Source organism: Pseudomonas sp. NPDC086566 (assembly GCF_050280885.1).
Taxonomy (GTDB): domain Bacteria; phylum Pseudomonadota; class Gammaproteobacteria; order Pseudomonadales; family Pseudomonadaceae; genus Aquipseudomonas; species Aquipseudomonas vlassakiae.
In genome coordinates this window covers 220,181-271,989 of record NZ_JBNNWD010000009.1, presented here as the reverse complement: position 1 = coordinate 271,989, position 51,809 = coordinate 220,181, and the positions used below count along the sequence as shown (strand labels likewise).

The window sequence follows — 51,809 nt, the reverse complement described above, 5'->3', positions numbered from 1 at the left end:
GCTGGCCGTGACTGTTACCGACCAGCGTCCCGCCGTTGCGGCCCTTGCTAAAGCCGCTCCTACAGGTACTGCAAAGCACTGTAGGAGCGGCTTTAGCCGCGAAGAGGCCGGTACAGAAAAAACAAAGGCCCGGGGCTTTCGCAAGCCCCGGGCCTCAGTCAGCAATCCACGATCAGTGGAACTGCTCTTCCTCGGTCGAACCGGTCAGTGCAGTCACCGACGAAGCGCCACCCTGGATCACAGTGGTCATGTCGTCGAAGTAGCCGGTGCCGACTTCCTGCTGGTGCGCCACGAAGGTGTAGCCCTTGTTGGCGTCGGCGAATTCCTGTTCCTGCAGCTTCACGTAGGCGGTCATGTCGTTGCGGGCGTAGTCGTGCGCCAGGTTGAACATGCCGTGCCACATGTTGTGGATGCCGGCCAGGGTGATGAACTGGTGCTTGTAGCCCATGGCCGACAGCTCGCGCTGGAATTTGGCGATGGTCGCGTCGTCCAGGTTTTTCTTCCAGTTGAAGGAAGGTGAGCAGTTGTACGACAGGATCTGGTCCGGGTATTCCTTCTTGATCGCTTCGGCGAAGCGACGGGCTTCGTCGAGGTCCGGCTTGGCGGTCTCGCACCAGATCAGGTCGGCGTACGGGGCATAGGCCAGGCCGCGGGCGATGGCCTGGTCGAGGCCGGCACGCACCTTGTAGAAGCCTTCACGGGTACGCTCGCCGATCACGAACGGCTGGTCGTACGGGTCGCAGTCGCTGGTCAGCAGGTCGGCGGCGTTGGCGTCGGTACGGGCCAGGATGATGGTCGGTACACCCGATACGTCGGCAGCCAGGCGCGCGGCCACCAGTTTTTGCACCGCTTCCTGGGTCGGTACCAGTACCTTGCCACCCATGTGGCCGCATTTTTTCACCGAAGCCAGCTGGTCTTCGAAGTGCACGCCGGCGGCGCCTGCTTCGATCATGTTCTTCATCAGTTCGTAGGCGTTCAGCACACCACCGAAGCCGGCCTCTGCGTCTGCCACGATCGGCGCGAAGTAGTCGATGTAGCCCTCATCGCCCGGGTTCTTGCCGGCTTTCCACTGGATCTGGTCGGCGCGGCGGAATGCATTGTTGATGCGCTTGACCACGGTCGGTACCGAGTCGACCGGGTACAGCGACTGGTCCGGGTACATGGATTCGGCCGAGTTGTTGTCGGCGGCCACCTGCCAGCCGGACAGGTAGATTGCCTGGATGCCGGCCTTGACCTGCTGCACGGCCTGGCCGCCGGTCAGGGCGCCCATGCAGTTGACGAAATCTTTTTCTGGGCGGAAGGACGGGTGGGCACCTTCGGTGACCAGCTTCCACAGTTTTTCTGCACCCAGGCGGGCCAGGGTGTGCTCCGGCTGCAGGGAGCCACGCAGGCGAACGACATCGGCGGCGGTGTAGGTACGGGTCACGCCTTTCCAGCGCGGGTTCTCGGCCCAGTCTTTTTCGAGGGCTGCAATTTGCTGTTCGCGTGTCAGTGCCATGGAAATAAACCTCGTCGCATCGATCTTGGGGTAATTGTGCTGATGCTCGGGGCCGATCAGGGACCTGGCGGCTGTCCTGTCCGGGGGAATGCGGCGGCGAACGCGAAGGCTCGAAGGGGAAGGAGGTGCAGGTCAGGCGCAGGTGCGCTCCGGCAGGTCGGCTCGTGGTTGCCTTGCTGCGGTGCTACGCGATTGCCAGAACTGCGGTGATGCGCTTCCGTCCCTCGGGACAACTTCTTCGTTGCAGTCGCAATCCCGTCGAACCGCCTTGTGGGCCGTATAGACACGAGGTGCCTCCAGGGGTGGGAGGAGTGCGCCTCGAAGGCCCTTGCCAGGGCCCCTGATTAGCGGGAGCGAGGCCATCATGCCCTTGGCAAAAAGACCCTGTCAAATGTTTTGTAGTGGTTTTTTTCACTTACTACATCTTTGGTCTAATGCGACTTGGCGGTCAGTTTCAAGGCCTTTGGTCGAAGCCTTGAATTGCCTGGGATCAGTCCAGAAGGTCGACTTTGACGCGCAAAGTCATGTTTTCACCCCGCTGGGTGCTGTAGGTACGGCTTGAAGGGTTGCGGTCGGCTTGGCTCTGCTGGTTGTAACCGGCCAGGGTGATCCACTCGCCGAGCCTGCCGGTGATGGTCGTGTCGGTACTTTGCACTTTCACTACATCGGCGCGTTCCTGGCTTATTCGGTCATTATTGGTGCTGATTTGCAGACGAACCGTATCTCCGCTCAAGCTCGGCGTAACGTAGAAGCCTTGGGTCACATTGCGGTATTCGGTGTTGCTCTGGATGCGCCCGTAGCCGTCGGTGCTGCTGCTGGTGATCGGGATGCTCTGGCCGATCTGGATCAACGCGGGCTGGCCTTCGCTGGCCTGGATTTGCTGCAAGCCGCCGTCGCGATTACTGGTGCCGTAGCGGATCACCTGGCCGTTGCCGCGGGTGTCCTGATAGCTGCTGTCGTTGTTGTCGACGCTGATCAGCAGTCGCTTGGGCGCGGTGTCCAACTGTTGCAGCAGCGTGCGCAGATCATCGATACGCTCGGGGCTGGCATTGACGATCAGCTTGTTCTCGAAAGCGCTCACCGTGCCGTCGCGGCCAATGAAGGCCTGGGCGGCGGGCAGCAGTTCGGCGCTGCTGCGGTGCTGCAGGGGCACTACCTCGGTGGCGGCCTGGGCGGTGAGGCTGGCAGTCAGCAGCAGGGCAGTGAAGAGGGGGCGTAGCGGCATGTCCATGATCTCCGCAGGTGGAATCAACATGATGGCAAATTTGTTGGCAGTTTGCCGGGCCTGGATCACAGCTGCACACCTGCCAAGGCAAGGTGAAAAGGGTGTTTTATCGTGTTTTATCTTGTAGGCTATAAATTATAGTTGCGAAGATAATCGAGGATAATGGCATGGCACCCTCCCGTCCGTTGCTACGTCGCGAACAGCTGGCCAAAGCCCTGGCCCAGGACCTTGCCGGCGAGTCGTTGGTCGATTACAGCTCGGGCATGTTCCTGGCGGCACCTCGGCGTACCGGCAAGAGCACCTTCCTCAACAATGACTTCATCCCCGAGTGCGTGCAGCGTGGCTGGCTGCCGGTGTATGTCGACCTGTGGTCGGACCGCGATGCCGCCCCGGCCGACCTGATCAGCGGCGCGATCGGCACCGCGCTGGGCTGTTTCGAGGGTGCGCTGGCCAAGGCCGCGAAGAAAGCGGGCATCGACAAGATCAACCTGCTGCGTACCCTCAGCTGGGATTTCACCCGCCCGCAGCTGCCCGCCGGAACTACCCTGGCCCAGGCGCTGGCGGTGCTGCACCAGGTGTCAGGGCAGATGGTGGTACTGATCATTGATGAAGCGCAGCACGCGCTCAACAGTGAGGACGGCCTCAATGCGATGTTCGCCCTCAAGGCAGCGCGGGATCATCTTAATCGCGGTGACCGGCCGGACGGGCTGCGCCTGGTGTTCACCGGCTCCAGCCGTGACAAGCTCGCCAACCTGGTGCTCAAGATCAAGCAGCCGTTCTTCGGCGCCAGCATCACCCCGTTCCCGTTGCTGGGGCGCGAGTATGTCGGTTTCGTCACCGAACTGTGGAACCGCCGCCTGGCCGACAGCAACCAGTTCAAGGCCGAGGACCTGGAATATGCCTTCGAGCTGGTGGGGCGGCGGCCGGAAATGCTCAACAAGTTGCTGGCCGAGGTCAGTGTGGGGTTGGGTGAGGCGGCCAACCTGGGCGAGTTGTTGCGCACCGGCGCGCTCAATCATCAGGCCGGGGTATGGAGTGACCACGAAAGTGCCTGGAATGAGCTGTCACCCTTGCAACAGGCGGTGCTGGAAGTCATGGCCGAACGCGCCCAGGGCCGGCAGCCGTTCTCGCCTTTCGCCGAGCAGACCTTGATCGAGGTCGCGCGCAAGCTGGAGCAGGCCGGGGCCGACGTCAACGCCAGCACGCCCAACGTACAGAAGGCCCTGGATGCCCTGCGCGACAAGGAACTGGTATGGAAGGCCAACCGAGGCGAGTATGCCCTGGAGGACGCGTCCATGGCGCAGTGGCTGACCCGCACGGGCCGATGACACGTCTTGCGGTGGCTGCTGTCAGACAAATTCCGTAACATCGCGCCCCTTGTTTTTGTACCGTCCGCCCGGACAGCACCACAGGATGCCCATGAAACCCGCCCGACTACGCGCCGACCTGCTCGCCGGCCTGACCACCTCGTTCGCCTTGGTGCCCGAGTGCATCGCCTTCGCCCTGGTGGCCCACCTCAATCCATTGATGGGCCTGTATGGCGCCTTCATCATCTGCACCCTGACGGCGCTGTTCGGCGGCCGCCCGGGGATGATCTCCGGTGCTGCGGGCTCCATGGCGGTGGTGATCGTCGCCCTGGTGGTGCAGCACGGTGTGCAATACCTGCTGGCCACCGTCCTGCTGGGCGGAGTGGTGATGATCCTGTTCGGCCTGCTGCGTCTGGGCAAACTGGTGCGGCTGGTGCCGTACCCGGTGATGCTCGGCTTCGTCAACGGCCTGGCGATCGTCATCGCCCTGGCCCAGCTCGAGCACTTCAAGGACGGTGGGCAGTGGCTCAGTGGCGCACCGCTGTACCTGATGATCGGCCTCGTGGCGCTGACCATGCTGGTGGTCTATGTGCTGCCGAAACTGACCCGTGCGGTGCCGCCTGCGCTGGTGGCGATTCTCGGTGTTGGCGTGCTGGTGTACCTGCTCGGCCTGCCGACCCGCACCCTCGGTGACATGGCGCACATTGCCGGTGGCCTGCCGCAGCTGGCCCTGCCGGCGGTGCCCTGGAACCTGGAAACCCTGAAAATCATCGTCCCCTACGCAGTGCTGATGGCCATGGTCGGCCTGCTGGAAACCCTGCTGACCCTCAACCTCACCGATGAGATCACCGAGAGCCGTGGCTACCCGGACCGCGAATGCGTGGCGTTGGGGGCGGCCAACATGGTCTCCGGCCTGTGCGGTGGCATGGGTGGCTGCGCAATGATCGGCCAGACCGTGATCAACCTCAGCTCCAATGGCCGAGGGCGGTTGTCAGGCGTGGTAGCGGGGCTGATGATCCTGTTGTTCGTCCTGTTCCTGTCGCCGCTGATCGAGCGCATTCCGCTGGCGGCGCTGGTCGGGGTGATGTTCGTGGTGGCCCAGCAGACCTTTGCCTGGGCCTCGCTGCGGGTGCTGCACAAGGTGCCGGTGAGCGACGTGCTGGCGATCATCGCCGTGACCGTGGTGACAGTGTTCACCGACCTGGCCGTGGCGGTGCTGTTCGGTATCGTCATCGCGGCGGTGAACTTTGCCTGGCAGCATGCCCGTGAGCTTTACGCTGACAGCCACGAGGACGGGGAAGGGGGCAAGCATTACCAGGTGCATGGCACGCTGTTCTTTGCCTCCACCACGCAGTTCCTCAATCAGTTCGATGCGGCGGGTGATCCGCAGAGGGTCACTCTCGATTGCCAGCATGTGAGCTTTGTCGATTATTCGGCGATCGCCGCGTTGAAAACCTTGCGCGAGCGTTATGCCAAGGCGGGCAAGCACCTGCGCGTGGTGCACCTTTCCGAGCGCTGCAAGAAACTGCTGAAGCGGGCTGGTGAGCAGCACTGAAGATAATGGCTGCCTGCACTGGCCCTATCGCGAGCTGCGCTCGCTCCTACGGGGGTATGCGATCCCTGTAGGAGCGAGCGCAGCTCGCGATAGGGCCGGTACAGGAAAACCGCTTATTCTCCCCGGTTCTTCTTTACGATGGCATCGGCAATGCTAGCCGGTGCCTCGGCATACCGCGTGAACTCCATCGAAAAGCTCGCCCGCCCCTGGGTCATCGAGCGCATCGACGTCGCATAGCCGAACATCTCGCCCAACGGCACTTCGGCGCGGATCACCTTGCCGGCGGGTGTCTCGTCGCCATCCTGGATCATCCCCCGACGTCGGCTCAGGTCGCCAAGGATATCGCCCTGATACTCCTCCGGTGTCACCACCTCGACCTTCATCACCGGCTCCAGCAACACCGCACCGCCTTTCTGCGACAGCTGCTTGGTGGCCATGGAGGCGGCGATCTTGTAGGCCATCTCGTTGGAGTCGACGTCATGGTAAGACCCGTCGAACACGGCGGCCTTGAGGTTGATCAGCGGGTAGCCGGCCAACACACCGTTCTTCATCTGCTCCTCGATGCCTTTCTGGATCGCCGGGATGTACTCGCGTGGCACCACGCCGCCGACGATCTCGTTGATGAATTCCAGGCCTTCCTTGCCTTCATCGCCGGGGGCGAAGCGGATCCAGCAGTGGCCATACTGCCCGCGCCCGCCGGACTGGCGAACGAAGCGGCCCTCGATCTCGCAAGTGTTGCGGATCTTTTCGCGGTAGGCCACCTGCGGCTTGCCGATGTTGGCGTCGACGTTGAACTCGCGTTTCATGCGGTCGACGATGATGTCCAGGTGCAGTTCGCCCATGCCGGAAATGATGGTCTGGCCGGTTTCTTCATCGGTGCGCACACGGAACGACGGGTCTTCCTGGGCCAGCTTGCCCAGGGCGATGCCCATCTTCTCCTGGTCGCCCTTGGTCTTCGGCTCCACCGCCACCGAGATCACCGGGTCGGGGAAGTCCATGCGTTCGAGGATGATCGGCTTGTCGATGTCGCACAGGGTGTCGCCCGTAGTGACATCCTTCATGCCGATCAGCGCAGCGATGTCGCCGGCGCACACGTCTTTGATCTCGGCGCGCTGGTTGGCGTGCATCTGCACCATGCGGCCGATGCGTTCCTTCTTGCCTTTCACCGAGTTGAGCACGGCGTTGCCTGAACTGAGCACGCCGGAATACACCCGGGCGAAGGTCAAGGTGCCGACGAAGGGATCGGTGGCGATCTTGAAGGCCAGGGCAGAGAAGGGCTCTTTGTCGTCGGCGTGACGTTCCAGGTGCTTTTCTTCGTCGTCGGGGTCGGTGCCCTTGATCGCCGGGATTTCCGAAGGCGCGGGCAGGTAGTCGATCACCGCGTCGAGCATCAGCGGCACCCCCTTGTTCTTGAACGACGAGCCGAGAATGGTCGGGACAATTTCATTGGCAATGGTGCGCTGGCGCAAGGCTGCCTTGATTTCATCGACGCTCAGCTCCTCGCCCTCGAGAAACTTCATGGTCAGTTCATCATTGGCTTCGGCGGCGGCCTCGATCATGTGCGCGCGCCATTCGTCGGCGAGGTCCTGCAGTTCGGCGGGAATGGCTTCTTCGCGGTAGCTGGTGCCCTGGTCGTTGTCGTTCCAGTAGATCGCCTTCATCTTCACCAGGTCGATCTGGCCGATGAAGTTCTCTTCGCTGCCGATGGCCAGCTGGATCGGCACCGGGTGGTGGCCCAGGCGCTGGTCGATCTGTTTGACCACACGCAGGAAGTCGGCGCCCTGGCGGTCCATCTTGTTGATGTAGGCCAGGCGCGGCACTTGGTACTTGTTGGCCTGGCGCCAGACCGTCTCGGACTGCGGCTCGACGCCGTCGGCGCCGCTGAACACCACCACCGCGCCATCGAGCACGCGCAGTGACCGCTCCACCTCGATGGTGAAGTCGACGTGGCCGGGGGTGTCGATGATGTTGAAACGGTACTTGTCGGCGAACTGCTTGGTCGAACCCTGCCAGAAGGCCGTGGTCGCTGCCGAAGTGATGGTGATGCCGCGCTCCTGTTCCTGGGCCATCCAGTCCATGGTCGCAGCGCCATCGTGCACCTCGCCCATTTTGTGGTTGACCCCGGTGTAGAACAGGATGCGCTCGGTGGTCGTGGTCTTGCCAGCATCCACGTGGGCGACGATGCCGATATTGCGGTACAGCTCGATGGGCGTTGTACGGGCCATGACGGACTACCTGCAGATGGGCGGATTCCCCCACGGTAGCAGAGCGGGGGAATCCTGCCTGACCGCCGGGCCGTCAGTCAGCCTGGGCTTGCAGCATCCACTGGCCGTCGATTTCACGGGCCAGGCCGCTGGCCGGCAGCAGGGCCAGCAGTCGCTCGTGCAGGCTGGCCTCAGTGAACGTCTTGAGGGTGGTGAGGTCCAGTGCGCCGATCAGGGTGAGCTCGGCCTTGGTGTACGACAGCCAGGCCTTTTTCAGTACCTGGGCGACGTCGCTGCCGGCGGTGCTGGCAAAGCGGCGATGCCACGGGCGGCCTTCGAAGGTGAACGTGTGGGCGTGGCTGTAGCTGCTTTGGTCGCTGCCTTCGGCGCAGCGGTGGCAGCAGCACGGGCCATCGCCAAAGGCGTTGCGCAGGAAGCTGTTGAAATCCACGACGGGCTTGAGGGTCAGGCGTTTGTCGACCTCGAACAGGTCGGCGATCAGGGGTTCTTCGGCGCTCACTCAGGTGTCCTCGTGTGGTGTGGCGTGCATCGGCGGGCACCCTAACAGATCGGGGCAGCTTTTGCAGGCCTGGCCTCTTCGCGGGCTCATCGAGGCGTCGAACCGCCGCGAAGAGGCCAGTAGAGACAACAGAGATCACCTGCCGTACTCTACGCGCCCAAATACCCAGACACCCTTTCGAGGTAACCCCGCTTGAGCACCAAGTACCCTTACACCGCCACCGTGACCATCAGCGCCGAAGACCGCGGCGGTGACACCGAAGCCTCGGAAAACCCGGGCATGCGCGTCGGCCTGGAAGCGGTGACCGAAACCCTGAAGAAGGTGCATTTCGTCGGTACGCTCGCGGCCCCCGAAAAAACCGCCACGCACATCTGCGTGACCCTGGAGAACGGCCTTACCTACTACGGCCCGATCGTCAACGGCCACGCCGAACTCGAAGGCGGCTGGATCGCCTTCGAGTCCGACATGCTCACGCCTGAAGAACTGGGCCTGTAACCCTCAGCTCAGTTCAGCCAGGCACTGCTCGAGGATATCCAGCCCTTCCTCGAGCACCTCGGCCTCGATGGTCAGCGGTGCCAGCAGGCGAATGATGTGCCGCGCCTTGCCGCTGGGCATCAGCAGCAGCCCCTTGGCGCGCGCCGCTTCGATCACTTTGGCCAACTGCACCGGCGCCGGGCTGCCGTCGGGATTGACCAACTCGATGCCGCGCATCGCGCCGGTACCGGTCAGGCGGCCGATGTACGGGCTCAGCTTCGAGGCCTTCCAGCGGGCGTGGCGGCCAACGATCGCCTGGTCCTGGCGCTCACCCCAGGTGGCGACGTTCTCGTCGGTCATCTGTGCCAGGCTTGCCAGCGCTGCCGCGCAGGCGATCGGGTTGCCCGAATAGGTGCCTCCCAGGCCGCCCTTGGGCAGCGCCGCCATCACCTCCTGACGCCCGACCACTGCGCCCAGCGGCATGCCGCCGGCGATGCTCTTGGCCAGCAACAGCAGGTCCGGTTCGATCCCCAGGCGCGGGAAGGCGAAGCGCTGGCCGGTGCGGCCAAAGCCGGACTGGATCTCGTCGATGATGATCAGGATCCGGTGGTCATCGCAGAAACGCCGCAGCGCCTGGGCGAATGCCGGGTCCAGGGCGAGGAAGCCGCCTTCACCCTGCACCGGTTCGAAGATGAACGCCGCCACGTCCTCCACCGCCAGTTCGACGCTGAACAGGCGGTCCATGGCCTTGAGCGCCTGCTCGCAGCTAACGCCGGTATCGGCGCTGGGGTAGGGCAGGTGGTACACCGGCCCCGGCAATTCGCCGACCCGCTGCTTGTAGGGCGCGACCTTGCCGTTGAGGTTCAGGGTCGCCAGGGTGCGGCCGTGGAAGCCACCGTCGAAGGCGATGATGGCGCGTTTGCCAGTGGCACCGCGGGCGACCTTCAAGGCGTTTTCCGCCGCTTCCGCGCCGCTGTTGGTGAGCATGCCGGCCAGCGGGTAGCTGACCGGGACGAACTGGTGCAGGCGCTCCATCAGCTCCAGGTACGGGCCATGGGGCGCGGCGTTGAAAGCGTAGTGGGTCAGGCGGCTGGCCTGGGCCTGGATCGCCTCGACCACCGCCGGGTTGCAGTGGCCCAGGTTGAGCACGCCGATACCGCCGACAAAGTCGATGTAGCGTTTGCCGTCGGTATCCCAGACTTCGGCATTACGGCCATGGGAAAGTGTGATCGGATGAACGATGGCAATGGATTGACTGATACTTTCCAGTTTCATGGGCACGCGGACCTTGTTCAAGTTTCTTACTATCCAAGCGCGCCACGGTAGTATGCCGCAAACGAATTATTCGATTGCGGTCATTCCTGCGATTCATGAACTTGCTCCTTCGCGCTCAGTCTCCCTCTGCAACCCGCTCGCGAATCCACTGCACGAAGGCCTTGACCTTGGGCACTTCGGCAGCATGTTCCGCATGGGCGATGAAATGCCGGCCATTGCTCGCCACCGGGTGGTTCCAGGCCACTACCAGCTTGCCTTCGCTCAGTTCTTCAGCCACCAGGTAGCGCGGAATCAGGGCAATGCCACAGCCGGCAATGGCCGCGCGGATACACAGGTAGAACGTGTCGAAACGCGGCCCGTGGTAGCTGTTCTGGCTGTGCAAGCCCAAGCCCAGGAACCATTCGTGCCATGCCTCCGGCCGTGATGCGCACTGCAGCAGCCGGTGCTCGGTGAGCGCCTCGGCGCTGTCGAAACGGTGCCGGGCCAGCAGCCCGGGCGCACACACCGGCACCACTTCCTCGCTGAACAGCTCGATGCAGGTGGCCCCCGGCCATGTGCCCTGGCCGAAGAAAAACGCAATATCGGCCTTGGCCTGCACCAGGTCGAACGGCTCCAGCTCGTTGCGGATATCCAGGTGGATGCGCGGGTGGCGGTCACCGAAGCCCTTGAGCCTGGGCACCAGCCAGCGCGCGCCGAAGGTCGGCTGGGTAGCGATGCGCAGCACCTCGGTCTCGTCGCCGTAGCTGAGGATGTAGCGGCTGGAGATGTCGATCTGGTTGAGGATCTTGTTCACTTCGGTGAGGTACAGGGCGCCGGCCGGGGTGAGGTGCAGGCGCCGGCGAATACGCTGGAACAGCGAGTGCGAGAGCATGTCCTCGAGCTGCGCGACCTGCTTGCTGACGGCGCTCTGAGTCAGGTGCAGCTCCTGTGCCGCACGGGTGAAGCTCAGGTGCCGGGCGGCGGCTTCGAAGCACTGCAGGGCGGTGGTCGAGGGCATCAGGCGTTTGGACATGGCAGGCGCGTACCGAGCAAAGAAGGAAGAAGTTCATTCCGTATTGGAATCATGTGCTTCGAAAAGGTCGTTTGTTGACCTTGCCCTATAGATTAATACTGACCTCGATCAACGATTACAACCGGTACGGCGAAGAGGAGGTAACTGCGCGACCGGCGACATAAAACAACAAAAAACGGCAACTCGACCTACAAGAATTCTGCTCCAACTTTTCAGCCGACGACGGCACTTCAGCCGCACGCCGGCCGACCCATTCGAGGGTTCTCCATGGCTTCGCTACACAACAACAAACAGCGTTCCTTGCAGCACGGCCTGACCTCGCGTCAGGTGTCCATGATCTCCATTGCCGGCATTATCGGTGCCGGCTTGTTCATTGGTTCTTCCAACGCCATCGCCACGGCTGGCCCGGCCATTCTCATCTCCTACGCCATGACCGGCCTGCTGGTGCTGCTGGTGATGCGCATGCTGGGTGAAATGGCCATCGCCAACCCTAACAGCGGTTCGTTCTCCACCTACGCCTCCGAGGCCATCGGCCCCTGGGCCGGCTTCACCATCGGCTGGCTGTACTGGTGGTTCTGGGTGCTGATCATTCCGGTCGAGGCCATCGCCGGTGCAGACATCCTGCATGCCTACTTCCCCGGTGTGCCGTCCTGGCTGTTCGCCTTCCTGATCATGCTGGTGCTGTCGGGCAGCAACCTGGTCAGCGTGAAGAACTTCGGCGCGTTCGAGTACTGGTTCGCGCTGGTCAAGGTGGTCGCGATCATCGCCTTCATCGCGGTCTGCAGCCTGGCCGTGTCCGGCTTCTGGCCGCTGGCCGAGGTGTCCGGCATCAGCCGCCTGTGGGACAGCGGTGGGTTCATGCCCAACGGTTTCGGCACCGTGCTCGGTGGCGTGCTGATCACCATCTTCTCGTTCTTCGGCGCCGAGATCGTCACCATTGCTGCCGACGAAACCGCCAACCCGAAAGACAAGATCCGCCGTGCCACCAACCTGGTGGTGTACCGCATCGCCATCTTCTACCTGGCGTCGATCTTCCTGGTGGTGTCGCTGGTAGCCTGGAACGATCCTGGCCTGAAAGCGGTGGGCTCGTTCCAGCGCGTGCTGGAAGTGCTCAACGTGCCGGGCGCCAAGCTGCTGGTCGACCTGGTGGTACTGGTGGCGGTGACCAGCTGCATGAACTCCGGCCTCTACACGGCTTCGCGGATGCTCTATTCGCTGGGTGCCCGCGGCCAGGCGCTGAGCATGACCAAGCGCATCTCCGGTGCTGGCGTGCCGACTGTGGCGGTGCTTCTCTCGACCCTGGCAGGCTTCGTCGGTTGCTTCGTCAACTATGTGCTGCCGGGCAAGGTCTTTGGCTTCCTGCTGTCCACCACCGGCGCCATCGCCTTGCTGGTGTACCTGGTGATCGCCGTGTCGCAGCTGCGCATGCGCGCCCGGGCCGAGCGGGAAGGGCGCCCGCTGGAGCTGAAGATGTGGCTGTTCCCGTGGCTGACCTGGCTGGTGATAGGCACCATCGTCATGGTCCTGGGCTACATGCTGTTCAGCGACGCCTACCGCTACGAGACGCTGATGACCGCTGGCGTGACCCTGTTCATCCTGCTGGTGTCGCTGACCCAGAAGGGCGGCAAGGTGGTTGCCCAGCCGGCTTGAACTTTCTGCTTTAATGGGGGCGTTTCGCGCCCCCGTTCCAACAAGCACAAGGCTGCGTATGAACGATAACCCGCTTTCCCTCCAGGCCCTCGCTGCCCCCGAAGGCACCTGCTTCGGCTGCGGTTGCTCCCACCCCTCCGGCCTGCACCTGCAAAGCCACTGGGATGCCGACGGCATTCACCTGCTGTGCCGGCACTCACCCGACAGCACCTACATCGGCTGGCCCGGCCTGGTTTATGGCGGCCTGCTGGCGATGCTGGTCGACTGCCATTCGAACTGGACCGCCATGGCCTACCACTACCGCGCCGAAGGCCGCGAAGCGGGCAGCCTGCCGCGCATCGATTGTGTCACCGGCAGCCTCGGGCTGAATTACCTCAAGCCCACGCCGATGGGCGTAGAGCTATTGCTCAAGGCGCGCGTGGAAGGTGAAGTCGGGCGCAAGACCCGGGTCGTCTGCGAGGTCTGGGCAGGCGATGTGCTGACGGTCAGCGCCGACTCGGTGTTCGTGCGGGTGGACACCGAAAAACTCAAGCTCAAGGCGCATGGTCAAGCCAGCTGATCAACGGCCGGTGATGGCCAGCGAGCCGGGATGTCTCTAGAGTGACAGCTTCCCATTCAAGCCCAAGGTTGACCATGATTGATCTGAGCGCTTTCCCCATCACCCATAAATGGCCTGCGAAGCATCCTGAGCGCCTGCAACTGTACTCGCTGCCCACGCCCAACGGCGTCAAGGTGTCGATCATGCTGGAAGAGATCGGCCTGCCCTACGAGCCGCACAAGGTCAGCTTCGACAACGATGACCAGCTGAGCCCCGAGTTCATCTCGCTCAGTGCCAACAACAAGATCCCGGCGATCCTCGACCCCAACGGCCCAGGTGGCCAGCCGTTGCCGCTGTTCGAGTCGGGGGCGATCCTGCAGTACCTGGCAGAAAAGAGCGGCAAGTTGCTGAGCCAGGATCCGGCCCAGCGCTACCAGACGCTGCAGTGGCTGATGTTCCAGATGGGCGGCATCGGGCCGATGTTCGGCCAGGTCGGCTTCTTCCATTTCTTTGCCGGCAAGGAATACGAAGACAAGCGCCCGCGTGACCGGTACGTCAACGAATCGAAGCGCCTGCTGGGTGTGTTGGACCGTCACTTGAAAGGGCGTGAGTGGATGGTCGACGATTACAGCATCGCCGACATTGCCATCTTTCCTTGGGTGCGCAACCTGGTGGAGCGCTACAACGCCCGTGAACTGGTGGGCTTCGACGCGTTCAAGGACGTGCAGCGGGTGCTGGCGAAGTTCCTCGAGCGGCCAGCGGTGCAGCGTGGCCTGAAAATCCCCGGCTGATCAGAAAACCTGGCTCAGCAGCCAGTACAGGCTGCCGGCCAACAGCATGGCCGCCGGCAGGGTCAGCACCCAGGCCATCAGCAGGTTGACCAGCGTGCGCTTCTGAATCCCCGAGCCGTTGGCGACCATGGTCCCGGCCACCCCCGAACTCAGCACGTGGGTGGTCGACACCGGCAGCCCGAACATGTCCGCCGCACCGATGGTGCACATGGCGACCACTTCCGCCGAAGCCCCCTGGGCATAGCTCAGGTGAGTCTTGCCGATCTTCTCGCCCACCGTCACCACGATACGTCTCCAGCCAACCATGGTCCCCAGGCCCAGGGCGATGGCCACCGCCACCTTGACCCACAGCGGGATGTAGCGGGTTGCGTCGTCCAGTTGCGTCTTGAACGCCAGCACCTGGCTGCGGTTATCGGCATCAAATGCCACCAGCTGTTTCTTCTCGATCAGGCGGATGGTTTCGCTGGCCAGGTACATGTCGTTGCGCACGTTGGCCATGGCTTCGGCCGGCACGCGCTTCAGTGAACCGTAGCCTTTGACCTGGTCACCGATCTGGCCGCTGAGCGCGGCCAGGGCTGGTACCAGTTGGGGGTTGGCCTTGGGCTCGGCGATGAAGGCGGTCAATGCTTGGCGCGGGTCGCCGGGGGCCGGTGTGGGCGCGGTGTCGACCAGCGCCTGGCGGGTGATTTCGGCAACGGCAGAAAACTGCACGGCTTGCTCGCTGGGCATGGTTTTGTTCAGGGCATAGGCCATCGGCAGGGTGCCGACCAGAATCAGCATGATCAGGCCCATGCCCTTCTGCCCGTCGTTGGAGCCGTGGGCGAACGACACGCCGGTGCACGTCAGGATCAGCACCCCGCGGATCCACCACGGTGGCGGCGTGCGGCCTTCCGGCGCCTGGTACAGCGCCTTGCGCTTGACCAGCGCACGCAGCGCCAGCAGCAACATGGCGGCACAGGCAAAGCCGATCAGCGGCGAGAACAACAGGGCATAGCCGACCTTGCTGGCCTGCGCCCAGTCGACCCCGCTGGTGCCGTCACGCCCATGCATCAGCGCGTTGGCTACGCCGACGCCGATGATCGAGCCGATCAGCGTGTGCGAAGAGGACGCCGGCAACCCCAGCCACCAGGTGCCAAGGTTCCAGATGATCGCCGCCAGCAGCAAGGCAAAAACCATGGCGAAGCCAGCCGAGGAACCGACCTGTAGAATCAGCTCTGCCGGCAACAGGGCGATGATGCCGAACGCCACCGCGCCACTGGAAAGCAGCACGCCGAGAAAGTTGCACAAGCCTGACCAGACCACCGCCACCGGTGCCGGCAGCGAGTGGGTGTAGATCACTGTGGCCACCGCGTTGGCGGTGTCATGGAAACCATTGACGAATTCGAAGCCCAGGGCAATCAGCAGCGCCAGGCCCAGCAGCAGGAACGGCGTGGCAGTAGTGATCGCTGTCCCACTGGCGGCCACGTCCTGCTTGAGGCTCCAGGCGGTGTAGGCGATGCCGGCCAGCAGCAGGCCGAAGAACAACACGAGGGTGGCGCGCCCGGGTTTGTGTGAAAGCTGCGGGCGAGCATCGCTGTGGACCAGTGGCGGCTGGCTGGCCAGGGACGGGGTTGCCATGGGGGCTCCGATTGGCGTCGGCGAGGGTGGCTCTGAGCATAGAAACAATTCCCCGGCTGGACGTGACCTCGGTCAATGAATTACCTAGGCTCAAGACAGACGGTCATGGCAGGAGAACCCTATGATTCGCTGCAAACGCGTCTACGACGCGCCAGACAAGCAAGATGGCCCGCGCGTGCTGGTCGCCGCGAGCGATGCCTGGCGCACGTTTGCCCGCGACCTTACGCGCCGGGCGATGTTGCCCTACTACCGCGAGTTCGACCTGTTGTGGATCGAGGAAGCATTCGATGAAGCCTGGGGCTGGCGCGAACAGTGGCTGGTGATGGAGGGCGAAACCGTGCTGGGCTACTGTAGCCTGAGCCAGGATCGGCAGGCGTTGTTCATTCGTGAGTTGCACCTGGTGCCGGAACAGCGTGGGCGTGGGGTGGGCAGCTGGGTACTGCAAACGCTGACTGACTGGGCGGCGCAGCGGCGGCTGCCGCTGTTGAGGTTGATGGTGTTCAAGAGCAACCGGGCGCGGCAGCTTTATCTGCGCCACGGGTTCGTCGAGATGGGTGAGGATGAGTGCTTCGTGAGGATGCAGCGCGTTATCGGTTGACCTGCAATGGCCCCTTCGCGGGTTCACCCGCGGAGAGGCCGGTGCAGTCACAGCAATGCTGGATCACTGCTGCCTCACCCGCACAGTCTCGCCCTGGCGAACCGTAGCTTCGAGCAACTGCCCCTGCAAGGGCAACAAGTCCCCGATCAACAGGTTCTGCAGCAACGGCTTGCCATCGAAGCGGTTGCCCCCGAGCAGCACGTCGCGCACTCCCTCCACCCGCACCAGCGCCTTGTCGACCCGGCCCAGGCGGTTGCCGCTGAGCAGCAACGGCCCGGCCAGCGGCGTGGCATTGCGCACGCTGATGGCATATTCCGCCGTATTGCCGATGCGGTTGTCGAGCAGCGCCACGGCGCTCACCTCGCTGGCATCCACCGCGCTGCCCTGGCTGCTGGCCAGCCAGTTGTCATCGATCACCAGCGGCGCCGCCACGGTCGGTGCCAGGTTGCGCAACTGGATGCCATTGCCCCGGCTGTCGCCGATGCGGTTGCCGGCCAGCAGCACTGCGCCCTGTTGCTCGCTGATTTCGATGGCGGCCTTGGTCGCGCCGAGGATCAGGTTGCCTTCGACCAAGGCGCGGGTCTGGCCACGCAGGCGCACGCCACTGTTGTTGTCGATGCCGCGCAGCTGGTTGCCCTGCAGCTTGACCTGGCTGTCCTGCACGTCGATGGCGTACTGCTGCGATTGCCCGAACTGGCTGCCGGTGATGGTCGCCTGGCTGTGTTGCAGCTCCACCGCGCTGGACATCTCGCTGAACTGGCTGTCGCGGATGATCAGCGTGGCCGGGCGCGTGCTGGCCGCCTGCTGGGTGCTCAGGGCCGTGGTCAGGCCACGGGAAAGATTGGCGTTGTAGCCCAGGCGCTTGAGCGTCGAGCCGATCACCTGGGTATGGCTACCGGCCCAGGCCACCACGAACGGCCGCCAGGCCCTGTCGGTGCTGCCCGGCTTGTCGCCTGCCAGGCTCTCGAGGCTGGACTGGTTGAGCCCGAGCCAGCCCTGGTTGATCAGCGCCGTGCCAGAAAAACGCGACAGGTACAGGCGGGTGCCTTCGAGCACCAGCCCGGCGTCGCTGGCGATCATCAGCGGGTAGCTGAGCAGGTAGCCATCCTTGTAGCGCTTGAGGATGCGCGGATCGTTCAGGGCGTCGTGCAACTGCGCCAGGGTGATGCTGCCAGCGCGCAGCATCACCACCTGCGGGTGGTGTGCCTGGTAACCGGCGATAGCGCGGAAGAGGCCATTGTTGACGAATGGCTCGAACGGCCAGCTGCCGGCCTGGGACGAGAACATTGGCTGCAGGCTGACGCTGGCGCGCCCGGCCGGGCGTGGCCGCTCGGCCTGCTGGAAGGCCACGGCCTGATGCACCTGCTGGCGCAGCTGGTCCACCTTGAGCTGGCGTTGCTCACCGGGCAGGGTGTCCACGGTCTGGTTGACCGGCAGCGATTGGCTGGCGGCGTGGGCAGCGCCGGCCAGGCACAAGGCGGCCAGGCAGGTGAGGGAAAAGCGGGCGAGGGCAGCCATGGGTCAGCTCCTTGATCCGGGCAGAGGGGGGTAGAACGGTTTGATCGGGCCACCGAGCTGGCTGTAGTTGTCCACCTCGCCGTCTTCGCTGTCGTAAAGCTGGCGCGCCAGGGCATGGCCGGGGTTGCGCTGCAGGAACGGGATCAGCCAGGCCAGCTTGTAGGGGGCGACATCCGCCTGGGATTTGCCTGCAAGTTCGGGCAGGTCGTCGGGGGCAAGCACGCTACGGGCGGCGAAGTTGGCCAGCAGGTCGAGGGTCTGCTGATCGTCGGCGCTCCATGGCAAACCGTTGGCGCGAGCCGATTCCGCCAGCAGCACCAAGGGGACCAGCGCGTACTGGCTGTAAGTGGCGGCCAGTTTGCCGCGCTCCACTTCCAGCGGCAGATAGGCGTAGCTGGCATCAGCGGAGCGCACGGCCTGGGCCAGGGCGAGGCGCAGGTTGCCGTCGGCCCACTGGATGAAGTCGTCGCGCCCGACCAGCATGCCGGTGGCGGCCACGGCCCAGGCCGCCCAGTAGTCGTGATTATTGAACTTGATCCGGGTAGCGCTGCGCCGGGGGTCGTACTCGGCGATCACTTGCTCGGCCAGGCGGCTGAACCAGCTGCGCTGTTCCGGGCTCAGTTGCAGCTTGCCGTCGGCTGCGGACTGGGTCAGCAGCACAACGCCGGCCATGGCGGCCAGCGACCACTTGCGGGCAGCCATGCCGGTGCCGCTGGCATCGGGGTTGAGCAGGGCACCGGCGGTGGCCCATGCCTGCAACCATTGGTCCTGGCAGGCCAGTGCCAGGTTGGCGTCCTGCGGCTTCTTCGCCCGCTGGAAGCGTTTGCTGGCATAGATCAGGCCACCGACGAACTGCTTGACCTGCCTGGCGATCTGCTCGCTGTTGGCGTCGGGGCTGCTGCGCAGGGTCGACTTGCTGGCATCGCGCTGGTCGTACTTGCTTTCCAGGTGCAGGCTGCCGGTGTAGGGCGCTGGCGGCTGCTGGCTGCAGGCCAGGGTGCGGTAGTCGGCGATCATGGCCGACTGCGGCGTGCTATGGGCGGGCCAGATGGATTGGGCCGCCTGGGCCGGGGGGATGGCGAGCGCCATGGCCAGCCCTCCCAGGCAGGGCAATACAGTCTTCAAAGACACAGGCGAGTCTCCACATCGGTCGCCGTGGTCCCGGGCTTGGTCGGCTCCATGAACACCGACAGCAGGTTGGCCCCGGCAAACTCCGGGGCCTTGCTCAGCTCAAGGTAGTACTGGCCACCCGTCACCACTGCGTCCCGGCGGAACCACACCTTGTCCCGCGCCCCATTGTCGTAATAGACGATGATGTAGAAGTCCTTGACGTTCTTGTCGCTCAGGCGGATGTCGAGAAAGCCCTTCGACAGCGCCTGGCGCCCGCTGCCGGCATTGCTCAGCAGCTCGATGCGTTCACCCACTTTCAAGGCCGGGCGCTGCAGCTTCGCGCCGAGCACTTCCCGGCTTGCCGAACAACCACCCTGAATGGCCGGTACCAGCTGGCGGTACATCAGCGGCGAGTCGAGCCGGTAGTTGGCCGGCAGCTCCCAGACAATCAGCCTGGGCGGCGCCTTGGGCTTGTAGTCGCTCGACAACAAGTACTCCAGCAGCGAGCCATCCTCGCCCACCCCAGGCAGGGCGTAGTTGAGGATGTCGACGTTCAGGTACTGCTTCAGGTAGCCATCGAAGTTGAACTGCTTGCTCTCGTCCTCACGGGCCGCGGCGTTACTGTCGCCGACCAGGATGACCTGGGGGTTCGGTGCTTCGTCGAACAGCGCGTCGGCGCCTGCCGCCACCGGGATGGTCTGGTAGCCGCGCACATACTGGAAACCGTAGTTGTTGCCGCAGATGCTGCTCAGTGCGAGGTTCATCGTGCCGTCCTTGGGCACCATCACGCCCGGTTCGGTACGGTATGCCTTCTTGGTCAGCCCGGCATAGAACGGCTGGCGGCGGATCTCCTCGGCCATCAGTTTCGCCGTGGCCTCGGCGCCGCTGGGCGTCCAGTGGTGGTCGCGGCGGAAGAAGTACTCGCCCTTCGGCGGCTGTTGCACCAGCTGCATCATCGGCGCCACCACCGCGCCGCCCTGGCGCAACTGGCCGAGGTAGGCACTGAGGCTGTTGCTGGCACGGGCATAGTCGAAGCCATGCAACTGGTCGGCGAACAGCTTGTCGCGGTGCATCAGCCCGCGGGTCGGCTGGATCGCCATGGCCACATGGATGCCCTGGCGTTCGAAGGCCTGCATCAAGCGGGCGAACTCCGGGCGCATCGGCGCGGGGATGCCGAAGTCATTGGTCAGGTCGACGGCCGAGCGGAACAGCCAGCGGTCCTTGCCGGGGACGATCTCGCGCATCAGTTTCATGCGCCCCTCGGCATAGCGTTGCGGGTCGCTCAAGGCCGGGCAAACCATGCATTGCAGGTTCTCGCAGCCAGGCCCGGCCACTTGAGCAGCCGGAGCCGGCTGCGCGGCCTGGGCCGGCAGGCCGAGCAAGGCCAGGGCAGCGCTCAGGCCAAAAGGAACAAGGGTCTTCATGTGCCGTTCATCCTTGCAGGGCTTTGATCACTCGGTCGGGTCGATGCTGTTGGCGATGGTCATGCTGCGGTTGCCAGGTAGCAGCACGTAGCTGTACGAACGGCCCTTCTTCAGGAACTGCTCGTCGAAGCTGGCGACCTTGGTGTCCTGCCGGTAGGCGGCGAAGTCGATCTTGACCTCGTTGACCATGCGCGTGCCGGTCTCGCCGTTGCCGAGTGCCTCGACCACTTCGTGCTTGCCATCGGAAGTCTTCAGCGCGGCCTGGTTGGTGGTCAGGTTGTAGAACGCGATCTGCGCCTTCTTCGGCTCGTTGACGTACTTGTCGCTGATCAGTTTCAGCTGCTTGCCGTCGTAGACCACCGTGCTGGCCGCATTGGCCTTTAGCTGCGGTTCGATCGACGTGCTGCCGACGGCGATCTTGTGCGGGCCGGCAGGGGTGAAGCGGTAGCCGCTGAGCTGGCCGGCGGCTACCCGCTGCGGGTTGACCTTGCCGCTGAGGGTGACGTCGATGTTGCGGTCGGACAGGTTCAGCACCCGGACGAACGCCGAGTCGGCCGGGGCCACCGCATCGTACAGGTCGGCGTTGCCTTCGGCGGCCAGGGCGGCATGGCTGGCTGCGGCCAAGGCGATGGCGGTGAACAGTGGGGCAAGTCTCATCAGGTTCTCCTTGAATCGTCAGAAATGCTGGGGCGCAGCGCTGCGGCTGAGCGAGCCGGGGCGGTGGGCGAGCAAGGTGCGCAGGGGGAATTCCCAGACCACGGTGTCGATCTGCGTGTTGGCCAGCTCGTCACTGGCAAGGAACTGGCTCATCGCCTCGAACGGGCCGCGGGCTTCCACGGCAATGCTCAACAGGTCGCGGTTGAGTGCCTCCTTGAGGAAGCCGACGAAGTTCCAGTCGTCGATCTTGCTGTAGCTGGTGCCGACCAGCAGCAGGCTCTGGTTCGCCTCGGCGAACAGGTCGTCAGCGCCTTGTTCGGCCCTGAGGGTTTCGTACAAGGCGATCGGGTTGGGGCCGAACTGCGGCGCCAGGCGCGCATGGTCGAACTGGATGTAGTTCATCAGGTCGCCCTTGATGCTCTTCTCACCGGCCTTGCGCGACACGTACACCTGGTCGCCCAGCAGTTGCGGGCGCTGGCGTGCCAGTTCGTAGGCCGACAGCCGCGCGCCTTCCGGGCTCCAGTGGGTGTCGGACTTGAGAAACAGCGGCGGGCCTTCGAGGTTGGCGAGGAACGCGGCGCGTAGCGGCACCACGTCCAGATGGCGGTTTCGCAGCTCGCCGACAAAATGATCGTAGAGGCTGGTCACCCGTGGGTCGAAGGCATGCTCGGCATGCGCCGCGTACACGTCCAGCTTCATCGGCAACGGCAGGATTACCAGCTGCTTGCCGTGCTCGGCCAGTTGCGTGCGGACCTTGGCGATTTGCTCCAGTTGGCTGGCGACGTTGGCGTCAAGGTCGTTGGGCACGCGGTATTCCTGGTTGGTGTAGAGCCAGCCATCCTTGCCCAGCACGACACCCTTGGTGCCTTCGCCGAACAGGTGGAACTGGGCATCGGCCCACAGTTCCACCGACGGCTCACGCAGGAAGAAGCGCTTGTCGTAGGCCTGCTCGAACTTGCGCAGCAGCTTGCCATCGACGAACAGGTTCCAGGTGTCGGTCGAGGTGCGGGCAAAGCTGAACACCGGCGGCAGCGAATAGATGAACATCGCCGCCAGCACCACCGCGAACAGAATGCCATTGGCCTTGCTGGCCGAATTCATCACCGGGTACATGGCACGCTCCTAGAACTGGAAATACAGGAAGGGTGAGAACGAGTTGGCCGCCAGGCTGCTCAGCGCCAGCAGGAAGCCGCCCCACAGCAGCACACTGTGCAGCGCGCCGACGTGGCGCATGAAATAGCCTTCCTTGTTGCCGGCGTAGAAGCGCAGGTTGTTGATCCCGGCCAGCACCAGCCAGGCCAGCGCCACCAGGGCGAAGGCCATGGCCATTTTCGAGGCGCCGAGCACGTACAGCTCCAGCGAGCCGAAGCCGTTGAGGCCGAACAGTGCCTTGTAGATGTCGATGCTGTGGCGCAGGTCCATGGTGAAGAACAGCGGCATGCTCAGCACGATCAGCAGGCCGGTGCGCAAGTGCCGGCCCGCGTGGTAGGGCGCACCGACCTTGGTCGCCAGGTTGAACTTGCGTTCGATGACCATGCCCACGCCGAAGAACAGCCCCCAGCAGATGAAGGCGAAACTCGCGCCGTGCCACAGGCCCGACAGCAGCATGGTCCAGATCAGCGCCGGCAAGGCGCCGGCCACGCGCTTGCGCACCAGCGGCATGTACACGTAGTCGCGCAAAAAATGCGCCAGGGTCATGTGCCAGCGGGCCCAGAACTCGGTGATGCTTTGCGCCACATAGGGCTGGTTGAAGTTCTCCGGGAAGCGGAAGCCCATCATCAGCGCCAGGCCCAGGGCCATGTGGCTGTAGCCGGCGAAGTCGAAGTACAGCTGCAGGGTCGAGATCACCAGGCCGAACCAGGCATCGCTGAACTGCAGCGTGCCTTCGCTGACGAACAGCACGTTGATCGGCGCCAGGCGGTCGGCGATCAGCACTTTCATGATGAAGCCGAGCATGAAGCGGCACACGCCCAGCGAGAACAGCTCCAGCGAATGGGTACGCTCACGTAGCTGCGGCGCCAGCTGGCTGTAGCGCAGGATCGGCCCGGCCACCAGGTGCGGGAACAGCGCGACGAAGGCGGCGAAATCGATGAAGTTGCGCGTTGGCGTGGCCTCTTTGCGGTAGATGTCGACGATGTAGCTCAAGGCATGGAACACGTAGAACGAAATGCCCAGCGGCAGGAAGATGTTTTCCAGCGTCCAGGTGTTGATGCCCAGCGGCGCCAGCAGCATGGCCAGCACCTCGGCGCCGAAGTTGGCGTACTTGAAGTAGCCCAGGGTCGACAGGTTGCCGGCCACGCCGATCCACAGAAGACGCAGGGCCAGGCGTTTGTCGCCGGCATCCAGGCGTGCCTTGATGCGCAGGCCGAACCAGTAGTTCCAGTAGGTGATGCCAACGAACAGCAGCAGGAAGTCCGGCCGCCACCAGGCGTAGAAAATGTAGCTGGCGGCCACGATTACCGTCGAACGCCATTGCGCCCTGGCCAGGAAATACACGGCCAGGAACAGCGGCAGGTACAGGAACAGGAACACATTGGAGGCGAAGATCATGGCACGGCCCTTCCTTAGTAACTGATCACCACGCCGACGCTCAGCTGGTAGTCATCACCGGTTTGCAATGCACTGCCGGCATTGAAATAACTGGCACTGACCAGCGTGTTGACGTCCAGGTGCTTGCCGTCGATAGCCACCGGAAACATCTTCCAGTAGTAGTTGAGGTCGATCATCTGCCCGACATTGCGCCCGTTGCCGTTGCTGCCTTGGTTGATGGCGCGGTTGCGCTCGGTGCGCTGGTCGCCATTCATGCGGATCGGCAGGGTGCCGTCGGCGTCGCGCAGGTCGAGCTGGGTTACCCGCAGGTCCAGCGCACTGCGTGGGGTGGGGCGGGTCTCCACGGCAAAGCCGTAGTAGCTCAGGTTGCGCAGGTCGAGGGCGACGAATGAACTGGTCAGGCGGGTGCTGTAGGAGCCGGTACGGGTGATGCGGTCGGACTGGATGGCGTTCAGGCGGAAGCCGTCGTTCTCGTCGCCGGGCTTGTCGGTCAGGCCGCCGCGCAGCGCCACGCGCGGCGTCCACGCCAGCTCGTCGAAGCGCTTGCCGACCTCACCCAGCACTGCCCAGCCCTTGCTGCCGTGGCCGGTGGTGGTGGCACCGTTGCCGTCGGTGTTATCCATCTTGCCGTCCAGCGCCGCCAGTTCCAGGTGGTAGTCGTTGAGCACCGGGTAGGCGAGGTTGTCGCCCTTGAAGAACAGCCCGTAGCGCATGCCCTTGAAGTCGTAACGGTCGCCGGCGTCGTGGCCGCTGTGGTCGTTCTCGTGCATCAGGCGCACACCGACCTGGTTGTTCTGGTTCCAGCGGTAGGCGTACTGGCCCATCAGGTAGGTGGTGCGCTCCTCGCTGTCGGCCAGGCGGTTGACGTCGGTGTTGTAGTTGTGGAACTTCTGCCCGACGGCGAAGAACGCCTCGCTGAAGGTGTCCTGGTAGTTGAAGCGCAGCGACTCGAGGCTGTCATCCCACCAGATGCCATAGTCGTCATAGAAGCGCTGGCGGCCGAACGAGGCAGAAAAGCGTGGGTCGTCGCCGATCAAGTTGCGCTTGACGTACAGCTCGCGCAATTCGGCGTACCAGCCTTCGGGCTGCTCGCGTTCGTTGGCGTTGGACGCTTCGTTGGTCAGGTTGCTCGACTGGCTGGAGTCGTAGTTCAACCACAGGCGGCCGTAGACCATCCATTTGGCCCAGCGCTTTTCCGGCGAGTACCAGGCGAACGACGGCTCGTAACGCAGGCTGTAGAACATTTCGCGGTCGCTGCCGACCTGGGAGTCCTCGGGGCCGTAGCCGGTCTGTACGGTGAGCTTGTTGAACACTTCCGAGGTGATCACCGGCTCGCTGCCATCCAGTGCAGTGACGCGCACCGGTTCGTTGCTGTCGGCCTCGGGGCCGGTGATTTCTTCTGCGGCGAACGCCGCCGGCAGCGGCGCCAGGGCCAGCAGGGCGCCGAACAGGGGGTGATGCGCTTTCACAGGGTGGCCTCCTTGAACAGCCCGTTGCGAGCGGCCAGGGCACGCTCGATGTCATCCTTTGGCAGGGTCTTTTCCAGGCGCCTGATCAGGCTGCGCGCGCTGCGTTCACCCAGGTCGAGGGCGACGCGGGCATAGGTGTAGGCCTTGACCGGGTCGTGGCACAGGGCACGGCCGGAGGCGTGCAGAGTGGCCATGCGGTACCAGGCGGCGGTATTGCCCTTGTCGGCTTCGGCCTGGAACAGCGCCAGGGCCTTTTCCTGGTCGGGCTGGTCTTCGACGCCCTTGCTGTAGTACTCACCCAGCAGCAGGCCGGCCCCGGGGTAGCCGCTGGCACGCAGCTCGTCGATCAACGCGCGGGCCTTGTCCGGGTCCATCGTCAGCCAGTTGTTGACCATGTAGAACTGCGCCTGCAAGGCCTTGGCCCGGGTCGGTTCGCGCTCACGCACCTGGTCGATCAGCGCCTGGGTTTCTTCGGCGTTGTGCTCGGTCGGGTTGGAGATCATGTAGTTGGCCTTGGACACCATCGCCGGCACGAAGCCACGGGCCACGGCCACATCGCGCCAGCGCTGGACGCGGGCGGTAGCCAGGTTCAGTGCGTCGTCCTGGGCCTTTTCGCGCGCCAGTTGCTCGGGCGTCGGTGGCAGTTTTTCGGCGCCGGGTGCGCTGGCCTGGCTCTCGTAGCGGTCGGCTTCCTGTTCGGCGCGCTGCACGCTGGTGATGCTGTCGAGCAGCGCTGCGACGCGGTGGATGATCTCCACTGGCAACTGTTCGCGCTCAGGTTCGAGCTGGTCGGCGAAGGGCGGGAACAGGCGGTCCTGCTGTTCGCCGAGGAAGGCGTAATAGCGGTCCAGGGCGCGCACGTCCACGCGCACCGCCTGGCGATACCAACGCTCGGCGCCGGTACGGTCGCCCTGGCGTTCGGCGAGCACGGCGTGGTACAGCGCAGGAAGGCAGTTGAGCAGGCAGGCCTGTTCGTACAAGGCCAGCAACTGCGCCGCCTGGGCGGTGTCGACCAGCTCCGGGTAAGTCAGGAACACTTCCAGCGTGGTGCTGGTGTTGCGTGGGTCGAGGTTGGCCGGGTAGCGCGTCAGTGCCTGCGCCATCCACGGCCGCAGCGCCTCGCGCAGGCTCGGGGTGCGGTCGATCAGGCGGGCCAGCGAAGCCAGTGCCGGGATCATGCCATGGCCATCGGCAAAAGCCGTCTGGTACAGCGCCACCACTTCCGCGCGGCTGGCATCTTCGCGTCCGGCCAGCACATCACCGAGCAGCAGGGTACTGGCCAGGTCGCCACGGGCAGCCAGTTCGCGCAGGTCGGTGGTGACCTCGGCCGACGGGTCCTTGTACAGCGCGTAGCGGATCTGCTCCAGGCTCTGGCCGGCGCTGGCCGAGCTGGCGCAGGCCAGGGCCAGGCCAGCCAGCAGCAGGCGGGGGGGCATATTGGCGGTCATGGCGTCATCATCCTCGGCCGTTTAGCGCGCTGCGCCGAACGGCAGCCCCATGAACAGGTCGACCGCTACCGCTTTCTGGTAGGCAGCCGCCGGCAACGGGCTGTCAGGCTGGATGGTCAACGCCAGATTGCGGTTGACCTCATCGACCCGTGCGTCGACCACCTTGCCGCTGTAGTGCTGGTCGAGGCCGAATACCTGCATGTCCACCGATTTCACCCGGTCGACATCGGCGAGCTTGTCGAACGGCACATTGGCGCGGACGAACAGGCCCTGGTCCTTGGGCAGCAGGTGCATCAGCGCAGCCTCTTTATAGCCGTAGCCGTCCAGGCGCTGGTTCGGGTAGTAGACCGTGCAATCGCACGGGCTGTTGATCACGGTCTCGATGGTGGCGCGACCGAGCAGGGCCTGCAGGTCGCCCGGCGACAGGTCGGCGACCGCCTTCATGTCGGCCGGGCTGGTGAAGCTGGTGGCCAGCTGCGTGGAGATGCTGGCCAGCGGCTGGCCGGCCTGCACTTCGCTGGCGCCGGCGGGCAGCAGGTACTTCACGTAGCCGTTGTCGGGCATGCTGATGACCTGGGCGTTGGTTGCCACCTGGGCCTGCAGCGCCGGGATGCGGAAGAACAGCAGGTAGCCCTTGTAGCCGACGAAGGCCAGTGCGGCGACGCCGGCGGCGGTGTACAGCAAGGTGCCGGTCAGGGCCTTGAGGCGGGCGCCCGGGGTGCGTGCGCTGGCGTACTTGTGCTTGCGTTCCTTGATGTAGTTCTCGCGCTGCATGACATTGAACAGGCCGTTGATGTCGGCGATCTCGCCGGACATGTAGGCGCTGATCAGGTAGCGCAGGATGTCGCGCTTCTGTGCATCGAGCTCGACGAACTGCGCGCCTACTTCGTTGCCACGCTGGGAGACGATGCGGATCTTGCTGTCGATGTTCAGGTCGACCTGGTTCAGGCGCAAGCGGATCGAGGCGTCGTACAGCGTGCCGACGTTCAGCGGCGCGTCGTGGATCAGGCCCAGCCCGCCCAGGGAAATATCCTGCAGGGCGACTTCGAACGGGGCTTGGCCGGCACTGGCCAGGCGCACCCGTGCGTTCATCCGGGTGCGCACGTACTGGCGCTCGTCGACCGCCTCGTGGACGATGTTGGCCGCTGTCTTGCCCGGGGCCGCGGGAATGTTCGTGGTACTCATATGCAGGCGCCTTTCCTTAACGTTGCGAGAGTTCTAAAAGCACGGTGATGACCCCGAAGAAGATGGCGATCGACGAGCACAGCATCGCCTTCGAGGACCAGCGGTTGAGGCTGGCGTCGAAGTCGACGCTGCCAGTGGCCAGGGTGGTCTTCTGTCGCGTCCAGCTTTGCTGGTCCATGTGGAACATCGCGTAGACCTTCATCAGCGAACCGACGATCTGGTTGTAATAAAGAACGAAGGGGTACATCGGGCTGACCGGGTGGCCGGCGAAGACGAACAGCACGGTCACCAGGCTGCGCGAGATCAGCACCCAGAACAGGTACACCAGCAGGTACTGGATACCGAACACCAGGCCGGCCACCACCGAGGCGGTCAGGCCCATCAGGCAGGTCCACATCGACACGCGCTGGTCGAGCAGCACGTACAGGGTGAACAGCCCCAGGCGGGCCCGGCCGAGCAGGGCGGTGGCGCGGAAGTTCTGCCGCAGCGAGTTGCCGTACCAGCGGAACATCAGCTGGCGGGTGGCGATCCAGAAGCTGTCGCTGGGCGGGTGCTCGACGGTCAGGGTGTGGCTGTCGGGCACGTAGAAGGTGTTCCAGCCAGCGCGCATCAGGCTCAGCCAGCTCGACTTATCGTCACCTGTAAGGAACTGGAAGCGGCCCAGGCGCCAGTGTTCGAGGAAATCGGCCTCGACGTCGCGGATGAACTCGGGGTCGGTCATCACTTCGGCGCGGAAGAACGACAGCCGCCCGGTCAGGGTCAGCACCCGGTGCGACAGCGCCATCGAGCACATGTTGATGTGGCGCTGGACAAAGCGCATCGAGTGCCACTGGCGCATCCAGCGGCTGCCCTCGACTTCGCAGAATTCATTGGTGGTCAGGCCACCCACGTCCGGCAGCACGGCAAACAGCTTGACCGCTCGCTCGACACAGCCAGGGAGCATCATGGTGTCGCCGTCGACCACGCCGACCACCGCGTCACTCAGCGGCATCTGCCGCGACAATGCGCGGAAGGCATGGGCCAGGCCGTCTCGCTTGCCGGTGCCCCGGGCGCGGACGATCACCAGCTTGATGTCGTCGCGGTCCTTGACCTCGTTGCGCATGATCTGCTTGATGAAGGTCTCGTCGCCTTTCTCGACGATCGAGGCGATCACCGTGCAGGGTACGTTCAGCCGTTGCACCTCCTGGAACACCGACTGGTAGACCTTGAAGGTAGTAGTGGTCGGGATGCGGAAGCTGGTCACCACCATGAACATGTGCGAGGGCAATGCTGCATCGCCCAGGCGGTCGACTTGCCGGCGCAGGCGCGGAAACTTCCAGTGCAGGAAGTACATGCCGCGCAGGTAGTGGACCACGGCATTGCCGTAGCGCCACATGCCCAGCGTGCCGATGATGAAGATGAACAGGTGGTGGTCCGGGTCCAGGTACTGCGGCGCGACCATCTCCGACGCCAGCGCAATCAACCCGGCGAGGCACGCCCAGCCGAAGAAGCTGGCGCCTGCGCGCAGGTAGCCGGGGGCCACGAAGGGCGGTTGCTGTCGATCCATGTCGGCTTGACTCCTGTTTTCGCGGTGCCCGCGCGCCACCCCGCCAAGGCCTGAGCCTGTGGCAGGTGGTGCGCGGTGGGTGCCGGGTCGGTTACCAGCAGATGCCCTGGCTGCGGCTGTCGCTCAGGCCGGGCATGAAGCCGACCAGGTCGATCACCTGTTTGCCGTGGTGGGTTTGCAGGGCGCTGGCGAAGCGTGGGTCGTTGTTGCCCAGGACGATCACCTCGGCGTCATCGATCACCTGCTGCAGGTCGTTGTGCAGCAGCGACGAAACATGTGGGATCTTCGCTTCGATGTATTCCTTGTTGGCCCCGTGCACGCGGGCGTATTCGACGTTCTCGTCGAAGATGTGCAACTGGTAGCCTTTGCCGATCAGGCGCTCGGCCAGTTCCACCAGCGGGCTTTCGCGCAGGTCGTCGGTGCCGGCCTTGAAGGCCAGGCCCAACAGGGCGATCTTGCGCTTGTCCTGGCGCTCGATGAGGTCCAAGGCGTTTTGCACCTGCGAGGCATTGCTGGCCATCAACGAGTCGAGCAGCGGCGCCTTCACATCCAGGCTGGCAGCGCGGTAGGTGAGGGCGCGCACGTCCTTGGGCAGGCACGAGCCGCCGAACGCGAAGCCGGGGCGCAGGTAGTAGCGGGACAGGTTGAGCTTGTGGTCCTGGCACACCACATCCATCACCTCGCGGCCATCGACGCCGGCAGCCTTGGCAATGTTGCCGATCTCGTTGGCGAAGGTGACCTTGGTCGCGTGCCACACGTTGCAGGTGTACTTGATCATCTCGGCGACTTCGATCGACTTGCGGATCACCGGTGCTTCGAGGCCGTTGTACAGCGACTCGAGCAGGTCGCCCGACTGGCTGTCCAGTTCGCCGATCACGGTCATTGCCGGGAAGTCGTAGTCCTGGATCGCCGTGCTTTCGCGGAGGAATTCCGGGTTGACCGCCACGCCGAAGTCGACGCCGGCTTTTTTACCCGAGTACTGCTCCAGGATCGGGACCACCACGTTCTTTACCGTGCCAGGCAGCACGGTACTGCGGACCACCACGGTGTGGCGGTTGGCCTTGTCGCGCAGGGCGGTGCCGATCTCCCGGCAGACCGCCTCCATGTACACCAGGTCCAGGTCGCCGTTCTTCTTGCTCGGGGTGCCGACGCACAGCAGCGACAGGTCGCTGGCGAGGATCGCTGCCTGCACGTCGGTGGTGCCGCGCAGGCGGCCTTTGCTGACACCGTCCTGCAGCAGCTGTTCCAGGCCTGGCTCGACGATCGGCGATTTGCCTTGGTTGATCAGTTCGATTTTCGCCGGAGAAATGTCCACCCCCAGCACCTGATGGCCGCGGGCCGACAGGCACCCCGCGCAGACTGCGCCCACATAGCCAAGTCCAAAGATACTGATGTTCATACGTCCCTCTCCCTGGGGCACGGCAAAGCCGGCCGAGATACATCGTTCATGAAGTTGTCGAATGGCAGACGCGCAGAAGTAAGCCGCGCTCGAAGTGGCGTTGCAGACTGTTTCTTAGTGGTCTTTTTACAGCCTAAGGGCGTTTTTATTTTTATTGCAAGCGTTGATATTGGGTTATCTGAAATTAATTTAATTATTGTCTGATAGAGTTAAAAAATGCTTGTAAATCAATAACTTAAAGTTGCTGTTAGTTAGGCGTCAAAAAAATGATAATCCCGTAGGTGGCAATAAAGTGGCGCCAAGGACGTGGCGCTTTTGCCGTATCTGCCTCGTGTTGTTCGGCCTGAATTGCACGGCTGAGATGGATAAGATCCCTCTAAATCAAGGCTCCGCAGGGCGCGGTGGTGGCGCAATACTGGCTTGCGACGAAGGTCGGCGATGGGCATAGTGACCGCACAGTCTGCAACTGCTTTCAGGATTGTGAGCAGCTACTCCATGACGGCACAGGAACAAGGAGAACGTCATATGAAAGGACTCGGTCTACGGTTGCGAGAAGAGCGTGAGCGGCTGGGCATGACCCAGCGGGTATTTGGTGACATCGGCGGTGTCGAGCCCAACGCTCAGGGCAAGTACGAAAGTGGCGAGCGCACGCCTCGGGCGGATTACCTGGCCGCGCTGGCGACCAAGGGCGTGGATGCGCTGTATGTGCTCAGCGGAGAGCGCACACCGGCGCCGCTGGAAAGCCTGTCGGCAGATGAAACCGGTCTGCTGGGCGCGTTCCGGCGGTTGCCGGCAGCCGACAAGGCGGCGTTGTGGCACCTGCTGGGGCGCCTGGTGGGTGAGGGCGGTGGGGGGGAACTGGCACGACAGCCGCGTCATGAGCGTCAGACGTTTATGTAGGAAGTTTTACGCTAGGTCCGCCGTGAAAAATTTTGTTAAGGTGGCGGGATCCAATCGCCCTGTTGACGAGGTGTCTGCTTGATTAGGGTTCTAGTGGTCGACGATCACGATCTGGTTCGAACCGGTATTACTCGCATGCTGGCTGATATCGACGGCCTGCAGGTGGTGGGTGAGGCGGATTCGGGCGAGTCGGCGCTGAAACTCGCCCGGGAACTGAAGCCTGACGTCGTCCTGATGGACGTGAAGATGCCCGGGATCGGCGGCCTGGAGGCCACCCGCAAGCTGCTGCGCAGCCACCCCGACATCAAGGTGGTGGCGGTTACCGTGTGCGAAGAAGACCCGTTCCCCACCCGCCTGATGCAGGCCGGTGCCGCTGGCTACCTGACCAAGGGCGCCGGCCTGGACGAAATGGTCCAGGCCATTCGCCTGGCTTTTGCCGGCCAGCGCTATATCAGCCCGCAGATTGCTCAGCAGTTGGCACTGAAGTCGTTCCAGCCGCAAGCGTCGCCGTTCGACGCGTTGTCGGAACGGGAAATCCAGATCGCCCTCATGATTGTCGGCTGCCAGAAAGTGCAGATCATCTCTGACAAGTTGTGCCTGTCGCCCAAGACCGTCAATACTTACCGCTATCGGATCTTCGAAAAACTCTCGGTCACCAGCGATGTCGAACTGACCTTGCTGGCCGTTCGCCACGGTATGGTTGACGCAAGCCTCTAATCCTTCATGTCACAAGTCTTTGATGCCAGCGCGTTCTTGGCGACCTGCAGTGGTCGCCCAGGCGTATACCGGATGTTCGACGCCGAGGCGCGGCTGCTCTACGTGGGCAAGGCCAAGAACCTCAAGAAACGCCTGGCAAGCTATTTCCGCAAGACCGGCCTTGCGCCGAAAACCGCTGCGCTGGTGGCGCGCATCGCCCAGGTCGAAACCACCATCACGGCCAACGAGACCGAGGCGCTGCTGCTCGAGCAGAACCTGATCAAGCAGTGGCGCCCGCCGTACAACATTCTGTTGCGCGACGATAAGTCCTATCCGTACGTGTTCCTGTCGGAGGGTGAGTTCCCCAGGCTGGGCATCCACCGCGGGGCGAAGAAAGCCAAGGGGCGGTATTTCGGGCCGTACCCCAGTGCGGGCGCCATTCGCGAGAGCCTTGGCCTGCTGCAGAAGGCCTTTTCCGTGCGCCAGTGCGAAGACAGCTACTTCGCCAACCGTACCCGCCCATGCCTGCAGTACCAGATCAAGCGCTGCAAGGGCCCGTGCACCCAGCTGGTGACGCCCGAGGAATATGCCGAGGACGTGCGCCACTCGGTAATGTTCCTCGAAGGCCGCAGCCAGCAGCTGGGCAACGAACTCAACGAAGCCATGGAAAAGGCGGCAATGGCCCTCAACTTCGAGAAGGCCGCCGAGCTGCGTGACCAGATTGCCTTGTTGCGCCGGGTCCAGGACCAGCAGTACATCGAAGGCGGCTCCGGCGATGTCGATGTGGTGGCCGCCTTCGTCAACCCCGGTGGTGCCTGTGTGCACCTGATCAGCGTGCGCGGTGGCCGGGTGCTGGGCAGCAAGAACTTCTTCCCCCAGGTGGGCATCGAGGAGGAGGTGGCCGAAGTCATGGCTGCGTTCCTGTCGCAGTATTACCTGGGTAATGCCGAGCGCGAGCTGCCTGGCGAGCTGATCGTCAACGTGGTGCATGAAGACTTCGAGGCCATCACCGAAGCCGTGCAGAGCCTTCGCGGTCGCGAGCTGAGCATCAGCCACCGGGTGCGCGGCACCCGCGCGCGCTGGCAGCAACTGGCGGTGACCAACGCCGAACAGGCACTCAATGCCCGCCTGGCCAACCGCCAGCACATGGCCGCGCGCTTCGAGGCCCTGGCCGAAGTGCTTGGCCTGGATGAGGTACCGCAACGCCTGGAATGCTATGACATCAGCCACTCCAGCGGCGAAGCCACGGTCGCCAGCTGCGTGGTGTTCGGCCCGGAGGGCCCGATCAAGTCGGATTACCGTCGCTTCAACATCGAAGGCGTCACCGCTGGCGATGACTACGCCGCCATGCACCAGGCCCTGACCCGCCGTTACGGGCGGATCAAGGATGGCGAGGGCAAACTGCCCGATGTGCTGCTGGTGGACGGCGGCAAGGGCCAGCTGAACATGGCGCGCGAAGTGATGCAGGAGCTGGCCTTCACTGACCTGACCCTGCTCGGCGTGGCCAAGGGCGTGACCCGCAAGGCCGGCTTCGAGACCCTGTACCTCAACGACGTGACCCATGAGTTCACCCTCAAGGGCGACAGCCCGGCGTTGCACCTGATCCAGCAGATCCGCGACGAAGCCCACCGCTTCGCCATCACCGGCCACCGCGCCCGGCGCGGCAAGGCCCGCCGCACGTCGAGCCTGGAGGACGTCGCCGGGGTAGGGCCCAAGCGCCGCCGCGACTTGCTGAAACACTTCGGCGGCCTGCAGGAGCTCAACCGCGCCAGCATCGATGAGATCGCCAAAGCGCCCGGCATCAGTAAAAAGCTCGCCGAGTCGATTTATGCCAGCCTGCATAGCGAGTAGAATGCCGGGTTCAACCCGCAGCCAGTCGTACCGATGAATATTCCAAACCTGCTCACCGTTCTACGCGTCCTGCTCATCCCGATCTTCATCCTGCTGTTCTATGTGCCCTATCACTGGAGCTACATGGCCGCCAGCACGGTGTTCGCCATCGCCGCCGCCACCGACTGGCTGGACGGCTACCTGGCGCGTCGCCTGCAGCAGAGCACACCCTTCGGCGCCTTCCTCGACCCCGTGGCCGACAAGCTGATGGTGGCCGTGGCCCTGGTGTTGCTGGTACAGGTGCACGCCAACTTCTGGCTGACCCTGCCGGCAGCGGTGATCATCGGCCGTGAAATCGTCGTTTCGGCACTGCGTGAGTGGATGGCCGAACTGGGGGCGCGGGCGCATGTGGCGGTGTCCAGCCTTGGCAAGTGGAAGACCGCGGCGCAGATGCTGGCGCTGGTGATCCTGCTGGCCAACCCGCCGGTGGTAAGCTTCTGGGTCGTGTTGGGCTACGGCTTGCTGCTGGTGGCGGCGGCGCTGACCCTGTGGTCGATGGTGCACTACCTGCTGGCCGCCTGGCCGCACCTGCGCGAAGGCTCCGAGCAAAAATAAAACTTTTTTTGAATCAAGGGGTTGACGCCGTTTCAGATATCGCTAGAATGGCACCCATCACGACGCGGGAATAGCTCAGTTGGTAGAGCACGACCTTGCCAAGGTCGGGGTCGCGAGTTCGAGTCTCGTTTCCCGCTCCAAATTGGCCTTAACGAATTTTTTCGGTAAGGCAAGAAAGAAGGCCCTTCGGGGCCTTTTTTCGTTTCAGTCAAGTTCGCGCCGATCCAGGGTCATCCGGCCTTTTCCAGTCCCGAAGTTACGACATCCTCCGTCAGTGAATGCGTGCCGGACGCAGGATTGCCTGCGCTGCAGGCGTTCGGCCACTAGTACAAGCGTGCTAATCGACCTTGGCGAGGCAGCTTTCGTATAGTCCGTGCCGGATTACAGACATCGGGACAGGACTTCCATGAACTACCGTTTTCTATCGCCAAGCCGCTGGTTGGCCATCCTGGCCACGGCTTGCAGCGCTCCGGCCATGGCCGCTCAAGCGCCGGGCGACTACTGGATCATCTACGGCAAAGGGGAGCGCCTGCACAACGAAGTGTACGTTGCCGACAGTGCCGGCATCCTGCAAAAGGGGGGTGGCGTACAGTCGGCGCAGGTCATGCAGCTGTTCGAAGACCCCGCCTATCCAACCCTCGTCGCCTATGAAGTACAGGTGAAGTGTAAACAGCGCCAGATACGCCTGGACAGCGCCCGGGCGATACGGCGCTTCGACGGCGCCGTGAAGGACGTAAAAACCAATGCCCGCAACTGGGTCGCACCGAAAGACTACTGGTTGAAGCGCACCTTCGCCTTCGTTTGCGCCCCTGAAAATCGAGCACGCAATCAGATGCTGTCGATTGGCAAGATGCCTCCCACCCAGATGGTCGCAACTGTCCAGGCCATGTTCATCCAGTTGGTGGGTGTGCAAGCCAACAGCCAGGCGGTGCAAGAGTTGGACGACATGCTGAGCAAAAGCCCTTGATGACCCTCCGGATTCGGTTGCTCGGCCTGATGCTGCTTACGCTCACCGGTTGTATCCCGACCCTGCCGGAGCTGCGCGCCAGCCACCAGTGGCAGGGGCGTGACGCCAAACAGGCGATTGACTTCTTCGGCCCGCCTGGGCGCATGGAGCCTTTGCCTGATGGTGCTGGGGTGCAACTGGGCTGGTACCGCGACACCACGTATGTGCGCAAGGAGGTCGTGGGCAGCACCGCAGAAATGCAGGGCAACGTGATGGTTCATACCAACTACTGGGATGACGTGACCCATCCGGGTGGCTGCACGATCCTGATGAAGGTGGACAAGGCACGGCTGATCAGCGACTTCGCTACCAAGGGACGCTGTAACGGCGTGAGTCTGGCACCTTAGCCCTCCTGTGGGAGGTGTGGGGCTGTTCAGGTCGACTCGGCAGGCGTGGCCGAGGGCGACGGCGAAACGCCTGGTTGAGTTTCAGGCAGCGCCACCAGCACCAGCACGAAGGCGACTGCGGCAATGGCCGCCAAGGCAAGAAACGCTGCGTCGTAGCCAGAGGCCTGCAGCACCAGCCCGGCGATTCCAGGGCTCAGCGCCGCGCCCAGCCCGAACGTCGCCGTCAGCGCGCCAAGGCTGACATTGAAGCGCCCGCTGCCTTCGGTCAGGTCCTTGACCACGATGGGTAAAAGTGCGCCGAAGATGCCCGCGCCAACACCGTCGAGCAATTGCACGCCTACCAGCCAGAACGGGTTGTCGGAGACCAGGTAAAGCGCACCTCTTATCGGCAGGATGAGAAAACCGGCGAGCAGGAACGGCTTGCGCCCCCATTGCTCGGCCTTGGCCCCGACCAGCAGGGCCATCGGCACCATCACCAATTGCGCCGCGACGATGCACGCAGAGGTGAGCGGTGTGGCCAGGCGCAGGTCGATCTGTGACAGCTTCTGGCTCACCAGCGGCAGCATCGCTGCGTTGGCAAGGTGAAACAGCGCGCAGCACACGGCGAAGATCAGTAGGGTGCGGTTGTGCAGCAGCAGCTTCAGCCCTGCAGGGTGGTCAGCCGCCATCGGACCATGGCCAAGGCCGCGCGCCAGTTGGTGGTCGATGGCCGCAGCGGGTACCCGGGCCACGGCCACGATGCTGGCCACGGTCATGATGGCCATCAGGTAGAACACCACCACCGGGCCGAACAGGTAGGCCAGGCCGCCCGCCAGTAGCGCCGAGCAGGCATTGCCGGCGTGGTTGAACGTTTCGTTGCGGCCCACCCGGCGGGTGAATGCCTGCGGGCCAGTGATACCGAGCGAAATGGCGGCAATTGCCGGGGCGAATACCGAGCCAGCCAGGGCCGCGACCGTCTGGGTCAAGGCTACCCCGGCGAACGACGATAGCCACGGCAGCAGCAGGCAGCTGCCGGTCACCAGCAGGGCGGCGATCACCACCACCGCGCGCTTGGCCCTGGTGCTGTCGATCAGCGCGCCGGCCGGCGTTTGCGCCAGCAGCGCGACGATGCCGGCCAGGGTCATCACCAGGCCGATGCTCGCTGGCTGCCACTGGTGCACGGCAAGCAGGTAGATGGCCAGGTAGGGCCCCAGGCCGTCGCGTACGTCGGCAAGGAAGAAATTCAGCCAGTCCAGGGCACGGTCATTTGAGGCGAGGGGCTTTGAAGGGGTCAAGGATGCAGTCTCGTAAAAGCCATGGGGCGCAATCGGCAGCCGGCATGCGAAGCGGCCCGCTCTCGTCAGGGGACCGCCAGGGTGGGCGACAGGTTCCTGGCCCAGGTGCTCGTGCCTCGCCGGTGTTCAGTCATCATGCCTGTCAGGCCCCGGCGCTGGCGCGCACCATCGCGTAAGCCTGGCGCACCAGCGGGTTGGCACTGTTGGACCGCACCCACAGGTAGTAAGTCACGTCAGGCAGAGCCGGCAGGCCATCGCTTTGCCCCAGCACGCGCATGTCGGGGCCGACCATTTCCTGGCTGCGTGCTGTAATGCCCAGGCCGGCACGCACCGCTGCCTTGACGCCGATCAGGTTAGATGCCAGGTAAGCCTGGCGCCAGGCGATGCCGGCGTGCTCCAGCGCTTCGAGCGCCAGCTTGCGGTACAGGCTGGGTTCGTCCACCAGCACCAGTGGCAACGGCTCCCCTGGCTGGTGCTGATAGTGCGCCGCACAGATCCACCACACCGGCGAGGCGCGCAGTGCGAAGCCTTCCAGGCCCGGTGCGGTGCGGGTAGAGATGACCATGTCGACTTTGCCGCGCTGCAGGTCCTCCATCAGGAACGGGCTGCGGCCAACGTCGATCTCCAGGCGCAGGTTGGGCGCCGAGCGGGCGATGTGGCTGAGCAGTGGAGGCAGGATGGTGTCGGCGATATCGTGGGGCGAGCCGATGCGCAGCACGCCGCTCAGGCTATCGTGACGCAGGCCGGCCAGTGCCTCGTCGTTGAGCGCGAGCATCTGCCGGGCGTGGCGCAGCAACTGACGGCCTGCATCGGTAAGGGATTTCTGCCGGCCCTGCTTGCGCAGCAGCGCCACGCCCACCTGCTGCTCCAGGCGCTGCATGTGCTGGGTCACCGAGGCCTGGGTGCGGCCCAGGTGGCGGCCAGCCTCGGCGAAGCTTGTGTGGTCGGCGATGGCGACGAAGGTGCGCAGCAGGTCGAGATCCAGGGCGGGTGTAGTCATGGGTAGGCATCTTTGCATCAAGGGCTGACGAAAAAGCATAAAGATTCTTTATGTCTAGAGTGGCAGGGATGGAAATCCTCGTCTATAGATGCCCGTAATTACTGGCTTATTCCATTTGGTGAGCGCTGCTATACCGACTAAGTTATAAGGATAGTCAATATTTGAATTTCCCCTCACCTCGGCAACTTCCTAGCATGCGCCTCTATTGGCCGGGCGTTCCGGCTGCCGGGATGAGGAGATTCACCATGTCGCTGTCTACCGTCGCCCGTCGTGGGTTGTACGCATCGTTGCTGGCCACTGCCACCCTGGCCGCCAGCGGCCTGGCGCAGGCCGATGCCACCCTGGACAAGATCCAGCAACGCCACAAGCTTTCGGTGGGGGTGGTGCTGTCTGGCGGCCCGTTCGGCGCCATCGACCCGGTCAGCCGAGAGCCCGTCGGCTTCAGTGTCGACCTGGCCCGCGACCTGGCGCGTCAGCTGGGCGTCGATGTCGACCTGGTGGCTGTACAGCCAGCCAACCGCGTGCAGTTCCTGCAGCAGGGCAAGGTCGACCTGCTGATCGCCAACATGGAATGGACTGCCGAGCGCGACAAGCTGCTGGGCCACGTGCCCACCCCGTTCTACCGCGTCGGCGGCACGGCCGTGCTGGCAGAGGGCAGCCCGGTCAAGGCCTGGGCGGACCTCAAGGGCCAGCCGGTGTGCACCAGCCAGGGCAGCAGCTACACCCAGGCCCTGGTCAACCTGGGCGCCGACATCAAGGCCTTCAAGACCTCCGCCGAATCGCTGCTGGCCCTGCGCGGCAACAATTGCCTGGCCGCCGTGCACGACGCCACGCTGATCAACCCGCTGCTGGCCAAGGGCGGGGAATGGAGCGGCTACCGAGCCCTCACCCCCGAGCTCAACCCGGCACCGTCGGTGATCTGGACGCGCCTGGGCGAGACCGATACCCAGCAGCGCCTGGACCCTTTCGTCAAGCAGTGGCACCGCAGCGGCTGGCTGATCGAGCGTGAGCAGGCCAACCACATCACCCCGGCCTCGCCAGCGTTGGTGGAGTTGCGCACCCAGCTGCAGGGCGAAGGCGCCTGATGAGCGATGCCCTGCACTGGCTGGTCGGGCAGCTTGCCCGGCTCGGCCTGGACTACAGCTTTGTGTTCGACGCCTACGCCAGCGGCAAGTTGCTCGATGGCGCGCTGACCACGCTGTGGCTGTGCCTGTGCGGCATTGCCGGCAGCCTGCTGGTGGGTGTGCTGCTGGCTGCGGCAGTGACCTCGACACGCCGCTGGCTGGCGTGGCCGGCACGGGCCTTCATCGAAGTCACCCGCAACACCCCGACCCTGGTGCAGCTGTACTGCGCCTTCCTGGTGCTGAACATGCTGATCAACCAGAGCCTGGGCAGCGCCAACCCCATGACGCCATTCGCCTGGGTGGTGCTGGTGATTTCGCTGCACAAAGGTGCCTTCCATGCCGAGGCCCTGCGCGCCGGCATCGAAGCGGTACCCGCGGTCACCCTGGAGGCGGCCAGCTCTCTGGCCTTTAGCCGCCGCCAGCAACTGCTGCAGGTGCAACTGCCGCTGGCGCTGCGCTTTGCCTTGCCGGCGCTGGTCAACAACCTCATCGACCTGGTGAAGATGACTGCCGTGGCCTCGGCCATCGCCGTCAACGACATCACCTACGCCGCGATCATGATCTGGACCCAAGGTGACAATGTCATCGAGCTGATGATCCTGATCCTGGCCTTCTACGGGCTGCTGAGCCTGGCCGTCAACTGTGCCGGCCGTGGCCTGGAAGCGCGCCTGAGGATGCCTGGCTATGGCCATTGAAAACCTTGCCACCCTGTGGCACTGGTCGCCGACCCTGGGCGCAGGGCTTGTGCAGAATATCCAGATCAGCATTGGCGCCATCGGCCTGGGAACGTTGCTGGGGTTGCTGGTGGGCAGCTTGCTGCTGTCGCCGTTGGCACCGTTGCGTGCGCTGGCGCGGCTCTGGGTACAAGTGTTTCGCAACGCGCCCTGGCTGGTGCTGATCTACTTCACCTCGTATGTATTCCCCTTCGACGTCCAGGTGGGCGGCACCTGGGTGGCATTCCCCGACTGGCTGAAGGTCACCGTCGGGCTGGCCTTGCCGGCCAGCGCCAACGTGGCCGAGATCTTCCGCGGGGCGGTCGCGTCGATCCCCGGCACCCAGTGGGAGGCGGCGCGCTCGCTGGCGTTCAGCCGCGGGCAGATTTTCCGCTCGATCATCCTGCCGCAGTGCCTGCGGCGCATGCTGCCGCCCTGGATGAACCTGTATGCGGTGGTAACCATGGGCACCGCGCTGGCTTCGCTGGTGGGTGTGCACGACCTGATCGACAGTGCGCAGATTGCCGCCAATACCGTCAACCGCAGCGGTTTCACGGTGCTGGTCTACTTCAGCGTGCTGGCGCTGTTCTTCGCCTACTGCTACCCGATTGCCCGCCTGACCCAACGCCTGGAGCGCCGCTATGCCTTCTGAACCCTTGATCCAGCTGCGTGACGTGCACCTGGCTTTTGCCGACACCCCGGTGCTGCGTGGCATCGACCTGGACGTGCAGGCCGGCCAGGCGGTGTCGATCATCGGCCCGTCCGGCTCTGGCAAGTCGACCATCCTGCGTTGCATGACCGGCCTGCTGCGACCCCAGCACGGCAGCATCCGCATCGGCGACACCCAGGTCGAGCGACTGCGCGGCGAGGCCGGGCTGATCGCCCTGCGCAAGCAGGTGGGCTTCGTCTTCCAGCAATACAACCTGTTCCCGCACCTGAGCGTGCTGGACAACCTGCTGATCGCGCCGACCAAGGTACTCGGCCGTGACCGTGCGCAGGCCCGCGACCAGGCCCTGGCGCTGCTCGACAAGGTGCGCCTGGGGCACAAGGCTGCAGCCTTCCCGGGCGAGCTGTCGGGCGGGCAGCAGCAGCGGGTAGCCATTGCCCGTGCCCTGGCCATGCGACCCAGACTGATCCTGTTCGACGAGGTGACCTCGGCGCTGGACCCAGAGATGGTCGGCGAGGTGCTGGCGGTGATCCGCGAGCTGACCGAGGAAGGCATGACCTGCGTGCTGGTCACCCATGAAATGCGTTTTGCCGAGGAAATCAGCGACCAGGTGTATTTCACCGAGCACGGTCGCATTGTCGAGCATGGCAGCGCAGAACAGGTGTTCCGCTCCCCCACCCACGAACGTACCCGTGCGTTCCTCCAGCATGCGCTGGGCGAGGGCGGCCACCGCCCCAGCCGACCGGCGCCCGATGTGTTGAGCAACCTGGGGCGCTACAGCCTCAGCGTGTGATGCCCGTTTTCCTACAAGAGAGACCGACCATGTCCCGTGATTCCGTGATCGAGCCGTTCCTCGCGCAAGTGCGCGCCATCCATGAGCGCGGTGTCGACCGCACTGCGCTGCAGCAGATTGTCGTGCTGCTCGAAGGCTTGGCCGAGCGCCGCGACCTGTTCAACTTCGAGCGCTTCCCGGCGCCTGATGCCGCCACCGGTGAGACCCAGTTCCGCTACCGCCTGAATGATGACGGTGAAGCGCCAACGCTTTACGTCAACTCGCTGCTGCCGGGTAAGGCGACCCTGCCGCACAACCATGAAACCTGGGCGATCATCGTCGCCATCGAGGGCCAGGAGCTCAACCGCGTATACCGCCGCGAGGACGACGGCAGCGATCCGCGCCGTGCAAGCCTTGCCCTGGAGCGCGAGATCGTGGTGCAGCCGGGTACCTCCGTGGCGTTCCTGGGTGAAGACCTGCACGGCATTCGCGTCGAGGGCGACAGCCCGACCTTGCACTTTCACCTGTACGGCCGCCCGCTGGAGTCGCTGGAGAACCGCTACGGGGTCAAGGACGACGGCAGCGTGGTCAACTACAACAAGTCGCAGATGACGCCTTCGATCCAGGCCTACGGCCTTTGACAGCTGCTGCCTGCCCGCCGGAAGGCCGGCAGGGCAGCTCTCCCATTCAGAAAACGACCACGGACTGCGTCCCATGATTCCCAGCATCACCCCAGCGCTGCTGCACACCTGGCTGTTCGACGGCCGGGAAATCGCCCTGTTCGACCTGCGCGAGCATGGTCAATACGGTGAGGCCCACCTGTTCCACGCCGTCAACTTGCCTTACAGCCGCCTTGAGATCGAAGCGCCGCGCCTGGCGCCGAACCCGGCAGTCCGGGTGGTGATATACGACGAAAGCGGCGGCGAGCTGGCCCAGCGCGGAGCTCGGCGCTTGCAGGCCTTGGGGTACAGCGCCGTGCACTGCCTGGAGGGCGGCAGCCTGGGCTGGCAGGGCGCAGGCTTCGAATTGTTCGCCGGGGTGCACCTGCCGTCCAAGGCGTTCGGCGAGTTGGTCGAGCACACCTGCCACACCCCGTGCATCACCCCGCTGCAACTGGCCGAGTGGCAGCGCCAGGGCAAGCCGTTGGTACTGCTCGATGGCCGGCCGCTGGACGAATTCGCCAAGATGAACATCCCCGGCGCCACCTGCTGCCCCAATGGTGAGCTGAGCTATCGCCTGGAAGACCTGGTCAGCGATTCGCACACGCCAGTGGTGATCAACTGCGCCGGCCGCACCCGCAGCATCATCGGTGCGCAGACCCTGATCAACCTGGGCATAGACAACCCGGTGTATGCCCTGGAAAACGGGACCCAAGGCTGGTTCCTGGCGGACCTGCCGCTGGAGCATGGCGCACAGCGACATTACCCGGCCCACAGTGGCAGTTCACTCAAGCAGCAGCATGCCCGCGCCGAGGCCCTGGCGCGCAAGGCAGGAGTCGGCAAGGTATCGGCAGAGCAGGTGCGCCAGTGGCAGCAGGACCCGCAGCGCAGCCTGTTCCTTTGCGACGTGCGTACTCCCGAGGAACATGCTGCTGGCAGCCTGTCCGGCGCCCAGCATTGCCCAGGCGGCCAGCTGATCCAGGGCACCGACCTGTACATCGGCGTGCGCCATGCGCGGGTCGTGCTGTTCGATGACGACGGCGTGCGAGCCCCGGTGGTGGCCAGCTGGCTGCGACAGATGGGGCATGACGCCCATGTGCTTGAAGGTGGCTTGGCCAGCGGCCTGGCGTTGCCCGGTCCGGCTGCGCTGCCATTGACCTTGGCCGAGGTCGATGCCAGCGGGCTGGACGGCGCGCTGTTGCTCGACCTGCGCTCGAGCAGCGCCTACCGCAAGCGCCACCTGTACGGCGCGAAGTGGGCGATCCGCCCGACCCTGGCCGAGCAGGTGAGGGCAGAGCGACGCCCCCTGGTGTTCATCTGCGACGATCCACGCATCGCCGAGCTGGCCGCCAGCGAACTGCCCGCCGCCCAGCGCCAGCGCGCAGGGCTGTTCCCACAGGCATTGCTGGGCGATTGGCCGCAGGTCAACGGCGACAGCAGCCTGCCAGACGCCGCCTGCATCGATTTCCTTTTCTTCGTTCACGACCGCCACGCCGGCAACAAGGACGCTGCCCGTCGTTACCTCGCCTGGGAGACCGGCCTGATCGCGCAGATGAACCCGGCCGAGATCGCCAGCTTCACCCCGTTGACCCACAGCGACCCGCCGGCCACCCGCCTGGTGCATGGCGGGCGCGGCGAGCCGGGCCCTGGTGCCCATGGCGTCAACCCACCGGTCAGCCGCCTGAGCACCGTGCTGTTCGACAGCGTCGCCGAGCAGCGTGCGGCCCGTGGCACGCGCGACCAGCAGCGGGTGCTGAGCTACGGGGCGCGGGGCAACCCCACGGCGTTTGCGCTGGAGGACCTGGTCAGCGAACTGGAGGGCGGCTATCGCTGCAAACTGTTCGCCACTGGCCTGCAGGCGATCAGCCAGACCTTCCTCGCCTACTTGCGCCCGGGCGACCATCTGCTGCTCAGCGATGGCGTCTATGGCCCGGTGCGGCGCTTGGCACGTGAACTGTTGCAGCCGTTCGGCATTGCGGTGGAGTACTTTGCCGCCGATGGCCAGGGGCTGGAAGCGGCGTTGCGGCCGAACACGCGCATGGTCTACAGCGAAAGCCCCAGCTCGCTGCTGTACGAGCTCAACGACCTGCCGGCCATGGCCACCTTGTGCAAGCCACGCGGGATCCTGCTGGCGGTGGACAATACCTGGGGCTCGGGCTACCTGCACCAGCCGCTGGCCCTGGGGGCGGACATCTCGGTGATGGCCCTGACCAAGTACTTCGCCGGCCACAGCGACGTGATGATGGGCAGCGTCTGCACAACCCGCGAGGCCTTCGCCGCGCTGTCGCGCAGCAGCGATACCTGCGGCTGCACGGTCAGCCCGGATGACGCCTGGCTGGTGCTGCGCGGGGCCCGCAGCCTGGCCAGCCGCATGGCCGTGCATGAGCGACAGGGCCTGGAGATCGCCCGCTGGCTGCAAGCCCACGAGGCGGTGGCGCAGGTGTACCACCCAGGGTTGCCGGAGCATCCTGGCCACGCCTTGTGGCAGCGGGATTTCAAGGGCAGCAACGGGCTGCTCAGCCTGGTGTTGAGCGATGGCAGCCTGGGCCGGGCAGAGGCGTTCGCCGATCGCCTGCGGCTGTTCGGCATCGGCGCGTCCTGGGGCGGCTATGAGAGCCTGGTGACCCTTGGCGACCTCGGCGATCGACGCTTTGCCGCGCCGCTTCCAGGCACGCTGGTGCGTTTGCATATCGGGCTGGAGGATGTCGGCTCGCTGCGCCGGGATCTGCAGCAGGCCCTGCAAGCACGCTATTGAACCGGGCAGGCACCAGTGGGGCGTCGGACAGCTCGTTCATGGCGCCTCGCCCTGGCCGGGATAGCGGGTCTGCAACACCACCGCGAGTGCATCCGGGCGCCAGAACTCCTGGTCGAATTCGACCGGCTGGCCGCGTTCGCCGAAGCTCAGGCGTTCCAGGTAAAAGCTGCTCGAACCCGGGGAAACCTGCAGCAGGTCGGCCTGGAAGTCGTTCATCGTCTCGGGGTGCATGCACAGTTCGCTGCGCGACTGCACACGGCCGAAACGTTCGCGCAGCAGGGCAGTCAGCGAGGTGTTGAGGTCGGCGTCGAGCAACCTGGGGCACCAGTCGACCACCAGCACATTGCACTCCAGCAGGACCGGACGCTGGTCGACCCAGCGGCGGCGCTGCAGGTAGAACACCGGTTCCTCCGGGTGTTCCAGGCCCATGCGTTTGGCCAGCCAGGCCCCGGCCGGGCGGCGTTCGGCGTGCAGGCACTCGGTGCGTGGCGTGCGGCCCTGGGTGGCGACGTATTCCATGAAACCGATGATGCCGGTCGGGTCGTAGCGGATGCGTGGCGGGCTGACGTACCAGCCGCGGCGGTCCTGGCGGTAGATGACGCCGTCGGTTTCCAGCAACTGCAGGGCCTGGCGCAGGGTCACGCGGGTGCAGCCGAAGCGCTCGGCCATGTCCCGTTCCGCGGGCAGCTTGCTGTCGGCAGGCAGGCAGCACTGGGCCAGCTCACTGGCCAGTTGATCGCGGATGCGCAGGTAGTGGGGCTGGGAGGCGCGCCAGCTGGCTTGTGGCTGCGACTCGCTGACGAACGAGGTGCGAAACGGGTTCATTGCACCCCTCCGACGCCCACCGGCAGTGGCGGTTGCCGTGCCTGCAGCTCGTTGCGCCAGGCCAGCAGGCCGTAGCCGGCCAGTACCACGAAACCGGCGTACAAGGCGGCCGTCAGTTGCAGGTCCTTGGACAGGAACAGCCCGACATAGGCGCTGTCGAGCACGATCCACAGCCCCCAGCTGGCGACATACTTGCGTGCCGCCCAGAAGCTCGCCACCAGGCTCAGCGAACTCAGCAGCGCGTCGATCCACGGCGCTGAAGCATCGGTGTAGCGCTGCATGAGGGCCCCCAGCAGCGCTGCACCGGCAAGCCCGGCTACCAGGCTGATGGTGGCTTCGCGGCGTGGCAGGCGTTGCACCTCGACCTTGGCGGCGGCACTGTAGCCTTGGCTCCAGCGCCACCAGCCATAGCCCTGCAGCACGGCGAAGACCAGTTGCAGCAGCATGTCGCAATACAGCTTCACCTCGAAGAAGATCCAGGCATAGAGCAACACGGCCACCACGCTGACCGGCCAGCACCAGCGAACGCGCTGGGTGGTCAGCCACACGCCGAGGATGTTGAACAGCACGGCGATGATTTCCAACGGTGACATAGGCACCTCCAGGGCCGTTCAGAAATTCACGGTTGCAGACAGGCGGGCGGTGCGCGGCGCGCCCTGGAACAGGTAGCCGTCCCCCATGTACTCGCCCACATCGCGCCAGTAACGCTTGTCGAACAGGTTGTCCACGCTCAGGCGAAACACGGTTTCATAGCCCTCCAGGTCGAGGGTGTAGCGCGCGCCGGCATCGAACACGGTATAGCCATCGACCTTCACATTGCCGGCCTGGCTGGCATACTTGCTGGCGCTGTAGCGCAGGCCGCTGAGCAGGGCCAGGCCCTTGACGCTGGCGATGCTGTAGTCGGCGTGCAGGCTGGCGCGCACCTTCGGCACGTTGATCGCCTGATGGCCTTCGTAGCGGTCTGTGCCGCTGTCCTCGACCCGGGCACGGATGGCCGCGGCACTGGCAGCCACCTGCAACTGCTCGGTCAGGCGCCCGTTGGCGGAAAGTTCAAGGCCGATGTTTTCCTGCTCGCCTTGTTGCACGTAGGTGAAGCTGCCGTCGCCATTGGGGCGTGAGTACTGGTAGGCCTTGCTGATGCGAAACAGCGCGGCGCCGAAGCTCAGCCCCTGCCAGTCGCGCTTGGCGCCGAGCTCGAGCTGGCGCGACACCGTGGGCGGCAGGATCTCGTAGGCATTGGTGGTGAACCAGGCCGCTTCGCCGCCCAGGGACAGGCCCTTGCTGTAACTGCTGTACAGGGAAATTTCCGGGCTGGGTTTGTAGATCAGTGCCACATTGGGCAGGAACTCCGAACGCTGGGTATGGCGCGTGGTATTGCCGTCGATGTCGAAGGTTTTCTCGTCGAGGCGGACCTGGCGGCCGCCAACAATGGCCTGCCAGTGTTCGCCGTAGCTCAGCCGGTCGCTGAAGAACACGCCGTACTGACGGCTGTCCAGGTGCCGATAGGTATGCCCCAGTGGCGCGTTGCTCGGCACAAAGTCGGGTACGGGCTGGTAGACATTGGCGGTGCCCACCCATTCATTGACCGCGTCGCGGCGGTCGATGAGCCGGCGCAAGGCGCTGCTGCCAAGGGTCAGTTCATGCTGCAACGGGCCGCTGTCGAAGCGCCCGCTCAGGGTCGCCTGGAGCTCGTCGTTGCGGCGGGTGTCGTCGGGGCTGCGGAAGTCGTAGACATCGTAGTCGCCCTCGGGGCTGAAGTAGTTGGGCACGGCGGAGCTGGCGCAGCTCGGGGCGCCATAGCAGCCCCAGGCGAAGGCACTGTAGTCGTCGATCACCACCCGGCTGCGCGAAGCGCTCAGGTTGGCGCTCCAGTCATCGTCGAAGCGGTACTCGAAGCGGCTGCCAAGGTTGAGCGAATCGATACCCACCGGTTTCGACCAGTGCTGGTCGGCCAGGCGGTCCTTGGGGTCGATGCCGCTGGGCACCACGTTGCCGCCAAGCAGCTGGTAGCCCGGTACCGAGCGTTGTTCGCGGGTCTGGTATTCGGCATCCAGTTGCAGCAGGGCGGCATCGCTGAGGCTCCAGTCCACGGCCAGGGAGGCGAAATCACGTTTGCCGTCGGAGTTTTCCACGTAGCTGCGGATGTCTTCATGGGCGAAGTTGGCGCGCACGCCCAGGCGCTGCTCGCTGTCGAGCCAGCCACCAAGGTCGGTGGCCAGGTAACGCTCGCCCGATTCATTGCTCGCCACGGTGACCGAATGCACATCCTGTGGGCGCTTGGTGACGTAGTTGACCAGCCCGCCCGGCTCGGAAACACCGCTCTGCAAGCCAGACAGGCCTTTGAGCAGCTCGACCTGCTGTTTGTTTTCCAGCGCGACGTTCTGTTCGCCGGTGATGGTGCTGCCGTTGATCTTGTAGCTGTTGGCGGCGCTCAGGGAAAACCCTCGGACCACGAAGTTCTCGTAGTAGCCGATGGGGGCATAGCTTTCGCCGGTCGAGGCATCGTTGCTGAGCACTTCGCTCAGCAGCCGCGCCTGGCGGTCCTTGAGCAGTTGTTCGGTGAACACCGCGACCGAGGCCGGGGTATCGAGCAGGGGGGCCTCGCCGAAGCCGCTCACTGCGGCAGTGCTGGCGTGGTAGCTGTCGGGTTGCTCGGCCGTGACCGTGACGGCCTCCAGTACGGTGCTGTCCGCCCATGCCAGGGCAGGGCTGATCGACAGGCTCAGCAGCCCTGAGAAGAGGCCGTGGCGGTGTTGCAGGGACAGGGATGAAGCCATGGACAAACTCCTGGGTGACCAGCGGCGTGCTAGCGGAAAACGGGTAGACGGGTGCTCGCGATATCGCGCGGGCGCATCGTACGGTTCACTTTTGCAAGGGGGAAGCCTCAGTGCGGCTCCGTGGTCATTGGCAATGCAGGGTCGGCGGCCCATTCCTGGAGCGAGCCGTCGTAGATCGAAATGTTCTGGCGGCCCAGGCGCGTGAGTGCCAGGGCAGTGGCGGCAGCGGAAATGCCGCCACCACAGTAGAGAATCAGGGGTTGATCGCCTTCGAGCAGCAGCGAGCCGAGGGCTTTGGCCAATGCCACCGGTGGCAGGTAGCGGCCCTGTGCGTCGAACAGTTCGCGGGCTGGCCGGTTGAGGCTGCCGGGGATATGGCCGCGTCGGGCATAGCGGCTCACCGCGCTGCCCTCGAACAGCCCTTTGCCCAGCGCGCATACCAGCCTGCCCGGGGCCTTCCCCTCGAGCACGGCCTGCACGTCTTCGCGGCTTGCCCAGTAACCAGCCTGAAGGGTCAGGGTGGTCTGGGAGCCCGGCGCCGTGCCTTGAGCCTGCTGGCCTTGGGCGAGCGGCAGGTCGGCCAGGCGCCAGGCCTTCAAGCCGCCGTCGAGTACCGAGGCGGCAATGCCCATGCTGCGTAACATCCACCAGAGGCGCGCCGCCCAGAAACCATCGTGCCGGTCGTAGATCACGATCTGCCGGGCATCGGTGATGCCCAGGCGCGCCAGTGCAGCCTGGGCAGCCGCTGGCGAGGGCAGGGCAAAGCTGTAGGGTGCCGAGGTATCAGCCAGCTCGCAGGTCAGGTCGGCATGGCGGGAGCCTGGGATATGCTCGGCCAGCCAGGCCGCACGCCCGCTGGCCACACGGTAGTCGCCATCGAAGCGCGGGGCGGCCAGTTCCACGCTGGCGTCGATGACTACCAGCCCCGGCTGCTGCAGGCGCTGTTGCAATGCGTCGGGTGAAATGAGGATGTCGGGCATGGCGGGCTCCTGTCAGCGCGTGCGGGCGATGCGGTCGAGGTGATCGAGCAGGCGCGCGCCTTCGCTGCCGGCAAACCATTGGCCATGGCCGATCAGGTAGTTGTGGTAGGCGATGTCGGCATTACTGCGGGAGCCGACGATGCCCTGGAAGTAGTCGATTTCCGCAAGGGCGAAATCCACATGCACCAGCGGCAGCAGCGCTTTTAGCGTGAGCAGGTCGGCCTGGGTCAGCGCATGCTGACGGTGGTAGCCCTCCAGCAACGCATCGACGGCGTCGAGGTCGGCGCTGGCGCGGCCGCCGGCATCGAGTTCAAGCCAAGGGATGCAATTGCGCTCCAGGGCGGTCGCCAGGTCGAACAGGGCGAAGGTCAGGTCGCTCAGGCCGAAGTCAAGGATGCTCTGCACCTGGGCGCTGCTTCCCGGTTCGGTCCACAGCAGGTTCGACGCGTGCCAGTCGTTGTGCGTCCACAAGGGGGCCTGCTGCGCGAGCAGTGGCAGCAGGGCCCGGTGGTGGGGCAGATAGAGTTCGCGAAGTGCGTGCTGCCAGGGCTTGCCCGCGAGGTATTGGCTCAATGCCGGCTGTCGTGCCAGGGTCTTTTCGATGGACATCAGTGGGGCGCTGCTGCCGAACAGGCGCAGGTTGGCGACCAGCACCGGGGTGCGCCGGGCGCCTGCGGCGAAGCCTTCTGCGGCCTGGTGCAGGCAAGCGAGGGCCGCGCCCGCCGCGTGGGCATGCGCCAAGGTCAGGAACGGGGTCCACGACAGTGCCTCACGGTACAGGTCCTGACCCTGGGCAAGCGGCAACACTTCGTAGGTCCATTCACCCAGGGCGATGGCGCTGCGCCCGTTGCGGTCGAGCAAGGGCGGGACAACCGGGGCGCCACGCTGTTCGAGGTAGCGGACGAAGCGGTGTTCCTCCAGCATCCAGGCGGGCTGGCGGACTTTGCGGTGGTGGCGCTTGACGAACACTTCCCCGTGCGCGGTGCGCACCTGGGCAGCCGCCGAGAAGGGGCGTGGGCTGTGCCAGTGCAGCCCGTGCACGGCGCCCACTTGCGGGAAGTGCCGCAGCACGTCTTCGACATCCTGTTGTGACAGGGCCGGCCAGTCGGCTTGCACCGGTTGCAAGCCCATGCCGTGGGCGATACGCACGGGTTCGCTCATGCCTGCGGCTCCGTCAGGTAGCGGTTGCTGGTGGCACCGCGCCAGGTGTCGGCATCGGCCAGTACGCCATGGCGGTGCAACCAGTGGGCGTAGGGTGCGATCAGCTCTTCGCGTTGCTGGCCCCAGCGCCCTTGGTGCAGCCAGGTGGGGGCGATGCGCTGCAGTGACTGGCTGAGCAGTTTCCCCGGAAAGTAAGGCGTGGCGGCCTCGTAGGCGCCCAGGGCGCTCTGCGGGTCTTCGGCTGCCGCGCGAAAGCCGCGCTCGGTGGCGGCGAGAAAAGCCCGGGCGGTCTCGGGATTGTCCTCGAACCAGCGTTGCCGGCCGCCAAGCAGGTAGCTGTGGTAACGCGGTGCACCGATCTCATCGACCGGCCATACGACGCGGCGTTCGGCCGCAATCGGGCTGTCCATCAACGCTTCCCAGGCCCAGTAGCCGCCGAAGCTGGCGTGGGCGATGCCCGCCGCCAGGTCCTCGGGACGCAGCTCGCGCACTTGGCTGTCGACGATGATGACGGCATCCGGGTCGCCACCATCCTTGGCCACCAGATGGCGGACCATCGCCAGGCCACGAGGCGTAGGATTGAGCGCCAGGCGTTTGCCAGCCAGGTCGCGGGGGCGGCGAATGCCGAAGTCGGTGAGCGTCTGGATTGACTCCAGCCCTTGGTGGTTGATGGCCGCGACGCCCAGCAGCGGCTGGCCAAGGCTGCGCCTGACCAGCAAGCGGTTGCTGGGAAACACGCCGACCTCGGCCTCGCCGTGGAGCAGGTGCTCCAAGGTGTCGCCGTGGAACGGGTCCGGCACAGCAAGGTGTACCGACAAGCCAGCGTCCTGATACCAGCCGCGCTCCCTGGCGAGGTAGAAACCTGCCGAATTGGGCCAGGGGTGAAAGTATTCCAGCATTACCCGTACAGCGATCATCCTGTCGTGCTCCTTGGTGCCCTCAGGGCTCATGGAGCGATTTAACGAGGAGGTCTCTGGTATATACCAATACCCGTGAGCTATACGTTTATTTCACCTGGGAATAAATGAAAGTATTTTTATTTCTTTCTGTTGGTGAATCCTGTGACGACCCATCGGGTGAGCCCTCGCATATTGTTATTCCTAAGTATTATTAGAATTAATTTTTATATTCCTACCTA

General features: G+C 64.5%; 45 protein-coding genes and 1 tRNA gene. 20 read left to right on the top strand and 26 right to left on the bottom strand.

Annotation, left to right across the window (positions count from 1 at the left end; all coding sequences use genetic code 11):
- Window positions 1–172 precede the first annotated feature (172 nt).
- On the bottom strand, window positions 173–1,498 hold the full coding sequence (aceA, locus tag ACQKPS_RS21760) for an isocitrate lyase (RefSeq protein WP_054884886.1): 1,326 nt from the start codon (window positions 1,496–1,498) through the stop codon (window positions 173–175).
- Window positions 1,499–1,988: 490 nt separating this feature from the next.
- On the bottom strand, window positions 1,989–2,753 hold the full coding sequence (locus ACQKPS_RS21755; protein ID WP_427605606.1) for a secretin N-terminal domain-containing protein: 765 nt from the start codon (window positions 2,751–2,753) through the stop codon (window positions 1,989–1,991).
- Between the two features lie 137 nt (window positions 2,754–2,890).
- On the opposite strand from ACQKPS_RS21755, the gene ACQKPS_RS21750 reads away from it, so the two are divergent.
- Together ACQKPS_RS21750 and ACQKPS_RS21745 are read left to right on the top strand one after the other, a co-directional pair.
- Window positions 2,891–4,051 carry a hypothetical protein gene (locus ACQKPS_RS21750; protein ID WP_427605605.1) on the top strand — a complete coding sequence of 387 codons (1,161 nt, stop codon included), beginning with the start codon at window positions 2,891–2,893 and terminating at the stop codon, window positions 4,049–4,051.
- Between the two features lie 91 nt (window positions 4,052–4,142).
- Entirely contained in the window at window positions 4,143–5,585 is a 1,443-nt protein-coding gene (locus ACQKPS_RS21745; protein ID WP_254484787.1) for a SulP family inorganic anion transporter, read from the top strand.
- A gap of 113 nt (window positions 5,586–5,698) precedes the next feature.
- Here the strand turns inward: ACQKPS_RS21745 and fusA are convergent, their stop codons facing one another.
- Both fusA and ACQKPS_RS21735 read right to left on the bottom strand, forming a co-directional pair.
- The gene (gene fusA, locus ACQKPS_RS21740; RefSeq protein WP_427605604.1) at window positions 5,699–7,810 is read right to left on the bottom strand and encodes an elongation factor G; all 2,112 of its coding nucleotides are present in this window, start codon (window positions 7,808–7,810) and stop codon (window positions 5,699–5,701) included.
- Between the two features lie 73 nt (window positions 7,811–7,883).
- Window positions 7,884–8,309: a hypothetical protein gene (locus ACQKPS_RS21735; RefSeq protein ID WP_283724403.1), complete on the bottom strand. Its 426-nt coding sequence runs from the start codon at window positions 8,307–8,309 to the stop codon at window positions 7,884–7,886.
- Between the two features lie 192 nt (window positions 8,310–8,501).
- Between ACQKPS_RS21735 and ACQKPS_RS21730 the strand changes: the two genes are divergently transcribed.
- The gene (locus tag ACQKPS_RS21730) at window positions 8,502–8,804 is read left to right on the top strand and encodes a hypothetical protein (RefSeq protein ID WP_054884890.1); all 303 of its coding nucleotides are present in this window, start codon (window positions 8,502–8,504) and stop codon (window positions 8,802–8,804) included.
- Window positions 8,805–8,807: 3 nt separating this feature from the next.
- Here the strand turns inward: ACQKPS_RS21730 and ACQKPS_RS21725 are convergent, their stop codons facing one another.
- Both ACQKPS_RS21725 and gcvA read right to left on the bottom strand, forming a co-directional pair.
- Window positions 8,808–10,058, bottom strand: coding sequence for a 2-aminoadipate transaminase (locus tag ACQKPS_RS21725; protein ID WP_427605603.1), 1,251 nt, complete (start codon window positions 10,056–10,058; stop codon window positions 8,808–8,810).
- A gap of 115 nt (window positions 10,059–10,173) precedes the next feature.
- On the bottom strand, window positions 10,174–11,070 hold the full coding sequence (gcvA, locus tag ACQKPS_RS21720) for a transcriptional regulator GcvA (protein WP_254484794.1): 897 nt from the start codon (window positions 11,068–11,070) through the stop codon (window positions 10,174–10,176).
- Window positions 11,071–11,337: 267 nt separating this feature from the next.
- On the opposite strand from gcvA, the gene ACQKPS_RS21715 reads away from it, so the two are divergent.
- From ACQKPS_RS21715 to ACQKPS_RS21705, 3 genes are all read left to right on the top strand, one after another.
- Window positions 11,338–12,720 carry an amino acid permease gene (locus tag ACQKPS_RS21715; protein ID WP_254484796.1) on the top strand — a complete coding sequence of 461 codons (1,383 nt, stop codon included), beginning with the start codon at window positions 11,338–11,340 and terminating at the stop codon, window positions 12,718–12,720.
- Window positions 12,721–12,778: 58 nt separating this feature from the next.
- A complete protein-coding gene (locus ACQKPS_RS21710) occupies window positions 12,779–13,279 on the top strand; it encodes a PaaI family thioesterase (RefSeq protein ID WP_254484798.1) in 501 nt (166 codons plus the stop codon).
- Between the two features lie 74 nt (window positions 13,280–13,353).
- Window positions 13,354–14,049 carry a glutathione S-transferase N-terminal domain-containing protein gene (locus tag ACQKPS_RS21705; protein ID WP_427605602.1) on the top strand — a complete coding sequence of 232 codons (696 nt, stop codon included), beginning with the start codon at window positions 13,354–13,356 and terminating at the stop codon, window positions 14,047–14,049.
- Here the strand turns inward: ACQKPS_RS21705 and ACQKPS_RS21700 are convergent, their stop codons facing one another.
- Window positions 14,050–15,666: an inorganic phosphate transporter gene (locus ACQKPS_RS21700; RefSeq protein WP_427605601.1), complete on the bottom strand. Its 1,617-nt coding sequence runs from the start codon at window positions 15,664–15,666 to the stop codon at window positions 14,050–14,052.
- Between the two features lie 121 nt (window positions 15,667–15,787).
- On the opposite strand from ACQKPS_RS21700, the gene ACQKPS_RS21695 reads away from it, so the two are divergent.
- The gene (locus ACQKPS_RS21695) at window positions 15,788–16,264 is read left to right on the top strand and encodes a GNAT family N-acetyltransferase (RefSeq protein WP_254484804.1); all 477 of its coding nucleotides are present in this window, start codon (window positions 15,788–15,790) and stop codon (window positions 16,262–16,264) included.
- 63 nt (window positions 16,265–16,327) lie between these two features.
- Here ACQKPS_RS21695 and ACQKPS_RS21690 read toward each other — a convergent pair whose 3' ends face one another.
- From ACQKPS_RS21690 to ACQKPS_RS21640, 11 genes are all read right to left on the bottom strand, one after another.
- Window positions 16,328–17,782, bottom strand: a complete 1,455-nt coding sequence (locus ACQKPS_RS21690; protein WP_427605600.1) for a right-handed parallel beta-helix repeat-containing protein — start codon at window positions 17,780–17,782, stop codon at window positions 16,328–16,330.
- Window positions 17,783–17,785: 3 nt separating this feature from the next.
- Window positions 17,786–18,871 carry a polysaccharide lyase gene (locus ACQKPS_RS21685; RefSeq protein ID WP_427605599.1) on the bottom strand — a complete coding sequence of 362 codons (1,086 nt, stop codon included), beginning with the start codon at window positions 18,869–18,871 and terminating at the stop codon, window positions 17,786–17,788.
- A 32-nt stretch (window positions 18,872–18,903) separates the two neighbouring features.
- A complete protein-coding gene (locus tag ACQKPS_RS21680) occupies window positions 18,904–20,316 on the bottom strand; it encodes an alginate O-acetyltransferase AlgX-related protein (RefSeq protein ID WP_427605598.1) in 1,413 nt (470 codons plus the stop codon).
- A 27-nt stretch (window positions 20,317–20,343) separates the two neighbouring features.
- Complete coding sequence (locus ACQKPS_RS21675) at window positions 20,344–20,973, bottom strand: alginate O-acetyltransferase AlgF (protein WP_427605597.1); 630 nt, start codon at window positions 20,971–20,973, stop codon at window positions 20,344–20,346.
- An 18-nt stretch (window positions 20,974–20,991) separates the two neighbouring features.
- A complete protein-coding gene (locus ACQKPS_RS21670; RefSeq protein WP_254484814.1) occupies window positions 20,992–22,086 on the bottom strand; it encodes an alginate O-acetyltransferase in 1,095 nt (364 codons plus the stop codon).
- A gap of 9 nt (window positions 22,087–22,095) precedes the next feature.
- Window positions 22,096–23,523, bottom strand: coding sequence for an MBOAT family O-acyltransferase (locus tag ACQKPS_RS21665; protein ID WP_427605596.1), 1,428 nt, complete (start codon window positions 23,521–23,523; stop codon window positions 22,096–22,098).
- A gap of 14 nt (window positions 23,524–23,537) precedes the next feature.
- Window positions 23,538–24,992 carry an alginate export family protein gene (locus ACQKPS_RS21660; protein ID WP_427605595.1) on the bottom strand — a complete coding sequence of 485 codons (1,455 nt, stop codon included), beginning with the start codon at window positions 24,990–24,992 and terminating at the stop codon, window positions 23,538–23,540.
- On the bottom strand, window positions 24,989–26,440 hold the full coding sequence (locus ACQKPS_RS21655; protein ID WP_427605594.1) for a tetratricopeptide repeat protein: 1,452 nt from the start codon (window positions 26,438–26,440) through the stop codon (window positions 24,989–24,991). The genes ACQKPS_RS21660 and ACQKPS_RS21655 overlap by 4 nt, the downstream gene beginning before the upstream one ends.
- A 21-nt stretch (window positions 26,441–26,461) precedes the next feature.
- Window positions 26,462–27,625, bottom strand: coding sequence for a PilZ domain-containing protein (locus tag ACQKPS_RS21650; protein WP_427605593.1), 1,164 nt, complete (start codon window positions 27,623–27,625; stop codon window positions 26,462–26,464).
- A 16-nt stretch (window positions 27,626–27,641) separates the two neighbouring features.
- Complete coding sequence (locus tag ACQKPS_RS21645; protein ID WP_186603515.1) at window positions 27,642–29,171, bottom strand: glycosyltransferase; 1,530 nt, start codon at window positions 29,169–29,171, stop codon at window positions 27,642–27,644.
- A 91-nt stretch (window positions 29,172–29,262) separates the two neighbouring features.
- A complete protein-coding gene (locus ACQKPS_RS21640) occupies window positions 29,263–30,570 on the bottom strand; it encodes a nucleotide sugar dehydrogenase (RefSeq protein ID WP_254484826.1) in 1,308 nt (435 codons plus the stop codon).
- Window positions 30,571–31,095: 525 nt separating this feature from the next.
- Here ACQKPS_RS21640 and ACQKPS_RS21635 point away from each other — a divergent pair.
- From ACQKPS_RS21635 to ACQKPS_RS21605, 7 genes are all read left to right on the top strand, one after another.
- Window positions 31,096–31,470, top strand: a complete 375-nt coding sequence (locus ACQKPS_RS21635) for a helix-turn-helix domain-containing protein (protein ID WP_283724390.1) — start codon at window positions 31,096–31,098, stop codon at window positions 31,468–31,470.
- 78 nt (window positions 31,471–31,548) lie between these two features.
- Window positions 31,549–32,187 carry a response regulator transcription factor GacA gene (gene gacA / locus ACQKPS_RS21630; RefSeq protein ID WP_054884910.1) on the top strand — a complete coding sequence of 213 codons (639 nt, stop codon included), beginning with the start codon at window positions 31,549–31,551 and terminating at the stop codon, window positions 32,185–32,187.
- Between the two features lie 6 nt (window positions 32,188–32,193).
- Window positions 32,194–34,017 (top strand): excinuclease ABC subunit UvrC, encoded by a 1,824-nt coding sequence (uvrC, locus tag ACQKPS_RS21625; RefSeq protein WP_254484830.1) that lies wholly within the window; start codon window positions 32,194–32,196, stop codon window positions 34,015–34,017.
- 33 nt (window positions 34,018–34,050) lie between these two features.
- Window positions 34,051–34,611: a CDP-diacylglycerol--glycerol-3-phosphate 3-phosphatidyltransferase gene (gene pgsA, locus ACQKPS_RS21620; protein WP_027920568.1), complete on the top strand. Its 561-nt coding sequence runs from the start codon at window positions 34,051–34,053 to the stop codon at window positions 34,609–34,611.
- Window positions 34,612–34,675: 64 nt separating this feature from the next.
- Window positions 34,676–34,751, top strand: a tRNA-Gly gene (locus ACQKPS_RS21615).
- 266 nt (window positions 34,752–35,017) lie between these two features.
- On the top strand, window positions 35,018–35,578 hold the full coding sequence (locus ACQKPS_RS21610) for a hypothetical protein (protein WP_427605592.1): 561 nt from the start codon (window positions 35,018–35,020) through the stop codon (window positions 35,576–35,578).
- Complete coding sequence (locus tag ACQKPS_RS21605) at window positions 35,578–35,964, top strand: hypothetical protein (protein ID WP_254484834.1); 387 nt, start codon at window positions 35,578–35,580, stop codon at window positions 35,962–35,964. Before ACQKPS_RS21610 ends, ACQKPS_RS21605 begins: the two co-directional genes overlap by 1 nt.
- Window positions 35,965–35,990: 26 nt before the next feature.
- Here ACQKPS_RS21605 and ACQKPS_RS21600 read toward each other — a convergent pair whose 3' ends face one another.
- Window positions 35,991–37,238 carry an MFS transporter gene (locus tag ACQKPS_RS21600; protein WP_427605591.1) on the bottom strand — a complete coding sequence of 416 codons (1,248 nt, stop codon included), beginning with the start codon at window positions 37,236–37,238 and terminating at the stop codon, window positions 35,991–35,993.
- Window positions 37,239–37,380: 142 nt separating this feature from the next.
- The gene (locus tag ACQKPS_RS21595; RefSeq protein ID WP_176508602.1) at window positions 37,381–38,238 is read right to left on the bottom strand and encodes a LysR substrate-binding domain-containing protein; all 858 of its coding nucleotides are present in this window, start codon (window positions 38,236–38,238) and stop codon (window positions 37,381–37,383) included.
- A 245-nt stretch (window positions 38,239–38,483) separates the two neighbouring features.
- Between ACQKPS_RS21595 and ACQKPS_RS21590 the strand changes: the two genes are divergently transcribed.
- The 6 genes from ACQKPS_RS21590 to metC all read left to right on the top strand — a co-directional run bounded on the left by ACQKPS_RS21590 (window position 38,484) and on the right by metC (window position 44,928).
- Complete coding sequence (locus ACQKPS_RS21590; RefSeq protein ID WP_176508601.1) at window positions 38,484–39,323, top strand: transporter substrate-binding domain-containing protein; 840 nt, start codon at window positions 38,484–38,486, stop codon at window positions 39,321–39,323.
- The gene (locus ACQKPS_RS21585; RefSeq protein ID WP_254484840.1) at window positions 39,323–40,057 is read left to right on the top strand and encodes an amino acid ABC transporter permease; all 735 of its coding nucleotides are present in this window, start codon (window positions 39,323–39,325) and stop codon (window positions 40,055–40,057) included. Before ACQKPS_RS21590 ends, ACQKPS_RS21585 begins: the two co-directional genes overlap by 1 nt.
- Entirely contained in the window at window positions 40,047–40,727 is a 681-nt protein-coding gene (locus ACQKPS_RS21580; RefSeq protein ID WP_176508599.1) for an amino acid ABC transporter permease, read from the top strand. The genes ACQKPS_RS21585 and ACQKPS_RS21580 overlap by 11 nt, the downstream gene beginning before the upstream one ends.
- Window positions 40,717–41,535 (top strand): amino acid ABC transporter ATP-binding protein, encoded by an 819-nt coding sequence (locus ACQKPS_RS21575; RefSeq protein WP_254484844.1) that lies wholly within the window; start codon window positions 40,717–40,719, stop codon window positions 41,533–41,535. Before ACQKPS_RS21580 ends, ACQKPS_RS21575 begins: the two co-directional genes overlap by 11 nt.
- 29 nt (window positions 41,536–41,564) lie before the next feature.
- Window positions 41,565–42,155 carry a cysteine dioxygenase family protein gene (locus ACQKPS_RS21570; RefSeq protein WP_254484846.1) on the top strand — a complete coding sequence of 197 codons (591 nt, stop codon included), beginning with the start codon at window positions 41,565–41,567 and terminating at the stop codon, window positions 42,153–42,155.
- 73 nt (window positions 42,156–42,228) lie between these two features.
- Window positions 42,229–44,928 (top strand): cystathionine beta-lyase, encoded by a 2,700-nt coding sequence (gene metC, locus ACQKPS_RS21565; RefSeq protein WP_427605590.1) that lies wholly within the window; start codon window positions 42,229–42,231, stop codon window positions 44,926–44,928.
- A gap of 36 nt (window positions 44,929–44,964) precedes the next feature.
- Here the strand turns inward: metC and ACQKPS_RS21560 are convergent, their stop codons facing one another.
- The 6 genes from ACQKPS_RS21560 to ACQKPS_RS21535 all read right to left on the bottom strand — a co-directional run bounded on the left by ACQKPS_RS21560 (window position 44,965) and on the right by ACQKPS_RS21535 (window position 51,588).
- The gene (locus tag ACQKPS_RS21560) at window positions 44,965–45,753 is read right to left on the bottom strand and encodes a GntR family transcriptional regulator (RefSeq protein ID WP_254484850.1); all 789 of its coding nucleotides are present in this window, start codon (window positions 45,751–45,753) and stop codon (window positions 44,965–44,967) included.
- A complete protein-coding gene (pnuC, locus tag ACQKPS_RS21555) occupies window positions 45,750–46,346 on the bottom strand; it encodes a nicotinamide riboside transporter PnuC (RefSeq protein WP_427605589.1) in 597 nt (198 codons plus the stop codon). The genes ACQKPS_RS21560 and pnuC overlap by 4 nt, the downstream gene beginning before the upstream one ends.
- 18 nt (window positions 46,347–46,364) lie before the next feature.
- Complete coding sequence (locus ACQKPS_RS21550) at window positions 46,365–48,530, bottom strand: TonB-dependent siderophore receptor (RefSeq protein ID WP_427605588.1); 2,166 nt, start codon at window positions 48,528–48,530, stop codon at window positions 46,365–46,367.
- A gap of 107 nt (window positions 48,531–48,637) precedes the next feature.
- Complete coding sequence (locus ACQKPS_RS21545; protein ID WP_427605587.1) at window positions 48,638–49,510, bottom strand: sulfurtransferase; 873 nt, start codon at window positions 49,508–49,510, stop codon at window positions 48,638–48,640.
- A 12-nt stretch (window positions 49,511–49,522) separates the two neighbouring features.
- The gene (locus ACQKPS_RS21540; RefSeq protein WP_427605586.1) at window positions 49,523–50,671 is read right to left on the bottom strand and encodes a phosphotransferase enzyme family protein; all 1,149 of its coding nucleotides are present in this window, start codon (window positions 50,669–50,671) and stop codon (window positions 49,523–49,525) included.
- Window positions 50,668–51,588 (bottom strand): ABC transporter substrate-binding protein, encoded by a 921-nt coding sequence (locus tag ACQKPS_RS21535; RefSeq protein WP_427605585.1) that lies wholly within the window; start codon window positions 51,586–51,588, stop codon window positions 50,668–50,670. The genes ACQKPS_RS21540 and ACQKPS_RS21535 overlap by 4 nt, the downstream gene beginning before the upstream one ends.
- Window positions 51,589–51,809 lie beyond the last annotated feature (221 nt).

Coding starts and splice junctions, on each gene's coding strand:
- ACQKPS_RS21680 (WP_427605598.1), bottom strand. CDS start 20,316: ATGAAGACCCTTGTTCCTTTTGGCCTGAGCGCTGCCCTGGCCTTGCTC.
- ACQKPS_RS21540 (WP_427605586.1), bottom strand. CDS start 50,671: ATGAGCGAACCCGTGCGTATCGCCCACGGCATGGGCTTGCAACCGGTG.
- aceA (WP_054884886.1), bottom strand. CDS start 1,498: ATGGCACTGACACGCGAACAGCAAATTGCAGCCCTCGAAAAAGACTGG.
- ACQKPS_RS21755 (WP_427605606.1), bottom strand. CDS start 2,753: ATGTTGATTCCACCTGCGGAGATCATGGACATGCCGCTACGCCCCCTC.
- ACQKPS_RS21685 (WP_427605599.1), bottom strand. CDS start 18,871: ATGGCGCTCGCCATCCCCCCGGCCCAGGCGGCCCAATCCATCTGGCCC.
- pnuC (WP_427605589.1), bottom strand. CDS start 46,346: ATGTCACCGTTGGAAATCATCGCCGTGCTGTTCAACATCCTCGGCGTG.
- gcvA (WP_254484794.1), bottom strand. CDS start 11,070: ATGTCCAAACGCCTGATGCCCTCGACCACCGCCCTGCAGTGCTTCGAA.
- ACQKPS_RS21545 (WP_427605587.1), bottom strand. CDS start 49,510: ATGCCCGACATCCTCATTTCACCCGACGCATTGCAACAGCGCCTGCAG.
- ACQKPS_RS21635 (WP_283724390.1), top strand. CDS start 31,096: ATGAAAGGACTCGGTCTACGGTTGCGAGAAGAGCGTGAGCGGCTGGGC.
- ACQKPS_RS21670 (WP_254484814.1), bottom strand. CDS start 22,086: ATGTACCCGGTGATGAATTCGGCCAGCAAGGCCAATGGCATTCTGTTC.
- ACQKPS_RS21725 (WP_427605603.1), bottom strand. CDS start 10,058: ATGAAACTGGAAAGTATCAGTCAATCCATTGCCATCGTTCATCCGATC.
- ACQKPS_RS21675 (WP_427605597.1), bottom strand. CDS start 20,973: ATGAGACTTGCCCCACTGTTCACCGCCATCGCCTTGGCCGCAGCCAGC.
- ACQKPS_RS21745 (WP_254484787.1), top strand. CDS start 4,143: ATGAAACCCGCCCGACTACGCGCCGACCTGCTCGCCGGCCTGACCACC.
- uvrC (WP_254484830.1), top strand. CDS start 32,194: ATGTCACAAGTCTTTGATGCCAGCGCGTTCTTGGCGACCTGCAGTGGT.
- ACQKPS_RS21695 (WP_254484804.1), top strand. CDS start 15,788: ATGATTCGCTGCAAACGCGTCTACGACGCGCCAGACAAGCAAGATGGC.
- ACQKPS_RS21575 (WP_254484844.1), top strand. CDS start 40,717: ATGCCTTCTGAACCCTTGATCCAGCTGCGTGACGTGCACCTGGCTTTT.
- ACQKPS_RS21710 (WP_254484798.1), top strand. CDS start 12,779: ATGAACGATAACCCGCTTTCCCTCCAGGCCCTCGCTGCCCCCGAAGGC.
- ACQKPS_RS21585 (WP_254484840.1), top strand. CDS start 39,323: ATGAGCGATGCCCTGCACTGGCTGGTCGGGCAGCTTGCCCGGCTCGGC.
- ACQKPS_RS21750 (WP_427605605.1), top strand. CDS start 2,891: ATGGCACCCTCCCGTCCGTTGCTACGTCGCGAACAGCTGGCCAAAGCC.
- ACQKPS_RS21655 (WP_427605594.1), bottom strand. CDS start 26,440: ATGACCGCCAATATGCCCCCCCGCCTGCTGCTGGCTGGCCTGGCCCTG.
- ACQKPS_RS21645 (WP_186603515.1), bottom strand. CDS start 29,171: ATGGATCGACAGCAACCGCCCTTCGTGGCCCCCGGCTACCTGCGCGCA.
- ACQKPS_RS21570 (WP_254484846.1), top strand. CDS start 41,565: ATGTCCCGTGATTCCGTGATCGAGCCGTTCCTCGCGCAAGTGCGCGCC.
- ACQKPS_RS21640 (WP_254484826.1), bottom strand. CDS start 30,570: ATGAACATCAGTATCTTTGGACTTGGCTATGTGGGCGCAGTCTGCGCG.
- ACQKPS_RS21550 (WP_427605588.1), bottom strand. CDS start 48,530: ATGGCTTCATCCCTGTCCCTGCAACACCGCCACGGCCTCTTCTCAGGG.
- ACQKPS_RS21605 (WP_254484834.1), top strand. CDS start 35,578: ATGACCCTCCGGATTCGGTTGCTCGGCCTGATGCTGCTTACGCTCACC.
- ACQKPS_RS21595 (WP_176508602.1), bottom strand. CDS start 38,238: ATGACTACACCCGCCCTGGATCTCGACCTGCTGCGCACCTTCGTCGCC.
- ACQKPS_RS21715 (WP_254484796.1), top strand. CDS start 11,338: ATGGCTTCGCTACACAACAACAAACAGCGTTCCTTGCAGCACGGCCTG.
- ACQKPS_RS21535 (WP_427605585.1), bottom strand. CDS start 51,588: ATGATCGCTGTACGGGTAATGCTGGAATACTTTCACCCCTGGCCCAAT.
- ACQKPS_RS21580 (WP_176508599.1), top strand. CDS start 40,047: ATGGCCATTGAAAACCTTGCCACCCTGTGGCACTGGTCGCCGACCCTG.
- ACQKPS_RS21590 (WP_176508601.1), top strand. CDS start 38,484: ATGTCGCTGTCTACCGTCGCCCGTCGTGGGTTGTACGCATCGTTGCTG.
- pgsA (WP_027920568.1), top strand. CDS start 34,051: ATGAATATTCCAAACCTGCTCACCGTTCTACGCGTCCTGCTCATCCCG.
- ACQKPS_RS21705 (WP_427605602.1), top strand. CDS start 13,354: ATGATTGATCTGAGCGCTTTCCCCATCACCCATAAATGGCCTGCGAAG.
- ACQKPS_RS21650 (WP_427605593.1), bottom strand. CDS start 27,625: ATGAGTACCACGAACATTCCCGCGGCCCCGGGCAAGACAGCGGCCAAC.
- ACQKPS_RS21700 (WP_427605601.1), bottom strand. CDS start 15,666: ATGGCAACCCCGTCCCTGGCCAGCCAGCCGCCACTGGTCCACAGCGAT.
- ACQKPS_RS21560 (WP_254484850.1), bottom strand. CDS start 45,753: ATGAACCCGTTTCGCACCTCGTTCGTCAGCGAGTCGCAGCCACAAGCC.
- ACQKPS_RS21665 (WP_427605596.1), bottom strand. CDS start 23,523: ATGATCTTCGCCTCCAATGTGTTCCTGTTCCTGTACCTGCCGCTGTTC.
- ACQKPS_RS21690 (WP_427605600.1), bottom strand. CDS start 17,782: ATGGCTGCCCTCGCCCGCTTTTCCCTCACCTGCCTGGCCGCCTTGTGC.
- metC (WP_427605590.1), top strand. CDS start 42,229: ATGATTCCCAGCATCACCCCAGCGCTGCTGCACACCTGGCTGTTCGAC.
- ACQKPS_RS21610 (WP_427605592.1), top strand. CDS start 35,018: ATGAACTACCGTTTTCTATCGCCAAGCCGCTGGTTGGCCATCCTGGCC.
- fusA (WP_427605604.1), bottom strand. CDS start 7,810: ATGGCCCGTACAACGCCCATCGAGCTGTACCGCAATATCGGCATCGTC.